This window comes from Bacillus sp. AFS037270, assembly GCF_002585305.1.
Window position 1 is genome coordinate 1 of record NZ_NUNF01000058.1, and the last position, 57,671, is coordinate 57,671.

General features: G+C 38.3%; 59 protein-coding genes (1 of these 59 running past the window's edge). 9 read left to right on the forward strand and 50 right to left on the reverse strand.

Going from position 1 to position 57,671, the window contains the following annotated elements; translation table 11 throughout:
- Positions 1–71 precede the first annotated feature (71 nt).
- From ftsZ to COD92_RS24580, 24 genes are all read right to left on the reverse strand, one after another.
- Positions 72–1,205 carry a cell division protein FtsZ gene (ftsZ, locus tag COD92_RS24465; RefSeq protein ID WP_098527036.1) on the reverse strand — a complete coding sequence of 378 codons (1,134 nt, stop codon included), beginning with the start codon at positions 1,203–1,205 and terminating at the stop codon, positions 72–74.
- A gap of 34 nt (positions 1,206–1,239) precedes the next feature.
- On the reverse strand, positions 1,240–2,541 hold the full coding sequence (ftsA, locus tag COD92_RS24470) for a cell division protein FtsA (protein WP_098996588.1): 1,302 nt from the start codon (positions 2,539–2,541) through the stop codon (positions 1,240–1,242).
- A 123-nt stretch (positions 2,542–2,664) separates the two neighbouring features.
- Positions 2,665–3,027 carry a small basic family protein gene (locus COD92_RS24475; RefSeq protein ID WP_098527034.1) on the reverse strand — a complete coding sequence of 121 codons (363 nt, stop codon included), beginning with the start codon at positions 3,025–3,027 and terminating at the stop codon, positions 2,665–2,667.
- Positions 3,027–3,758, reverse strand: coding sequence for a DUF881 domain-containing protein (locus COD92_RS24480; RefSeq protein ID WP_098527043.1), 732 nt, complete (start codon positions 3,756–3,758; stop codon positions 3,027–3,029). The genes COD92_RS24475 and COD92_RS24480 overlap by 1 nt, the downstream gene beginning before the upstream one ends.
- 44 nt (positions 3,759–3,802) lie before the next feature.
- On the reverse strand, positions 3,803–4,513 hold the full coding sequence (locus COD92_RS24485; protein ID WP_255295296.1) for a DUF881 domain-containing protein: 711 nt from the start codon (positions 4,511–4,513) through the stop codon (positions 3,803–3,805).
- The gene (locus COD92_RS24490; RefSeq protein ID WP_098527032.1) at positions 4,506–5,279 is read right to left on the reverse strand and encodes a cell division protein FtsQ/DivIB; all 774 of its coding nucleotides are present in this window, start codon (positions 5,277–5,279) and stop codon (positions 4,506–4,508) included. The genes COD92_RS24485 and COD92_RS24490 overlap by 8 nt, the downstream gene beginning before the upstream one ends.
- Before the next feature lie 251 nt (positions 5,280–5,530).
- Positions 5,531–6,436 (reverse strand): UDP-N-acetylmuramate dehydrogenase, encoded by a 906-nt coding sequence (gene murB / locus COD92_RS24495; protein WP_098527031.1) that lies wholly within the window; start codon positions 6,434–6,436, stop codon positions 5,531–5,533.
- Positions 6,437–6,496: 60 nt separating this feature from the next.
- Positions 6,497–7,600: an undecaprenyldiphospho-muramoylpentapeptide beta-N-acetylglucosaminyltransferase gene (gene murG, locus COD92_RS24500; protein ID WP_098996589.1), complete on the reverse strand. Its 1,104-nt coding sequence runs from the start codon at positions 7,598–7,600 to the stop codon at positions 6,497–6,499.
- Positions 7,601–7,805: 205 nt separating this feature from the next.
- Complete coding sequence (spoVE, locus tag COD92_RS24505) at positions 7,806–8,906, reverse strand: stage V sporulation protein E (protein ID WP_098527029.1); 1,101 nt, start codon at positions 8,904–8,906, stop codon at positions 7,806–7,808.
- 119 nt (positions 8,907–9,025) lie between these two features.
- On the reverse strand, positions 9,026–10,378 hold the full coding sequence (gene murD / locus COD92_RS24510; RefSeq protein WP_098527028.1) for a UDP-N-acetylmuramoyl-L-alanine--D-glutamate ligase: 1,353 nt from the start codon (positions 10,376–10,378) through the stop codon (positions 9,026–9,028).
- Positions 10,379–11,356, reverse strand: a complete 978-nt coding sequence (gene mraY / locus COD92_RS24515) for a phospho-N-acetylmuramoyl-pentapeptide-transferase (RefSeq protein ID WP_098527027.1) — start codon at positions 11,354–11,356, stop codon at positions 10,379–10,381.
- A 1-nt stretch (position 11,357) separates the two neighbouring features.
- Positions 11,358–11,801, reverse strand: coding sequence for a hypothetical protein (locus COD92_RS24520; protein WP_098527026.1), 444 nt, complete (start codon positions 11,799–11,801; stop codon positions 11,358–11,360).
- Between the two features lie 2 nt (positions 11,802–11,803).
- The gene (locus tag COD92_RS24525; protein ID WP_098527025.1) at positions 11,804–13,264 is read right to left on the reverse strand and encodes a UDP-N-acetylmuramoyl-L-alanyl-D-glutamate--2,6-diaminopimelate ligase; all 1,461 of its coding nucleotides are present in this window, start codon (positions 13,262–13,264) and stop codon (positions 11,804–11,806) included.
- A gap of 191 nt (positions 13,265–13,455) precedes the next feature.
- Entirely contained in the window at positions 13,456–15,375 is a 1,920-nt protein-coding gene (locus tag COD92_RS24530; protein ID WP_098527024.1) for a stage V sporulation protein D, read from the reverse strand.
- Between the two features lie 128 nt (positions 15,376–15,503).
- Positions 15,504–17,738 (reverse strand): penicillin-binding protein, encoded by a 2,235-nt coding sequence (locus tag COD92_RS24535; protein WP_098996590.1) that lies wholly within the window; start codon positions 17,736–17,738, stop codon positions 15,504–15,506.
- Positions 17,735–18,094: a cell division protein FtsL gene (gene ftsL / locus COD92_RS24540; RefSeq protein WP_098527022.1), complete on the reverse strand. Its 360-nt coding sequence runs from the start codon at positions 18,092–18,094 to the stop codon at positions 17,735–17,737. Before ftsL ends, COD92_RS24535 begins: the two co-directional genes overlap by 4 nt.
- 91 nt (positions 18,095–18,185) lie before the next feature.
- Positions 18,186–19,118, reverse strand: a complete 933-nt coding sequence (rsmH, locus tag COD92_RS24545; protein WP_098996591.1) for a 16S rRNA (cytosine(1402)-N(4))-methyltransferase RsmH — start codon at positions 19,116–19,118, stop codon at positions 18,186–18,188.
- A gap of 64 nt (positions 19,119–19,182) precedes the next feature.
- A complete protein-coding gene (gene mraZ / locus COD92_RS24550) occupies positions 19,183–19,614 on the reverse strand; it encodes a division/cell wall cluster transcriptional repressor MraZ (RefSeq protein WP_098527020.1) in 432 nt (143 codons plus the stop codon).
- 157 nt (positions 19,615–19,771) lie between these two features.
- Entirely contained in the window at positions 19,772–21,406 is a 1,635-nt protein-coding gene (gene bshC, locus COD92_RS24555; RefSeq protein WP_098527019.1) for a bacillithiol biosynthesis cysteine-adding enzyme BshC, read from the reverse strand.
- A gap of 86 nt (positions 21,407–21,492) precedes the next feature.
- Positions 21,493–21,888: a DUF3397 domain-containing protein gene (locus COD92_RS24560; RefSeq protein ID WP_098527018.1), complete on the reverse strand. Its 396-nt coding sequence runs from the start codon at positions 21,886–21,888 to the stop codon at positions 21,493–21,495.
- On the reverse strand, positions 21,888–22,787 hold the full coding sequence (locus COD92_RS24565) for a 2-dehydropantoate 2-reductase (protein WP_098527017.1): 900 nt from the start codon (positions 22,785–22,787) through the stop codon (positions 21,888–21,890). The genes COD92_RS24560 and COD92_RS24565 overlap by 1 nt, the downstream gene beginning before the upstream one ends.
- A gap of 130 nt (positions 22,788–22,917) precedes the next feature.
- Complete coding sequence (locus tag COD92_RS24570; RefSeq protein WP_098527016.1) at positions 22,918–24,459, reverse strand: acyl-CoA carboxylase subunit beta; 1,542 nt, start codon at positions 24,457–24,459, stop codon at positions 22,918–22,920.
- Positions 24,460–24,485: 26 nt separating this feature from the next.
- Entirely contained in the window at positions 24,486–24,698 is a 213-nt protein-coding gene (locus tag COD92_RS24575) for an acetyl-CoA carboxylase biotin carboxyl carrier protein subunit (RefSeq protein ID WP_098527015.1), read from the reverse strand.
- Positions 24,699–24,711: 13 nt separating this feature from the next.
- Positions 24,712–26,049: an acetyl-CoA carboxylase biotin carboxylase subunit gene (locus COD92_RS24580; RefSeq protein ID WP_098527014.1), complete on the reverse strand. Its 1,338-nt coding sequence runs from the start codon at positions 26,047–26,049 to the stop codon at positions 24,712–24,714.
- A gap of 235 nt (positions 26,050–26,284) precedes the next feature.
- Here COD92_RS24580 and COD92_RS24585 point away from each other — a divergent pair, with 235 nt between their 5' ends.
- Complete coding sequence (locus COD92_RS24585) at positions 26,285–26,764, forward strand: N-acetyltransferase (protein ID WP_098527013.1); 480 nt, start codon at positions 26,285–26,287, stop codon at positions 26,762–26,764.
- A 44-nt stretch (positions 26,765–26,808) separates the two neighbouring features.
- Here the strand turns inward: COD92_RS24585 and COD92_RS24590 are convergent, their stop codons facing one another.
- From COD92_RS24590 to COD92_RS24605, 4 genes are all read right to left on the reverse strand, one after another.
- Entirely contained in the window at positions 26,809–27,438 is a 630-nt protein-coding gene (locus tag COD92_RS24590) for an RsfA family transcriptional regulator (RefSeq protein WP_098527012.1), read from the reverse strand.
- Between the two features lie 75 nt (positions 27,439–27,513).
- Positions 27,514–28,284 (reverse strand): enoyl-CoA hydratase/isomerase family protein, encoded by a 771-nt coding sequence (locus COD92_RS24595; RefSeq protein WP_255286470.1) that lies wholly within the window; start codon positions 28,282–28,284, stop codon positions 27,514–27,516.
- A gap of 122 nt (positions 28,285–28,406) precedes the next feature.
- Complete coding sequence (gene rpmF / locus COD92_RS24600) at positions 28,407–28,580, reverse strand: 50S ribosomal protein L32 (RefSeq protein ID WP_024029176.1); 174 nt, start codon at positions 28,578–28,580, stop codon at positions 28,407–28,409.
- 84 nt (positions 28,581–28,664) lie between these two features.
- The gene (locus COD92_RS24605; RefSeq protein WP_098527011.1) at positions 28,665–29,192 is read right to left on the reverse strand and encodes a YceD family protein; all 528 of its coding nucleotides are present in this window, start codon (positions 29,190–29,192) and stop codon (positions 28,665–28,667) included.
- A 266-nt stretch (positions 29,193–29,458) separates the two neighbouring features.
- Between COD92_RS24605 and COD92_RS24610 the strand changes: the two genes are divergently transcribed.
- The gene (locus tag COD92_RS24610) at positions 29,459–30,679 is read left to right on the forward strand and encodes a nucleotidyltransferase (RefSeq protein WP_098527010.1); all 1,221 of its coding nucleotides are present in this window, start codon (positions 29,459–29,461) and stop codon (positions 30,677–30,679) included.
- A gap of 8 nt (positions 30,680–30,687) precedes the next feature.
- Here COD92_RS24610 and COD92_RS24615 read toward each other — a convergent pair whose 3' ends face one another.
- Complete coding sequence (locus tag COD92_RS24615; RefSeq protein ID WP_098996592.1) at positions 30,688–31,716, reverse strand: SepM family pheromone-processing serine protease; 1,029 nt, start codon at positions 31,714–31,716, stop codon at positions 30,688–30,690.
- An 8-nt stretch (positions 31,717–31,724) separates the two neighbouring features.
- Positions 31,725–32,504, reverse strand: a complete 780-nt coding sequence (locus tag COD92_RS24620; RefSeq protein ID WP_098527008.1) for a patatin-like phospholipase family protein — start codon at positions 32,502–32,504, stop codon at positions 31,725–31,727.
- 208 nt (positions 32,505–32,712) lie between these two features.
- On the opposite strand from COD92_RS24620, the gene ylbJ reads away from it, so the two are divergent.
- The gene (ylbJ, locus tag COD92_RS24625; RefSeq protein ID WP_098996593.1) at positions 32,713–33,927 is read left to right on the forward strand and encodes a sporulation integral membrane protein YlbJ; all 1,215 of its coding nucleotides are present in this window, start codon (positions 32,713–32,715) and stop codon (positions 33,925–33,927) included.
- Between the two features lie 70 nt (positions 33,928–33,997).
- Here ylbJ and coaD read toward each other — a convergent pair whose 3' ends face one another.
- Both coaD and rsmD read right to left on the reverse strand, forming a co-directional pair.
- Complete coding sequence (coaD, locus tag COD92_RS24630; protein WP_098527006.1) at positions 33,998–34,480, reverse strand: pantetheine-phosphate adenylyltransferase; 483 nt, start codon at positions 34,478–34,480, stop codon at positions 33,998–34,000.
- A gap of 19 nt (positions 34,481–34,499) precedes the next feature.
- Entirely contained in the window at positions 34,500–35,054 is a 555-nt protein-coding gene (rsmD, locus tag COD92_RS24635; protein ID WP_098527005.1) for a 16S rRNA (guanine(966)-N(2))-methyltransferase RsmD, read from the reverse strand.
- A gap of 384 nt (positions 35,055–35,438) precedes the next feature.
- Between rsmD and COD92_RS24640 the strand changes: the two genes are divergently transcribed.
- Positions 35,439–35,828: a DUF7147 family protein gene (locus COD92_RS24640; RefSeq protein ID WP_098527004.1), complete on the forward strand. Its 390-nt coding sequence runs from the start codon at positions 35,439–35,441 to the stop codon at positions 35,826–35,828.
- Positions 35,829–35,899: 71 nt separating this feature from the next.
- Here COD92_RS24640 and COD92_RS24645 read toward each other — a convergent pair whose 3' ends face one another.
- The 4 genes from COD92_RS24645 to COD92_RS24660 all read right to left on the reverse strand — a co-directional run bounded on the left by COD92_RS24645 (position 35,900) and on the right by COD92_RS24660 (position 37,630).
- On the reverse strand, positions 35,900–36,175 hold the full coding sequence (locus tag COD92_RS24645) for a YlbG family protein (protein WP_098527003.1): 276 nt from the start codon (positions 36,173–36,175) through the stop codon (positions 35,900–35,902).
- Between the two features lie 152 nt (positions 36,176–36,327).
- Positions 36,328–36,759 (reverse strand): YlbF/YmcA family competence regulator, encoded by a 432-nt coding sequence (locus COD92_RS24650; protein ID WP_098996594.1) that lies wholly within the window; start codon positions 36,757–36,759, stop codon positions 36,328–36,330.
- A 197-nt stretch (positions 36,760–36,956) separates the two neighbouring features.
- Positions 36,957–37,196 (reverse strand): YlbE-like family protein, encoded by a 240-nt coding sequence (locus tag COD92_RS24655; protein ID WP_098527001.1) that lies wholly within the window; start codon positions 37,194–37,196, stop codon positions 36,957–36,959.
- Between the two features lie 23 nt (positions 37,197–37,219).
- Positions 37,220–37,630, reverse strand: coding sequence for a YlbD family protein (locus COD92_RS24660; protein WP_098527000.1), 411 nt, complete (start codon positions 37,628–37,630; stop codon positions 37,220–37,222).
- A gap of 146 nt (positions 37,631–37,776) precedes the next feature.
- Here COD92_RS24660 and COD92_RS24665 point away from each other — a divergent pair, with 146 nt between their 5' ends.
- Entirely contained in the window at positions 37,777–38,262 is a 486-nt protein-coding gene (locus COD92_RS24665) for a PaaI family thioesterase (protein ID WP_098526999.1), read from the forward strand.
- A gap of 17 nt (positions 38,263–38,279) precedes the next feature.
- Positions 38,280–38,639: a hypothetical protein gene (locus COD92_RS24670; protein WP_098526998.1), complete on the forward strand. Its 360-nt coding sequence runs from the start codon at positions 38,280–38,282 to the stop codon at positions 38,637–38,639.
- Positions 38,640–38,657: 18 nt separating this feature from the next.
- Here the strand turns inward: COD92_RS24670 and COD92_RS24675 are convergent, their stop codons facing one another.
- Together COD92_RS24675 and COD92_RS24680 are read right to left on the reverse strand one after the other, a co-directional pair.
- Positions 38,658–39,743, reverse strand: coding sequence for a CAP domain-containing protein (locus tag COD92_RS24675; protein WP_098526997.1), 1,086 nt, complete (start codon positions 39,741–39,743; stop codon positions 38,658–38,660).
- A gap of 176 nt (positions 39,744–39,919) precedes the next feature.
- Complete coding sequence (locus tag COD92_RS24680; protein WP_098526996.1) at positions 39,920–40,354, reverse strand: CBS domain-containing protein; 435 nt, start codon at positions 40,352–40,354, stop codon at positions 39,920–39,922.
- Between the two features lie 194 nt (positions 40,355–40,548).
- Here COD92_RS24680 and COD92_RS24685 point away from each other — a divergent pair, with 194 nt between their 5' ends.
- Complete coding sequence (locus tag COD92_RS24685) at positions 40,549–40,908, forward strand: YugN family protein (protein ID WP_098526995.1); 360 nt, start codon at positions 40,549–40,551, stop codon at positions 40,906–40,908.
- Between the two features lie 49 nt (positions 40,909–40,957).
- Here COD92_RS24685 and COD92_RS24690 read toward each other — a convergent pair whose 3' ends face one another.
- The 8 genes from COD92_RS24690 to cyoE all read right to left on the reverse strand — a co-directional run bounded on the left by COD92_RS24690 (position 40,958) and on the right by cyoE (position 48,935).
- On the reverse strand, positions 40,958–42,133 hold the full coding sequence (locus tag COD92_RS24690) for a GNAT family N-acetyltransferase (protein WP_098526994.1): 1,176 nt from the start codon (positions 42,131–42,133) through the stop codon (positions 40,958–40,960).
- Positions 42,134–42,287: 154 nt separating this feature from the next.
- Positions 42,288–42,749, reverse strand: coding sequence for a DUF420 domain-containing protein (locus tag COD92_RS24695; protein WP_098526993.1), 462 nt, complete (start codon positions 42,747–42,749; stop codon positions 42,288–42,290).
- Between the two features lie 105 nt (positions 42,750–42,854).
- Positions 42,855–43,760, reverse strand: coding sequence for a cytochrome c oxidase assembly factor CtaG (gene ctaG / locus COD92_RS24700; protein ID WP_098526992.1), 906 nt, complete (start codon positions 43,758–43,760; stop codon positions 42,855–42,857).
- A 124-nt stretch (positions 43,761–43,884) separates the two neighbouring features.
- On the reverse strand, positions 43,885–44,220 hold the full coding sequence (gene ctaF, locus COD92_RS24705) for a cytochrome c oxidase subunit IVB (protein ID WP_098996595.1): 336 nt from the start codon (positions 44,218–44,220) through the stop codon (positions 43,885–43,887).
- A 1-nt stretch (position 44,221) separates the two neighbouring features.
- Complete coding sequence (locus tag COD92_RS24710) at positions 44,222–44,848, reverse strand: cytochrome (ubi)quinol oxidase subunit III (RefSeq protein WP_098526990.1); 627 nt, start codon at positions 44,846–44,848, stop codon at positions 44,222–44,224.
- Entirely contained in the window at positions 44,848–46,716 is a 1,869-nt protein-coding gene (ctaD, locus tag COD92_RS24715) for a cytochrome c oxidase subunit I (RefSeq protein WP_176541007.1), read from the reverse strand. Before ctaD ends, COD92_RS24710 begins: the two co-directional genes overlap by 1 nt.
- Positions 46,717–46,744: 28 nt before the next feature.
- Positions 46,745–47,803 (reverse strand): cytochrome c oxidase subunit II, encoded by a 1,059-nt coding sequence (coxB, locus tag COD92_RS24720; RefSeq protein ID WP_098526988.1) that lies wholly within the window; start codon positions 47,801–47,803, stop codon positions 46,745–46,747.
- 193 nt (positions 47,804–47,996) lie between these two features.
- Positions 47,997–48,935, reverse strand: a complete 939-nt coding sequence (cyoE, locus tag COD92_RS24725; protein ID WP_098526987.1) for a heme o synthase — start codon at positions 48,933–48,935, stop codon at positions 47,997–47,999.
- 634 nt (positions 48,936–49,569) lie between these two features.
- On the opposite strand from cyoE, the gene COD92_RS24730 reads away from it, so the two are divergent.
- Positions 49,570–50,478 (forward strand): COX15/CtaA family protein, encoded by a 909-nt coding sequence (locus tag COD92_RS24730; protein WP_098996596.1) that lies wholly within the window; start codon positions 49,570–49,572, stop codon positions 50,476–50,478.
- A gap of 44 nt (positions 50,479–50,522) precedes the next feature.
- On the opposite strand, the gene pyc is transcribed toward COD92_RS24730, so the two are convergent.
- The 3 genes from pyc to COD92_RS24745 all read right to left on the reverse strand — a co-directional run bounded on the left by pyc (position 50,523) and on the right by COD92_RS24745 (position 55,691).
- Positions 50,523–53,966, reverse strand: coding sequence for a pyruvate carboxylase (pyc, locus tag COD92_RS24735; RefSeq protein ID WP_098996597.1), 3,444 nt, complete (start codon positions 53,964–53,966; stop codon positions 50,523–50,525).
- A 64-nt stretch (positions 53,967–54,030) separates the two neighbouring features.
- Positions 54,031–55,239: an FtsW/RodA/SpoVE family cell cycle protein gene (locus COD92_RS24740; RefSeq protein WP_098996598.1), complete on the reverse strand. Its 1,209-nt coding sequence runs from the start codon at positions 55,237–55,239 to the stop codon at positions 54,031–54,033.
- A 170-nt stretch (positions 55,240–55,409) separates the two neighbouring features.
- Positions 55,410–55,691 (reverse strand): Fpa/YlaN family protein, encoded by a 282-nt coding sequence (locus tag COD92_RS24745; RefSeq protein ID WP_098527041.1) that lies wholly within the window; start codon positions 55,689–55,691, stop codon positions 55,410–55,412.
- 288 nt (positions 55,692–55,979) lie between these two features.
- On the opposite strand from COD92_RS24745, the gene COD92_RS24750 reads away from it, so the two are divergent.
- Positions 55,980–56,477, forward strand: a complete 498-nt coding sequence (locus COD92_RS24750) for a hypothetical protein (RefSeq protein WP_098996599.1) — start codon at positions 55,980–55,982, stop codon at positions 56,475–56,477.
- A 98-nt stretch (positions 56,478–56,575) separates the two neighbouring features.
- Here COD92_RS24750 and COD92_RS24755 read toward each other — a convergent pair whose 3' ends face one another.
- Positions 56,576–57,671, reverse strand: the 3' portion of a protein-coding gene (locus COD92_RS24755) for a PhoH family protein (protein WP_098526982.1). The gene runs 233 nt beyond the window's last position; only the last 1,096 of its 1,329 coding nucleotides appear in the window; its start codon lies off the right edge, out of view — the gene reads right to left on this strand; it ends in the stop codon at positions 56,576–56,578.

Below are 57,671 nucleotides of genomic sequence, written 5' to 3' on the forward strand. Positions count from 1 at the left end.
GACAGCGCCTTTTTAATATTATTTAAATTTTTATCTTTGAACTTTTAATATAGTCGAGCTTCTGCACCTGGTTATCTTCTACGATTTCGGTTTCGTAGGAATGTTGGAATATCTAGTGCATCTTCTTGTGAAACATTCGTATTGCGGACTGGTTCTTGTGGAGCTTCTTCACGTTTGTGTTCCCTCTTAACAGGGTTTGCAGAAGACTTCACTTGTCCAAATGATGGACGTGTCACTTTCGGCTGAGTTACCTCTTCATTAAAGCCAGTTGCAATAACCGTAACAATAATTTCGTCTTTTAAGGTCTCATTGATAACTGAACCAAAGATCATATTGACTTCTTGGTCGGTTGCAGTTGCAACGATATCAGCAGCCTCTTGTACTTCGTAAAGGCTCAAATTAGATCCGCCTGTAATATTCATTAACACACCTTGAGCACCATCAATTGATGTCTCAAGTAAAGGTGAATTGATTGCCTTTTTAGCGGCTTCAGTAGCACGATTGTCACCGGCGGCAACCCCGATACCCATTAATGCAGACCCTTTATTGGACATAATTGTTTTTACATCGGCAAAGTCCAAGTTAATTAATCCTGGGGTAGCAATTAAATCAGAAATACCCTGAACACCTTGACGTAAGACATTATCAGCTTCGCGGAATGCCTCAAGCATTGGCGTACTTTTATCAACAATTTCAAGCAGTCGGTCGTTTGGAATAACAATGAGTGTATCAACCGCTTCTTTCATTGACCCAATACCGCCTGATGCCTGGTTCGAACGCTTTTTACCTTCAAAGGTAAATGGCCGTGTGACAACACCTACTGTTAAGGCGCCTAAATCGCGTGCGATTTGCGCAATAACCGGAGCAGCACCAGTACCGGTTCCTCCGCCCATTCCTGCCGTCACAAAGACCATATCGGCACCTCTAAGCGCCTCTTCAATCTGTTCTTTACTTTCTTCTGCAGCCTTTTTACCTACTTCAGGATTAGCACCAGCTCCAAGCCCGCGGGTCAGCTTAGCACCAATTTGCATTTTCACCTCAGCTTTTGAAAGATTTAATGCTTGTGCATCTGTATTCACGGCGATAAATTCGACGCCTTGAACTCCATGTTCAATCATTCGGTTTACTGCGTTATTGCCTCCGCCGCCAACTCCGATTACCTTTATTGTTGCAAGAGAATCTAAATTCGTATCAAATTCTAACATGACAAATCCTCCTAATTCGTCGATTCACTTTTCCTTATTCGAAAAAGTAACCAAGGAATTTTTTTACTTTTGATGACATTTTTTCTTCCGGATGTTTTTCTACTTTAGGTTTAGGCTGATGTTGTTTTGGTATTCTTTTTTCGATTGGCTCAGGAACCGTAACCACTTGGGTAGACCCTTTGGTTCCTCCAGGTAATCTAGCATTCTTGTAAGCGTACTTAATCAAGCCAACCGCTGTCGTATATAGAGGTTCTCTTACACCTATATAGTCAGGTGAGGCAATACGGACTGGATTTTGGAACATATCTTGGGCAAGTTCCAACATACCTTGCATTTTTGCAGTTCCACCTGTTAGGACGAAACCACCCGGTAAATCCGTTACTCCTAAGCGTTTCAATTCATGTGCGATCAGTTCAAAAATTTCTTCCATTCTAGCTTCGATAATTTCAGATAGATAGAGTTGGTTAAATTGCTGATGCTGGTCACTTCCGATAATTGGTACGCTGAAGAACTCATCTTCTGAGGCATTATCATAAAAGGCATGTCCATATTTTATCTTAATATTTTCAGCATCCTCTGTTGAGGTATGCAAAACTTTAGAAAGATCATTTGTAAGAAGATCACCGCCAACGGGAATCACACTGGTTGCTTTTAAGAATCCTTCTTCAAACACAGCAATCGTAGTGGATCCGCCACCGATATCGATCATGGCTACACCTAGATTTTTCTCATCCTTTGATAAGGCAAAATCTCCTGCTGCCAACGGCTGCAGGATAATATCTAAAATTTCTAGGCCTGCACGTTCCACACAGCGTAATGTGTTAATGATAATCGATTTTGAACCAGTAATAAGGGTTCCTTCCATTTCTAGGCGAACACCAATCATCCCGCGCGGATCATTGATTTCATCCTTACCATCGAGAATAAATTGTTTTCGAATGACACCAATATTTTCTCTTTCCGGTGATATAGAACCCACATGTGATGCTTCAATGACACGAATGACATCCTCATTCGTTATTTCCCGGTTTTGACTTGAAACCGCTACTATACCGTGACAATTATGGAGCATAATATCTCTTCCAGATATACCGACCACTACTTCGCGGATTTCCATTCCGATCATTCTTTCTGCCTGTTCAATTGCCCGCTTAATAGAATGAACGGTATCATCCATATCAACGATGGATCCTTTTCGTAAACCTTCTGATTTTACATTGCCAACACCAATTATATTTAACGTGTCTTTTCCAGAGTCATTGACCATTTCACCAATGATAACTTTTACACTGGATGTACCGATGTCAAGACTAACATATATTTCATTGCTGTTCATTCTATGGCACCTCCTTTTAATCTCCTTGGATAGAACAACAATTTCTTATTTTGTTCAGTACTAGTTTCATAGTCATATCTTATAAAATTATTCGTCACAACTACATATTTCCCTTTAAAAATTTCAACTTTTTTCTATTTTTTCTTTGTTTGTTGACCATTTTGTCAATAATATTCTACGTATGACGGCAATATTTTGAAACAATCTGACACCAAACGCAAAAACCGCTGCTAAATACAAGTCTACACCAAGATGAACACCGAGAAAAGCTAAACTTGCTGCAAGTACAATATTAAAAAAGAATCCTGATACAAACACCTTTTCATCATAAATGTTTTGCAAGTATGCCCTAATTCCTCCGAAAAGTGTGTCAAAAGCTGCCAGAATAGCAATCGACAAATAATTGGAATACTCCTCAGGAATTCGAATTTCAGTTAGTAATCCAAGGATGATTCCAATTATCAGTCCTATAAACGGAAGCCACATCAGGAACCTCCTCCCTCTTTAATCGGATCCATGTACTTAACCCGTATGGAGTTATCATAGGCAGGTATCGTAATGTCGGGATTTGATGCCGAAACGGATAGTCTTAAGCTTTCAGTGAAAAATTCATCCCTAGCTTTTGATACCTTCATCCGATTTGATAATTTTTCTGCAGTATTCATATCATCGACGCCTACTTTAATCTCAATTGGCAGTCCTCTTAGGGTATGTCCATCAATTTTTGTTTCTCCATTTATATCCCTGATAACCGTGGTATTAATAATCCTTTGACCATCTATTGCCACGTATTTAGCCTCATACATATTCAACTCATTTATTAACCTTTTTAATAGTTCCGGTGAAACAGAATCATTAACTGAAGTTCCCAGTTGAACATCCTCAATCACCGGCTCAATCAAAAGGGTTATCCCAGGACCGGTTATGTCGGTTAATCCCGCTTCAATTTTTAACTCTTGTAATGTATCCTTTAACGCTTGTTCCTTACTTTGTTTTCGCTTAGATTCATAGGCTGATAGTTTTTCTTCGTTAGAACGTATCTCACTTAATAAATTAGATTGAAATTCTTTTTCTTTTAGCAAAGCCTCACGAAGCTGCCAAATATCTCGTGTATCACGTTCCACTGGTTTTTTCACTGTTTGAAATTGAATGGCTATCATAAAGCCAACTAAAGTTGCTATTAAGGTAAGACTAAAATTTAATTTTGGCTTGTCCACTTTTTTCACCTGACCTTCTCCATTCTTTTCATTGTGGACATTATTTAGCTACCCAAAATTGGATTTAGGACCATTTCATCTTCCGTTTCCAGTGTGAAAACTACATTATCATTGACCAATTGGTCCTTAACTCCACCTGTAAGGTTTAGCGATGAAGACAGTACCTCTGGATCGCCTATCGCAGTGATGACAAATGGGGCAGGATATGGCACCCCATCCACGGTAATAACTGGCCCGTTACACACAATATAGGAGTGGCTCGTTAGCCTTTGACCGTTAATGGCTACAGCTGCTGCACCTGAGATATACAGTTCGTTCACTACTTTAAAAACATGCTGTTCATGAACAAGGTAATTGTTCACATTGTCTTCTTTTGGGTCATAGGCTCCATCAGACAGGGTCACCTTCACACCCTTCCCCTTTACCTTAACTTTTCCGAGGAACATTCGATATTTTTCGGCATCCTCCGCCAGATTCAGGAAAACTTGAGTCTCTTTCGAAAGATTTTTTTCATTTTTCAGGACTTTTTCCTGCGTTTGATTTAATTCTTTTTGCAGCTTACGATTGATTTCCTCTTGGGCAATTAATTGGTTTCTTAATCCTAAGGTTTTTTCGTATTGTGTGCCTGAAAGATTCCGTTTTTCATTTTGATGCTTAATTTGTGTAAGGTGAAATGAGAATGCAACCATAAACCCCAGAACTAAACAGACAAGGGATAGGATAAAATGCTTTCCTCTCACCTTTATCTTATTCACCGTCTTTTTCCTCCACTTCTGGTCCAAAAGCCTTAAAATACGAACCTACTTCTAAGTCGATTAATCCCTTTTTATTAGGATCTAACTGGCTAATGATTGAAGGGTAATGAACCATCTTTTCTGAAAAACTTCTAAGCGTTGCGCTAACTTCAAAGCCATCATTCATAAATAAGGAAATATGATAATGATCAGTTTTTTTCGGAGTATAATGTATTTCAGAAATGGAGTTTGTAATTTCAATCGGAAGTTTTTCTAATTCTTTAACCAGTAGGTTAAGAACTGAACCTTCCTTAAATTCGAAAAGAATCGGAGAATTAACTGGAATTATTTCCGTTTTTCTATCCTTTAAAATCTTACCATTTTCCATAATTGGCAGGTAGTGTTTACCGCTTTTTAAGTATGCTACTCTCTTATGCTCTTTCACTTGGATTTGAATAGAATTAGGCCACTGTATCTGAACATTCACCTTGTTAATTTCTGATAAATGATCTATTTTTGAAGCAATATTACTCTTTTTTATCTTCCAAATATTCGTGTCCTTAGTAATACCACTCGCCTTAATGATTTCAGCATCACCATATACTTCATTCCCAGTCACATTAATATGTTTTACATGACTTAATGGAGATTGAGAATAGGCCACTACAACTATCATTGTAAAAAACAAAATAAGCAGGAGCACAAGGCGTCTATTTGCCTTTTTTCGTCTTTGCTCCTTAAGTTTTGGAATACGATCTTCAAGAGCAACGATTTTATCATTTTCCATCCATAACTCTCCTCCAAAAGAAAAGCGTGAGCGCTATATGCGCGCTTAAGTTATAGTTTACAAAGTATGTATGAAACTTAAAAACTATAAGCAGTTGCCCCAAAGCTTGTCCATGTTACATATAAAGAGAAACAACGGCACGAAAATTCATGCCGTCACTGATTTTCTTGCTAGAATCTACGTATTATATTAACTGTAATTATAACACAATATTTGTCATTCGTAAGGAATTTCTTACAGGTAAAGTAAGGTTACCGCCCAATAATCTCTACCTCTGTCTCCATCTTAACTTGATAAAGATTAAAAATAGTGTCCTTTACATACTGTATTAAGGATAGAACATCCGCAGCTGTAGCATTTCCGGCGTTAACAATAAAATTTCCGTGCATTTCTGAAATTTTTGCCCCGCCAATGCTGTAACCCTTTAAACCTGCATCCTCAATTAATTTTCCGGCATAATTCGGAAGTGGGTTCCGGAATATACTACCTGCACAAGGGAAATTCCATGGTTGTGTTTCTTTCCGGTAATCCTTATTTTTTTGCATTTGGGCAACAATCGCTGTCCGATCACCTTGGGAAAGCTTAAAAACTGCTTCTATGACAATCCCTGGGCGTTTCTTTTGGAGAATGGATGTTCGATAAGAAAATTCCATTTCTTGGTTCGTCAGCCATTCCATTGATCCGTCATCAAATAGAATATGAGCTTTTGTTAAAATTTTGCTAATATCTGATCCATGTGCACCAGCATTCATGTATACAGCCCCGCCGACCGAACCAGGAATGCCGCTGGCGAATTCTAAGCCAGAAAGCCCTTTTTTACTGATGGAAGTAGCCAGACTAACAAGGGAATAACCGCCGCCGACAGTGATTTCAGTTTCGCTAATTTCGAGGTGATCTAAGCCCGAACTAAGCTTAATGACCACTCCTTCAATACCCTTATCTGAGACTAACAAATTGGATCCTCTGCCAATTGCCCGCCATTTCATACCGTTCTTTTCAATCACCGACATAACCTTTTTTAAATTATCGACTGATGAAGGTTCTATAAAAAGGTCTGCAGGACCGCCAATTTTAATTGTCGTATGATTTAACAAAGGTTCGTTTTGTTTCACTTTTCCAATATTAAGGTTTTGCAATTCTGATATAATTGCGTCCATCAATACCACCTAACTTTCCTAGATGCGTTTTTTTCAGTTTATGCATGAAAATAATTTGGGCTACTTTCGATTTGTTTTGACAAGTTGTTTCATTACGGCATACAGCCGCACGGCCGAATCTGGAACGCCCATTTTTTTGGCCTTTGCTTTCATATCCTTTAAATGCCCGCTATTTAATAGGATTTGATCGATGTGACTGACTAGACTTTTATTATTTAAATCCTTTTCTAATAGCAATTGGGCCGCACCATGGTCACTTAAAGACCTTGCATTTTTTTCTTGATGGTTATTCGTCACATACGGGCTTGGAACTAAGATACTTGGAATTCCTAACGAGGTTAATTCGGCAAGTGTGGTGGCTCCTGCTCTTGATACGACCAGATCAATCCCGGCCAGTACTTCTGGCATGTTATGAATAAATGGCTTAATCACCACATTTTTTGGATTACCTACTAGCTCTACTTCCTTTTGGACAGCTTCATAATGAGCATCACCCGTTATATAGAGGATCTGGTATGGTTTTTCAGCTAATTCTGCGAGTGCCTTTACAACTGCTTCATTAATCGGCCTTGCCCCTCGGCTTCCTCCGAAGATTAGCACAGCTGGTTTTGTGGCACTAAGGCCTGCTGAAAGCCTTCCTTTAATGCCATCCTTACCAAGGACCTCTGAAGCTCGAGGATTACCCGTAAAAACAACTTTTTCACTTGGAAAATATTCCTTTGCTTCTTCAAAACAAATTGCGATTTTATTAACATATCTGCTTAAGAATTTATTGGTTAAACCTGGTACACTATTTTGTTCGTGAATGATAGTTGGAATACCAAGTCCTTTTGCAGCATAAACGACAGGTCCGCATACATAGCCGCCTGTTCCAATAACAATATCAGGTTGAAACTCTTTTAGGATTCTCTTACTATCCTGAACACCTTTTAGAAATCTAATAATGGTCTTTACATTTTCAAAGGATAGCTTTCTTTTAAAACCGGTAATATGAATAGATTTAAAAGCAATATTTTCCCTTGGGACAAGCTTGCTTTCTAATCCATTTGTTGTTCCGATATATAAGAATTCTGCTTCTTTACTTTCTTTTTGAATTTCTCTAATGAGTGCGAGAGCGGGATATATATGTCCGCCAGTCCCTCCGCCACTTACTACTACTTTCATTTTCTCACCTCTAAAAAGTTGCTAAACACATTCTACTATAAAAACAATAAAAAATACGTTTGAAAAAGGAATTTTATTTAATTGTAATAAAGAAAAGCGTAAGCGCCCGTTTAGCGGCGTACATTAGCCGCTGGGAGCTGGAGCTAATTGACCAACTTATCCATTAAACATAAAAAGAACCCTGCCAAATGAACAGGGTATCAATTTAAAATCTTGAATATCGGCTTATATTAAGGAGAACACCAATTGCCATAAGCATTAACGTTAACGACGATCCCCCATAACTCAAGAATGGCAGTGTTATACCTGTAACCGGCATGAGCCCAGTAACAACACCAATATTAATCATTACTTGAATGGCCACCATCGCAATAATTCCAACTGCGAGGAAACTTCCATATAAATCAGGTGCACCAAGTGCAATTCGAATTCCCCGCCATAACAATAGGGCAAATAATAGCAATATGAACGAGCCGCCAATAAATCCTAGTTCTTCTGATAGAATCGCAAAAATAAAGTCGGTCTGCGGTTCCGGCAAGTAAAAAAACTTCTGCCGGCTCTCACCGAGTCCTAAGCCAAATAACCCGCCTGGACCGATGGCATAAAGGGATTGAATAATTTGAAATCCACTCCCCAATGGGTCCGACCATGGGTCAAGGAAAGAAGTAATCCGCTTAATCCGGTATGGTGCAGAAGCAATTAATCCGACAAACCCTGCTACACCAAGAAGGCCTAAAAAAGCAAAATGACTGATCCTAGCGCCTGCAATAAAGATCATAACAACACAAGTACCCATCATAACCGTTCCGGTCCCTAAGTCAGGCTGCAGCATAATCATGGCAAAGGCAATAAAGGCAAGACCAAGAGAAGGGATAAGACCCTTTTTAAAGGAGGTAATGACTTTTTGCCGTTCAGACAAATATTTTGCTAAGAATGCGATCATGGCAAGTTTCATAAATTCGGAAGGCTGTATGGAGAAGGCTCCTACCCCAATCCAGCTTCTTGACCCATTTCGAACATTCCCTATTCCTGGAATTAACACGAGTACTAATAACACAAAACAAACAAGTAGGATTGTTTTGGCATATGTCCGCCAAGTCCAGTAATTTACGTTCATAATAAAAAACATCGCAACGATTCCCACCCCGGCAAATAGGGTTTGCCTTTTTGCAAAGAAAAAGGAATCTTGGAATTTATATTCGGCCCAAATTGCACTAGCACTGTATACCATTATGAGCCCTATTGCCAGTAGTGTGAACGTTACAATCATTAAGATAAAGTCGGGAGTTGTTCTCTTTGTCGGCACCACTATCCACCTCAAACCACGTGTTTTAGGGCCGCTAAATCAAAAGTTATAAGCTTAACTTCGATAAGTGTCCTGCTAAAACGCCGATAGGCCCTTTTAGCTTTTCTTTGGACAAGCCCTTACTTAAGCTTATGCACCGCTTCGATAAAAATGTCTCCCCTGACTTCAAAACTTTTATATTGGTCCCAGCTTGCGCAAGCAGGTGATAAAAGGATGACGTCGCCAGGTACGGAATATCGATATGCTTCCGGCACTGCCTTTTCAACATTATCGACACGGCTGATCGTTTTTATTCCGGCGAGCTTCCCGACCCGCTCAAGTTTAGGGGCGGTTTGGCCAAATGTGATTAAAGTCTTAACATCTTTTAAGTATGGAATCAGCTCATCAAACTCATTACCGCGGTCAAGACCGCCCGCAAGCAAAATCGTTGGGGCGGTAAAGGCCGACAGAGCCTTAACCGTTGCTAAGATATTCGTAGCCTTCGAATCATTATAAACCTTTCTACCATTGACATCAGCCACATACTGCAAACGGTGCCTGACACCTGTAAAGGTTTTGAGGACCGTTTGGATAGCGCTGTTTTCTACTCCTGATAGTTTTGCGGCCGTCATGGCAGATAAGATGTTTTCAAGGTTATGTACCCCAGGCAGCACTATTTCGTTAATTTCCATTATCGGCTCACGATTAAAGAACAACCAGCCGTTTTTAATATAAGCACCCGCTGTCAGTTCCTTTTTAGTGGAGAAAGGGATGATAGTAGCGTTTGAATTCCGGGCAATCTCCATTGTTTCTTCTTGGTCAGCATTGATTACTAAATAGTCAAGCTCGGTCTGATTTTTCGTAATATTAGCTTTGGCTTGAATGTATTCCTTTCTGGTGCCGTGATAATCCAAGTGAGCATCATAAAGGTTTGTGATAATAGCAATCCTCGGAGTAAAGGTGTTAATCCCCATTAATTGAAACGAAGATAGTTCAATGACAATGGTATTATCCTTTGCAGCCTTCTGGGCAACCCCAGAAGCTACTGTACCGATATTACCAGCTATTAAGGGCTCCTTGTTCCCTTCCTTCATCATTTCATAAACAAGAGTAGTCGTTGTGGTTTTTCCATTAGTTCCTGTAATGCCGATAAAGGGAGCTTCGGAAATCTCATAAGCAAGCTCCACCTCTGTTATAACAGGAATCCCCTTTTCAATTGCCCCTTCAATCATGGGATTATGGTAAGGAATTCCAGGGTTTTTCACAATTAGTTCGAAACCTTCATCGAGAAGTTCAATTGGGTGATCACCACATATTACTTTTATCCCTTGTTCAAGTAATCCTTGAGCCTCAGGATTTTCTGATAATGGCTTTTTATCATTCACAGTAACAAACGCTCCAAGCTTATGTAACAAAGACGCTGCCGTTACACCACTTTTAGCTAAACCAAGTACAAGAATTTTTTTATAACGATAAGATTCGATCTGTTTCACTTACAACCACACCTCAATATAGATACCTAGTATCGCAAATATTAATCCAACACTCCAAAACGTTACAACAACCCGCCATTCCGACCAGCCCACTAGTTCGTAATGATGATGCAAGGGGCTCATTCGGAAAATCCGTTTACCAGTAGTCTTAAAGGAAGCTACCTGAAGAATTACTGATAAGGTTTCAATTACAAATACACCGCCAATGATGATAAGCAGGATCTCTAGTTTTGTTAAGATCGCAATCGCGGCAATTGCCCCGCCTAACGCCAATGATCCTGTATCGCCCATAAATACTTTAGCAGGATGGGCATTAAATACCAAGAAACCTAAAACTGCTCCCACAACGGCTACAGAGAACACGGCAATTTCAAATTGATTTTGATTCCAAGCGAGCACAGCAAACGCCCCAAAAGCAATCGCCGCGGTGCCTGACACCAAACCGTCAAGGCCATCTGTTAGATTGACGGCATTTGAGAAGCCGACAAGCCAGAAAATGATTAATAACACATAACCCCAGCCTAAATCAATGGAAAAATCACCAAACGGAAACTTGATTTCGGTAGACTGACCAGTATGCTTATAGATTAGATAAAAGATAACAGAAATAATAATTTGCCCTAATAGTTTCTGCCTTGATGTAAGTCCCAAGTTACGTTTTAAGACAACCTTAATAAAATCATCCAAAAACCCCAGCAGTCCAAATCCAAATGTGACAAACAAAAGTAAAAAAGCTGTTACTGGTGTATGATCTGCGTACTTCGCAATCATGACCAGTGTGGTTATGATGATGGAAAATAAAATCATGACTCCCCCCATTGTTGGGGTGCCTGATTTTTTTTGGTGCGATTTAGGACCTTCCTCGCGGATGCTTTGTCCAAATTTCAATCTTCGCAAGAAGGGAATAAAGATTGGAGAAAGTAAAACTGAGATCAAAAAGCCCATTATTATTGTGAAAAAAATAACTTGCTCCTCCATTTTATCCCCTCCTTTCATGATTATTCTGTGATGTTAGGTTTGCTAATAGTCCAGCAATATCATATGATTGTTTATTTTTATTAAGAAGTGTTTCGTTTGAAATTTTAAAGTTCGTTCTTTCCATATGCTTGTTCGTTTCTCCATCTAATTTTTCAATATAAAGTGTAATGATATCTTTCATGGCTTCCGCAAGATCGTTTGTTAAAAAAACAGGAAACTGGGTTGGTATGTAGTGCGGAAGTGTTTCATCTTTATCCCAAATGGCAGCAACAGCCCCGTTAGAAATCGCCTCTAAGAGCTCCCCTGACTCTTTGTTCGTAGGCACAAATAATCCTTTTGGCTGTTCCGCATCAGCTCGGTCGGACACTGTACTGAACAGAATTTCATCTTGGACTCCTCGTTTATCGTTAAACAAACTTCCCAAGTCTTTCAAAGCTAAAAACATAGCTATCTCCCCTTAATTGCTTCCCTTGCCACAAGTCTGTCATCAAAATCAAGAACTTCTTTGCCAATGATTTGATAGGTTTCATGCCCTTTACCGGCGATAAGGATGACATCTCCAGGTGACGCTTGGCTCACAGCTGTAAATATGGCCTTTCTCCGATCAGGAATGACTTGATAGTTCTCCCCTTGCACCCCTGCTTCCATATCTTTCAAAATGTCTACAGGGTCTTCGCTTCTAGGATTATCTGATGTCAAGATCGGATCCGTTGCAAACTTGCAGGCAATCTGCGCCATTATTGGCCGTTTTGTACGATCCCGGTCCCCGCCGCAGCCTACAATAACGAAAACCTTTTTCTCGGCAAAATGCTGGATCGTTTTTAAAACATTTTCTAAACTATCCGGGGTGTGCGCATAATCCACAATCACTGTAAAGTCTTGGCCTGCATTTACTAGTTCAAACCTTCCCGCAACCCCTTCGACACTTTCGATGGATTGAATAATTTGCTCTATTTCAAGTCCAGATACTAAAGCCGTTGTAATGCTGGCTAAAACATTGTAGACACTGAATTTGCCAATTAACTGCATTCGAATTGGATATGAAACACCCTTTATTTCAAGGTCAAAGACTGTCCCTTTCGGAGTCATCTGAATATTTTTGGCCTTGATATCTGCCTCTTGCTCAATTCCGTATGTAACAACATGAGCAGCTGTTGATCGGCTATACATTTCTGTAGCAGTATCATCCGCGTTTAAGACAGCGAATTTCGGCATATTTAAGTCAAAGGTATTGCCAAGCTGCGCAAATAATAAGCTTTTTGCCCGTTTATATTCCTCCATTGTCTGATGGTAGTCAAGATGGTCTTGTGTAAGGTTAGTAAAAACGGCCACATTATAATCACAGCCATGAACCCTCCCTAAATCAAGGGCATGGGATGAAACCTCCATAACTGCTGTATTAACACCAGCATCAACCATTTGTTTAAACGTTTTTTGAAGTGTCAAACTTTCTGGGGTGGTATTTTTAGTTTCAATCATTTTATCAGCGATTTTTGTGTACATCGTGCCAATTAGCCCCGTCTTCTCCCCAGCATCGGCAAATATTTTTTCAATTAAGTGACTCGTGGTTGTTTTTCCATTTGTGCCTGTTATTCCGATTAAGTGAAGGCTTTTGGTTGGCTGCCCATAAAAAGCATCAGCAAGTACGGCCATCGCCCTCGTGGTATCGTTAACAAGTAAAACCGGAACTTCTAAATCTAAAGGTCTTTCAGCAAGAATGGCTACTGCTCCATTTTTAACAGCAGATTCTGCGAAATCATGTCCATCCACGGTGTAACCTTTAATACAAATAAATAAGCTCCCTTTTTGCACCTTCCTATTGTCGTTCTCAATCGATGTAATTTCTGGATTTTCCCCTTTATAGGGAACGATTGCGTGCAGACTTTCAAGCAGCTTTTGTAGCTTCATTTTATCTCATATCCTCTCAATACCGAACATTACTAATTCCTAGCTTATTCCTAAAAGTAATTCCTTACGAAAGTTCCATCTTATTTTACATTAAAACATTTTATTTTACCATTTAGTAATGAATCCGTAATAAAATTTTTAGGCGGCGGAAAACATTCCGGCCGCCTCCTGTATGAACGCTATTGATTTAATTAGTCTCCCTTACCAAAGTAAAGTCTTACTTTTGAGCCTTCTTTTACTTTCGTCCCTGGTTCCGGAGATTGTCTTACCACCACATCCCCTTCTCCACTTCCATCAATCGATAGATTAATAAGCTGTTCCTGAAGTTCACTTTTTGACATGCCTACAAAATCCGGTAATTTAACTAACGGCACATCAGGCCATTTTATTTCTTTCTCTATTTGGTCTTTACGCGGTTGTACTCCCATTGCACTTAAGCTGTCTTTCATTATGGCACCTACGATTGGGGCACTGACTGTACCCCCAAAGGCGGTAACCCCTTTAGGATTATCAACAGCTACATAGATAACAATTTGCGGGTCATCTGCAGGCGCAAATCCCATAAAGGAAACGATAAAGTTATTTTCAAGATATCTTCCATTCTGAGCCTTTTGGGCCGTTCCTGTCTTACCTCCGACACGATATCCTTCAATGAAGGCTCTGCCCCCTGAACCCTTAGCCACAACGCTTTCTAAAGCATTTCGTATTTCTTTTGATGTTTCTTCCGTAATGACCCGTCTCTTTACTACTGGCGTATTTCTCATCACCACTTCTTTTGTAATCGGATCAACGAGCTCTTTTGCGATATATGGCTTGTAGAGAATCCCTCCATTGATGGCCGCAGATACGGCTGTAATCTGTTGGATTGGTGTTACAGATACCCCCTGTCCAAAAGCAGTTGTCGCTTGTTCAACCGGACCTACCCGGTTCAAATTAAATAATATTCCTGTTCCTTCACCTTGCAAATCAATACCGGTCTTTTGACCAAATCCAAAATCCTTAATATACTTAAACAGCTTATCCTTTCCTAACCGTTCTCCTAATTCTACAAACCCCGGGTTACAGGAGTTTTCGACAACCTCGAGGAAGGTTTGGTCACCATGGCCGCCCCTTTTCCAACACTTTAACCTTGCACCGGCCACTTGAACAGAACCTGAATCATGAAAATGCTCCTTCTCCAAGTTAACCTTTCCTTCATTCAAGGCAGCAGCAAGGGTAATGATTTTAAAAGTCGAACCTGGTTCATAGGTCGACCAGACTGGCAGGTTTCGATTATATACCTCTTGGGAAACATTTCGGAAATTGGCAGGGTCAAATGTCGGCCTGCTCGACATCGCCAATATTTCGCCGTTATTCGGATTCATCGCGATAGCTACGATACCATCTGGATTATATTTTGCCTGCGCGATATCCAGCTCTCGTTCAACAATTGTTTGGATTTTCGAATCAATCGTTAATTTTAGATCAAGTCCTTTAGTGGGCTGCTCATAATCATCTGCCATGTCATTCATTCTTTCCCCTTTGGCATTGGCATAGAATTTTACAGCCCCCCTTTCACCACTTAATTCTTTATCATAGTACTGCTCAAGGCCCATTAAACCTTGATTATCTACTCCAGTAAACCCAAGTACATGCGATAGATAACTTCCATTTGGATAATACCGTTTGGAATCTTCACCTACATAGACTCCTTCGAGACCTAGAGCCCTAATTTCTTTCGCTTTTTCATGGGAAATTTTTCGGCCTTCTTTTAACCGGACTGACGAAGCTCTTTTAGTAATTTCTCGGTAGGCTGATTCTTTAGACATATTTAATACCGATGCGAGCTTCTCTGCCGTGGTTGCCGGGTCTTTTATCTGCCGTGGGATAACATAGACAGTTGGTGCACTAATATTGGTTGCTAACGCCACCCCATTGCGATCGACAATTTTGCCCCGCTCCGGCTCAAAAGGGATGTTCCGGCTCCACGAACCTTTCGCTTTTTCGGTCAGCTTATCTCCAAGAACAAACTGGACGTATCCAAGACGAACATCAATAATTAAGAAGGTTAGGAATCCAACGAATAGTGCAATCATTAGCCGTTTTCGAACAGTAACATTAGAAACACGCATATAATGAATGATCCTCCTTTATTCCACTCTCACTTTCATTATCGTTCATTTATATGCTTGTACTTTTTTAAATAGAACGGGACAACCCTTGAGGGTAAAATAAAAATCCCGCTGTCAGCGGGATTTTATTAGTCTTGAACGGTTGGCTCTTCATCCGATTGTGCGTTATCATTTTGATTCTCATTATTTGTCGATTGCTCTTCCGGGCTTTTTAAATCAATATTGAGATAATCTCTGCTTTTTAATGGTTCATCCGGCTTAATATTTTGAAAAGTGACAAAACCCTGGCCCTTAGAATTTAATTTTAAATTGGCCATTTTTGCCACTTTCATGACATCCCGGAGCGACCATCCTGTCATATCTGGAGCCGTCATTTCTCCAGCTGTTTTCATAATAACCCTCTCACCTTCTAAAATGGTGGTCCCTGCCTTGGGCAGTTGTCCGGTTACTTTTTTACCGTCGCCTAATACTACAGGTTCATATCCATCTGCTTTTAAGCTTTTAACAGTATCCTCCACAGATTCTCCAACCAATTTAGGCAGTTTATTAATTTTGGCCACTTCTAGCTTGGATGGTTGGATATTTAAATAATTAAGACTATTTTTCATAACGGGATTAAAAATTTCAGAGACTGGAATGGCCCCTTGACCGGCTTCCGCACCTTTAAGTTTTGGCTGTTGAACAGCTACATAAACAATTAGTTTCGGGTCATCCTTTGGTGCCATCCCTAAGAAGGAAAAGACATAATTGTTTACACCCGATAAATATTTGCCATTAGTCCCCGGGATGTTAGCTGTACCTGTTTTACCCGCCACACTATAACCATCGATTTTGTAACGTACCCCCGTACCTTTAGGCGAAGTCACAACCGTTTCTAAAATATCACGGACCTCCTTAGCCGTATCAGCCGATATCGGTGTTGAAACGACTTGCGGTGAGGTTTCCTCAATGGTCTTTCCTGTATCATGATCAACAATTTTCTTTACAACATGAGGCTGTAACATTTTCCCATCATTTGCAATTGCGGTTGCTGCTTGAATTTGTTGAATGGCGGTGATCGCCGTACCTTGTCCATATGCAGTGGTGATTTTTTCAATTGGGTAGTGATATTGAATTTTCCCTGATGTCTCATTAGGAAGTTCAATTCCTGTAGGTTTATCAAAACCAAATTTGGTCAAATACTCCCTAAATTTCTCGAAGCCTAACTTTTCTTTGGCTATTTTAGCAAACGCTACATTGGACGAGCGTTGAACTCCTTCTAGATAGGTAATGGATCCCCAGCCTGAATAATTGTGGTCGTGAATAGTTTGACTTTTTTCTGTTACCCTATAAGAGCCAGATTGATACTTTTCATTTGGATTAAATACCCCTTCCTGAACAGCCGCTGCAAGAGTAAAGATCTTCATGGTGGACCCTGGCTCGTAGGATGTTTCGATGGCTTCATTATGCCAGCTATCAGTAATTCCTTCTTTGGTTTCCGGCTGGAAAGACGGACGCTGGCCCATTGCCAAAATATCCCCAGTTTTAGGATCAGCAACAATCGCAATAATTTTTTTCGGTTTATAATCCTTTACCACTTGATCCATCGCATCTTCTAGAAAGGTTTGAATCTTTTGATCAAGCGTTAGATAAACATCATTACCATTTTGTGCAGCGGATATTTTTTCTTTACCATCAGGCAGGATATACCCCCATAAATCACTCTCATAGCTAATACTGCCATTTTTCCCTGTCAGTTGATCATTTAACGTTTTTTCGATTCCCATTTTCCCGACAGATTTATAGGTTCCGTCCTTTTGCTCAGTTCGGTCCACATAGCCAACTACATGTGAAGCGAAAATTCCATTTGGATAGAAGCGTTTAGAATCACGAGAAAAGGTAATTCCAGGGAGTTTTAAACTTTCAATTTTTTTCTTTGTATCAAAATCGATATTTCTTCCTTCCTTACCAAACTCCACTTGGAATCGTTTGTTCTTTTTCCCATTTGATAAGATTTTATAAATCTCTGATTCATCTAATTTGATATATTTAGATAGTTCACTAGCAGTTTTGTTTAGATCCTGTACATGTTGAGGTTTTTTAGGATTCGTTGTCATCTTCTTATCTAAAATGGCAATGAGGGTGTAGGCTGCTGTATCCTCAGCCACTGCTACACCATTTCGATCGTAAATAATTCCTCTGTTAGCCTGTAAGGTTCCCTCGCGATTGTATTTTTGCTGGGCCTTGGCGGCAAGAGGTTGTCCATTTACTTCACCTGAAATTTCAATCGAAAAATACCTGCAAATCAATACAAAAAAGAGCAGGCCGAATATCCCAAACAATATCGCTGCTCCCACATTCATATATGGCTGTTTCTTATTCATTTCTTCTGCACGACCTTGACGTTATTTTCATCTTTTATTAAACCTAATTTTTTAGCCTTTGCAAATATACGGTCATAAGAGCTTAGCTCACTAACTTGAACCTTAAGATCCTCATTAACCTTTTCCTGTTCGTTTATTTTATCCTGAACAATTTGGAGGTCTTTGTTCGCTTCATATAGTTTTGATTGATTTGAAATAAGATGGATTGATCCAAAACAAACCATTCCCGCAAACACCACTCCAATTATTTTTTCCCCCGGAGTCAGCCAGGACTTTTTAATTTTTACTTCACGCTTAATTTGAACTTTTTGCTCGGTTTGTTGCTGCTCTAATACTTTCCTGGCAAGATTACTCAAATACTTCCCCTCCAGATTCTATTTAATAGTAGCTCCTCTTATTCGATTAAGGTAAAGCCAAGAGCACACAAAAACGTGCACTCTAGAGACTTTATAATTTTTCAGCAATCCGAAGCTTCGCAGACCGTGCCCGGTTGTTTTGCTCCAGTTCTGCTTCAGATGGAAGAATGGGTTTACGCGAAACTAGCTTTAAAATTGGTTTATACTCATCTGGAATGATGGGTAAACCCTTCGGTAATGAAGGTGTCTCACTTGCCTTTTTAAAGGCTGCCTTACAAATTCGATCCTCAAGGGAATGGAAGGTAATCACACTTATTCTGCCCTCAGGATTGAGTATGTCTATGGCTTGATTTAGAGACTGTTCAAATACAGCCAGTTCATCATTTACAGCGATTCTGACTGCTTGAAAGACTCGCTTAGCAGGGTGTCCACCCTTTCTTCTTGCCGGTGCTGGGATGGCTTCCTTAATTAACTCAACCAGTTCCCCGGTCGTCTCAATCGGCTTAACCGCTCTCGCGCTCTCAATTTTTCGAGCTATTTGCTTTGAAAATTTCTCCTCACCATAACGAAAAAAGATACGGACGAGATCTTCATATGCCCAGTGATTAATGACGTCGAATGCGGATATATCAGCATCGTTATCCATTCTCATGTCTAACGGGGCATCATGATGGTAACTAAACCCACGCTCAGGTGTATCCAGCTGCGGCGATGATACTCCCAAATCATATAAAATTCCATCTACCTTATAGACCCCGAGTTTTTCAAGCTCTTCTTTTAAATATAAAAAATTACTTTTAATGATGACTAATTGCTCACCATATTCGGCTAATTTCACTTTCGCATTAGCAATGGCGGTTTCATCCTGGTCAAATGCATAGAGTTTTCCACCCGCACCAAGTCTTGAAAGAATAAGAGCGCTATGACCTGCCCCTCCTAATGTACAATCAACATAGATGCCATCTGACTTAATGTCCAATCCGTCAACAGCTTCATTTAATAACACAGTTGTATGTTCAAACATTTACGTACCTTCCTTTTCCAATCGAACGATATTAATGAGAAATATATTAATATAACTTTTCCCATTATATATCAAAGCCAATCATATTTTCTGCTATTTCAGCAAAAGATTCCTCAGATTGTGAGAAATAATCCTCCCAAATCTGCTTGCTCCAAATTTCAATTCGATTGGAAACACCTAAAATAACACATTCTTTCTCTAATTTAGCATACTGCAATAGTGGTGTTGGGATATTAATTCTTCCTTGTTTATCCAGTTCGCTTTCTGTTGCTCCGGAAAAGAAGAATCTAGTAAAAGCACGGGCATCTTTTTTAGTCAGCGGCAGACCTTTTAATTTTTCTTCTATCAGGGCCCACTCAGATACTGGGTAACCAAACAAACATTGATCCAATCCTCGCGTGATAATAAACATGTCGCCAAGTTCTTCACGGAATTTGGAGGGCACAATTAAACGGCCTTTACTATCAATGCTGTGATGGTACTCACCCATGAACATACCCGATACCCCCACTTTCTATAAAAAATGTACCACATTCCCCCACTTTCCTCCACCTATTTTTTAACTATTCGCCCCACTTTCTAAAAAATCCTTTTTTAGCAGTGATTTTTTAGAAAAAAAAAGAAAAACTCCACTGCTAAAGGTGGAGTTTTATCTATAGTTTTATTACTTTATGCCTGCCATCAAATTCATAGCTGCCAGTCATAATATCATTTATAAAGTTTTGACCATATTGGTTTAAATAATAAAAGATATTCCAAATCCGCTCTTGCGGGGAACCATCTGGACGCAAGGCAAGATCAACACGTGCATATTTTTTTAAAACGATATCGTGTTGTAACTTAACGGTTTCTTCAAGTTTCGATTTCATAAAACCAATTTCTTTTAATAAATAATTTTCATTTTTCTTAAGCATTGGTAAAAGCCCGCGATCTAGCTGTTCTGTTTTTACTTTAATTAAATTGTACTGTTCCAGCAGAAGATTAATGGTATTAGTAAATAACTGTTCGAGCTCCTGGTCTTTTATAGCTTCTAAAAATCTTCCTTTATCCTGCTTTGTACCATTACTTAACACTTCGGCTAAATCTAAGTTCAATTCAGAAAGATCAGTTTCTACCGAACGATCTAAGAAGGTTATATTTAATCGCGGTACAATTGGCGGCATTTTTATATCAAACTGCTCAAAGACAAGTTTTAGCTCCGCCCAATAAGCAATTTCCCCAGGTCCTGCAATAAAGGCTATCGTTGGGAAAAGCCATTCTTGCATTAAGGGACGTGTTACCACATTATTGCTTAAAACAGCCGGATTTTCATTGGCTATTGAAATTAATTCCTCTTTTGAAAAAGAAATCGCTCCACTTTTACCCACAAAGCAATCGTTTTCACGTTCAAACTCCAATAATAGTCTTTCATTTAATCGCTGATCATAATAGAAGAGATTGGCTGCATTCTCTGATGTATCGATTATCTTTGGAAAACCCTTCTTTTCTATTTGTTTTTGCTGCTCTAATAAAGAATGGGTAATCCTGTCGTGATGTTCAATCTGCTGTTTAAAAAATTCCTTTTGTAACTGACGGAATTCTTTGTTACCAGAGTCAACGATGAGAAGCCCATAATCCTTAAACAGTTCCATAATAAGGTTCGCAAAAAAATCAACAAAGGTGGTCGACTTTGCTATTTGCTCTTCAGCTAACGCTAACAGTCCGTTGGTATATTCGGTTTCACCAAAATTCTTTATTAAATTCTGAACCCAAGAGTGACAAATACCTTTATCCAGTACAATATCAGATACCATTTTCTTTTGATGCACCTTTTCAGGATATACCCATTTATCTACACTCTGCTTATTCTGGACAAATACATGATTGACTTCTTGGAAATCATGGTCTTCTCCTGCAATCCAAAAAACAGGGATAACCGGAACACCAAGCTGCCTTTCTTTTTGTTCTGCCAGCTTTATAATAGAAATGACCTTATGTATGGAATAAAGTGGTCCTGTAAGGATCCCTGCTTGTTGACCACCAATTACGACAAGACTATCAGCTAGTTTAAGTTTATCAATTGATTTCTTTACAGCTTCTGAAGTGGGAAAACTCTCCATAAAGCTCTCAATATGCCGAGCAACCTCGATGCGGGGAAACGGTCTATTGTTTAACTCAGCTATTCTTTTCATATCTTCTTGAGAGTCATTATACCGATAATGAAAAAAAGGCTGTACCTCAACAGATTGTTCCAAATAATTCGATGCAAACCGATTAGTTGCCGGCAAAGAGAGATTTAAAATCTCCATTCGTGTACTTCCTTTCTGTTACCGTGATTCATTCTTAGAAGAGTATACCATTATCCACCCCATATAAAGAAAACTTTTGCTCTAATTTAGGATGAAAAACTAAAGGTGATGGCTCGAGACACTAAACCATAAAAGGTAAGGACAAAATAGGTGAAAAAAAATAATATAAAATTAAAACGCCAAAACCCTTTCCATACTCGTTTAACGATAATTTCCTCCTTAACCTTCCAGTGAACGAAAACAAACACCATCGCAATCACAAGCATTACTAGTATTATTAACCAAAAAAACGATTTATCCCAAAGAGTGACAATTAAAAAATGAACAGAAACAATATAAAAAATAGTTGTATAATCAAGAGCCATATGGAGCGCTTTTTTTGTAGTTTTTAAGGTTAGCTTTATTACGGTAAAGACTAGAATTGTCCCTATTATCGGGATCGCAAAGAAAACAGTTAGAACAGACGAAAAAATTGTGCTCATTATATGACCACTCCTTGACTCTCTATTCCTTTAATTAGATAATAAATTGTTTCTAGTTGAGGAAATTTCTTTCCTTGTTTGTTGGCTTCTTCTAGTAAATACCCTAAAATGGCATCTACCTCTGTCAGCCGTTTAGCCTCAATATCTTTTAACATGGAAGAACGATTATCTCGTGTTTTTTTACAAATCATAATCACATGCTCCCAGTATTCTTCCGGGTGCTCCAGGTTTAAAATGGAAGTAATTTCACTAAAGAGATTTTGTAAGACTTTATAATAAAATGGATTATCAATTAGTGCCCCATTATTCACTTGAAGTATCGCTGTTAATGGATTGATCATAGCGTTTGCAATTAACTTTTTTTCCATCATGGCAAAATACTCTTCTTGATAGGTGATTGGAAACACATTGGAAACTTCTGAGGCAAACATCTTTAGGAACCCTGGGTCACCTTTATAGACAGCAACGTTAGTGGTCCCTATACCGTTGTGCCTCACCGTGTATGGATTCTTTTTAAGTGCTCCATGCTCTACAGAACCGACAAACAAATTGTTCGTATTAATATCGTCTAACAGTTTTAAATGTCCCATCCCATTTTGTAAAAATAGTATGTTTTCTGGCATTGATGGTAACTGAGATAACCTCTCAATAATTGAAAATAGCTGGTATTGCTTTACAGCGATAATAGTTAAAGCCTCTGATCCCTGCCAGTCCGCTATTGGTAACGCTTTAACTTTCGCAATAGTCTCTTCTGTCCCGCTCTGCAATAAGACATTATGTTGATTAATTTCAGCTGCTTGTTCCTGTGACCTTGTATAAACAGTTACGTCAAAAAGACGGCTAAGGTAAGCAGCAAATAACAACCCAATCGATCCCGCACCAATAATACCAACCCTCATGGAAGTGTACCCCTCTTTTTTTAAAAAATAGCAATGTGATTGATATGCTTGCTAATATTTTATCAGATGATGCCATTTGTTAGTAGATACAAAAAAACCTTTTCGAGCATAAGTCGAAAAGGTTCAATCATTATACTGGATAGACAGGATGCTTTCTGACACTAAAGGTAACCTCTTTAGTTTCATAGTAAGCAAATCGCTGAATTAGAACATCTCTTAGTTCGGAAGGAGCAACGATTTCATCCACTATTAACTCTGAAGCTAACTTATATATGTCAATATGCTCTTTATACTCTTTATGCTTTTCTTGTACAAAAGCAATTTTTTCTTTTGGATCGGCGATTTCATTGATTTTATTAGAGTAGACGGCATTTACGGCTGCTTCAGGACCCATAACCGCGATTTGGGCAGTCGGCAGGGCAATACAGCAGTCAGGTTCAAAGGCGGGACCTGCCATTGCATAAAGTCCTGCACCATAAGCCTTTCTAACAATAACGGAAATCTTTGGTACAGTGGCCGAACTCATTGCCGCAATTAATTTGGCGCCATGGCGGATAATCCCCGCCCGTTCCACTTTTGTGCCAATCATAAAGCCCGGGACATCTGCTAAAAACAATAAGGGAATATGGAAAGCATCGCAAAGCTGAATGAATTTTGCAGCTTTATCTGCTGAATCAACAAATAACACGCCGCCTTTAACCTTCGGCTGATTAGCGATAATGCCCACCGCTCTCCCATCGATTCGAGCTAATCCGGTGATAATCTCTGGTGCGAATAGCTTCTTAATTTCATAAAAACTCCCATTGTCAACTAATCGTTCTATACATTCCACCATGTCAAACGGCGCATTTTGGTTTTCCGGAATAATCGCTTCTAATTCTCGGCCTTCTTTTGCTTGGACACCAGCAGTCCGTTTAGGCACTTCTTTGAAGCTTGAAGGAAAAAAGCTGATATATTTTTTGGCTGATTCAATGGCTTCTTCCTCACTATAAGCGAGCACATCCCCACAACCCGAAATTGTACAATGCATCCGGGCCCCGCCCATTTCCTCCAGCGTTACTTTTTCCCCAATGACCTTTTCAGCCATCCTTGGGGAGCCTAAATACATTGATGCATTTTGGTCGACCATAATGACAATGTCACAAAATGCCGGGATGTAAGCCCCTCCAGCGGCAGAGGGGCCAAATAAAATACATACCTGTGGAATCATACCAGATAGCTTTACTTGATTATAAAAGATTTTTCCTGCGCCGCGTCGATTTGGAAACATCTCTACTTGGTCTGTAATTCTCGCCCCAGCTGAATCAACTAAATAAAATAACGGCACTTTTAATTTTTCTGCTGTTTCTTGAATTCGGATTATTTTCTCAACCGTGCGCGCTCCCCACGAACCTGCTTTAATCGTTGAGTCATTCGCCATCACACACACTGTCTGGCCATTAATTTTACCAATAGCTGTTACAACACCATCAGCAGGAAGGTCAACGGCTTTAAAGTTAGCAAATTTTCCGTCCTCTTCATACTTACCATCATCAAATAATAACGATAATCGTTCACGCACAAATAGTTTATTTTGTTCCTTAGCCTTTTCATGATACTTAGGCTGGCCGCCGGCTTCGATTATTCTACGATTGTCGTTTAATTGATCAACTAACGTATTTATGGTTGCCATCGTAATCCCCCGTTTTCTAAAAAATGCTATTCTAGGACCAGCAATACATCTCCTTCATTTACAAAATCCCCAATGCTCACCTTTACTTCCCGGACAACTCCCTCTGTTCCGCTCTCGATAGGGATTTCCATTTTCATTGATTCTAACATGACTACTTCCTGACCTGGATTTACTTGGGCCCCAGCTGAAACAAAAACATTTAGGATAGTACCTGCCATTGATGCTGTAATTTCTTTCATATGAATTCTCCCCTTATTTCACATCATTTTTATTTAAAAAATTGGTTGAATAGTCTCCCGTTTGGAATGAGTCAGTTTCTAAAATATTTAAAAATAGTGGCACATTTGTTTTTATGCCCTCGATGTTTACATCTTTAAAGAAGCGTTTGGCTGATGTTATTGCTGTATGTCGTGATGAACCGTAAAAAATGCATTTGGCAATCAACGGGTCATAAAAAGGAGTTACAGTCCCGCCTTCAACATAGCCGTAATCAATCCTGGCCCCTTCTTCCATATTCCATTTAAGAGTGGTAATTTTTCCTGGTGAAGGTAAAAAGCGGACAGGATCTTCCGCATACAGTCGAAACTCAATAGCATTACCTTTCGAACTAATTTCAGACTGATGTAAAGGCAGCTTTTCTCCGCGGGCAACAAGGATTTGCCACTTTACCAAATCAAGCCCCGTAATCATTTCGGTTACCGGGTGCTCTACCTGCAGGCGTGTGTTCATTTCAAGGAAATAAAAGTTCTCTTGTCGATCAACAATAAATTCAATCGTTCCCGCGTTTGTATACTGGACAGCACGTGCCGCTTTAATCGCTGTTTCAAACATTTTCTGCCGTACGTTATCAGATAAAAATGGTGATGGTGATTCTTCAACAACCTTTTGGTGTCGTCTTTGTATGGAACAATCCCTTTCAAACAAGTGGACAATATTGCCAAAGTGGTCTCCAAAAACCTGAACTTCAATATGTCTGCTATCTGGAATATATTTTTCGATAAATACTTCATCAGAACCAAAATAAGTCAACGCCCTTTTCTTTGTGGATTCATATGACTTAACGAGCGCTTGCTCATTCTCACAAAGAATCATGCCGATTCCACCCCCGCCCCCACTTGCCTTAAGCATAATTGGGTAACCAATGGTTTTCGCTAACCTGAATGCTTCCTCAATGGTCTTTAATCCATTGCTGCTTCCCGGTACAACTGGGACGCCAGCCTTCTCCATTGTTTGGCGTGCAGCAATTTTATCCCCCATCAATTCAATTGTTTTAGGCTCAGGCCCAATAAAAATGATTCCAGCATTTCTGGTCTGTTCAGCAAAAGCAGCATTTTCCGATAAAAATCCGTATCCAGGGTGAATCGCATCCACCTTTTCGCCCTTTGCGATTTCCAAGATCTTGTCAATTCTTAAATAAGATTTGCTGACATGAGGTTCCCCCACACATATCGCCTTAGTTGCTGCTTTTACAAAAGGCATTTCCTTATCGGCCTCGGAATAAATAGCAATGGTTTCAATCCCCATCATTTGACAAGTATTAATAATCCTAAGGGCAATTTCTCCTCGATTGGCAATTAAAATTTTTTGCACTTTTCTTCCCCTTTCATACCCCTTTTAGCGCCTTCTTTAAGTTTTTCTACATCATTAAAGAAATTTCCTGCAAATTTTGTAACCGCTTTCGAAACTTATGTGAAGAATTTTTTGGCTATTTGTACTATAATGATAGTAACTGATTTTGAATAATGCAAATATTATTTCTCTTCATGTTATTCAAGAGCATATAGATATATACAAGAACAAGAAATCTACATTTAGGAGGCAAACCATGGTGTACAAAGTGGAAAAACTAAAAATAAATTTTAAAACACTGGAAGAGTTTAAAAAATTTAAAGAATACGGACTTCAGGAATTATCTATGCTTGAAGATTTAGAAGCCAATATGATAGATAATAATAGTGAATCACCTTTTTACGGAGTCTATTTCGGGGACAAATTAGTAGCAAGAATGAGCTTATACCAGATTGATGCTAAATTTGACCGTTATTTCTTTCCACCACAAAATTATCTAGAGTTGTGGAAGCTTGAAGTTTTACCTGACTATCAAGGAAAAGGATTTGGTAAAGCACTAGTTGATTTTGCTAAAAGCTTCGGTGTGCCTATTAAGACAAATCCAAGAGTACAATCTAGCGGTTTTTTTGAAAAATTAGGGTTTGCCAATGTAGAGTATGAAATGGAACGTGACCGCGGCGAAAATCCTCTTGTTTGGTATCCAGAGGGCGTAGAGGCGCAGAATCATCAAAAATAAATATGTAATAAAATATTAAAAAGCGGACGTAAAGTCCGCTTTTTCTATTTTTCCACTCTTTCAAGGTTGCCGTTTTTGTCCATCTGGAACTTTACTTTTTGCTGGCGGTCCTCATCCTGCAGGACAACCATTTTCCGCGCTCTTTCCATGATCTCAATTAAAGAACGGTAATCCTCCTCAATGGCTTTGAGATTTTTTGACAATCTTTCATTTTCAGCAGCTAAATAGTAAGTCTTTTTTTCTAACTCTTTGATTTTTTCAGTCGATCTTTTCTTCTCTTCTTCAAAACCAGAAGAGGCTTCTGCCTGCTTTTGAAGTCCCTCTAAAAAGTGGATGACCGCCGGAAATGTGACCTTGCTTCCTTGCTCATGGTTAGAAGAAGACTGTATATTTTCTACAGAAACTGGATCATTTTGATTGATTTCCTCAATAGAGGCATCTTGTTTCTTTAGTTCTTTGCGCTGTTTCTTGGCCAGTTCTATACCTGATTTATATTGCTTTCTTACATATGAATTCCAACGGAACCCACATGCTGCAGAAGTGCGTGTTAATTGTTTGCCAACTTCCTCAAATGCCTGCAGTTGTGTTCCGCCTTCACGGATATGCCTTAAAACCACTTCAGCAAGTAACAAATCCTCATCTTGGGACCATGCATCTTGTCGAGTTGGTGACATTTGTTCATCCCTCCTAGTGTTTTTATAATACATATGCATCTACTAGAAAAGATAGACTTAATCAGAAGTTGTCTTTTAATCTTTATTCACTGTTTTTTTACTCATAAACTTCTTTACATATTGAATATGGGCATCACTTTCCCAGAGTAGGGCACAATGTCGGACTTCTTCCTCTATTCTTTCTCGAAGTTTGGCTTCTTCCCATTTACGAATCCATACTCTTTTATAGGATTGTAAAACACTTAAATCATTACCTAGCATTTTTTCAATAAATCCTTCACCTGCTTGAAGCGGGGAGCCATCATAAAGGGCGTCAATAAATCCAGCTTCTTTCAATTGTTCCGCTGTTTGCAGCTCTGCTTCCATCAAAAGCTTCATGGCGCTAGGGGCAGACATTTTTTCCGCTAAGATAGAACCCCCTCCCCAGCCTGTTGTGATGGCTTGTTTCCCTTGAACGAACCCCGCTTTAATCCCTTTCCGTGCCAAACGAAAATCACAGGCCGCCGCAATTTCGCAACCACCGCCAATGGCGATTCCGTTTAAAAGAGCTATAGTAGGTATCGGTAAAGCGAGAAGCTCATATAGGATATGGGCCATTTTAGAGAGCATAACTTGCGCTTCCTCTTTTGTGTGGAGTGCATGAAAAACAGATAAATCTCCCCCCGAACAAAAGGCATGATCTCCCGTTCCAGTTATCATAAGTGCCTTTATATCCGGCTCTGCCGTTCTTTTTATCGCTTCGGCCAGTCCTTCCATCACTTCGTAATTAATTGCATTCCTTTTTTCACTTCTTGTAATCGTAAATATCATATAACCCTTCTTTGATTTTTCAATGGAGTATGACAAAACCAACAGCCCCCTTTGCATTTGGTTTATGCTTTTCAATAATGGATGTATGTATAGATATGATGATAAACGACAAAAGCACAAGGGCATATAGCTCCTTGTGCTTTTTATCCTAACGGAAATTAGTCGTTAACAACGTCTTTTCCTTTGTATGTTCCGCAAGCTTTACATACGCGGTGTGCAAGTTTCATTTCACCACAGTTTGGGCAACTTACCATACCAGGTACGTTTAATTTAAAATGAGTACGACGTTTTCTTTTTGCAGTTTTAGAAGTTCTTCTAAAAGGTACAGCCATTCTTCCCACCTCCTTAAAGAGTATTAAGAAAGTAATGAAGGCCAGGAATGCTGGTTCTTCACTTTGCTTCTTAGATTTTGCCGATTATGATTCGGAAGAAGATTTGTTTTCGTCAAAAAACTTTGCAAGTCCTGCTAGTCGCGGATCAATCTTTTTTGATTGTTCTTCTTCAGAAATAACTTCCCAGTCCTTACCGGATTGCGGAGCTGCTTCATCAGACTCGACATCATCACAAAACACTTGCATTGGAACCTCAAGTAAAAGAATTTCCCTTATGATTGGCATAAGGTCAATTACGTCACCTTTTACTTGATATGTCTCCTCTTCAGTTTCATAGACTGATCCTTGTAAGAGGAAAGTTTCAGTTGTGTCGACATTAATTGGAAGTCTTACATCCACTAAAGTACGAGAACAAGGAAGAATTAAATGACCTTCAATTTTTATATGAAATGTCACTTTTGTTGAATCGATATCTCCCCGACCGGTAATATGCATCGGAGAAACTTCACGAATGGTAGGATCAGTTTGTTTGATCTCGTCCACACGAATCATCTCATCAATGGTAAAATCCTTGTTTCGATATTTTTGTAATTGATTTAATGTCCATTTCAATTGAATCACCCCAAGGCAACAAAGGTAATTATAGCCTTCGATAATATTTTTGTCAATGTTTTTTCTTTACACCTAGTAAGGTGATTTTTTCTTAAAAAATTAATTGACGGTAAAAAGATTTCCACTACTAGTGTATCCAGATGTGTCCTTTACAAACATCTACAACATCTTATCATAATATTTGATTGGTTTCCTTAAAATTTTGCTATAATGTTAAAAAAATAAAAACTCTTAACTAGGAGTCGAATTATTTTAAGGAGAATAATATGAACGCTGTTGGTTTAATTGTGGAGTATAATCCTTTTCATAATGGGCATGCCTTCCATTTAAATGCCTCAAAGGAAGCGGCAAACGCCGAAGTTGTGATTGCCGTTATGAGCGGTAATTTTTTGCAAAGAGGTGAACCCGCGCTTGTTTCAAAATGGTACCGAACAAAAATGGCATTACTTAACGGAGTGGATATTGTCTTTGAACTCCCTTACATGTTTGCCGTACAAAAAGCTGAAATCTTTGCCAATGGTGCTGTATCCATTTTAGATACAGCAGGATGTGATGCCGTTTGTTTTGGGAGTGAGAGCGGGGATCTTTCCTCTTTCTTGAAGACCATTGATTTTATTGATGAACAAAAACAGCAATTGGAAGAAAATATCCATCAATTTATTGATACAGGAGTAAGTTATCCAAAAGCAGTATCGCTGGCCTATCATCAATTGTCAGATTCCAACTCTTATCTAGATTTAGCAAAGCCCAATAATATCTTAGGAATCGAATACATAAGAGCAATAAAAAAGCAAAAGAGCTCCCTTAAACCTATGACAGTAGCCCGGAAAAACGCTGATTATCACGATGAGCATTTTGCCTCTGAAACCATCGCAAGTGCAACAAGCATCCGAAAAGCGATTCTTTCAAAGGAGGGCGGACAAAATTCTATTGGTCAGTATGTCCCTTCACCAACGGAACAATTGTTATCAGAATATCTAATTGAGTACCAGGTCTTTCATCAATGGGAAAATTACTGGAATTACCTGCAATTCCGTTTGCTTCAGTCCACTCCGGAAGAATTAAGGGAGATTTACGAGGTTGAAGAAGGGCTTGAAAACAGAATATTAGCTGCTGCCCTAATAGCAGGCAGCTTTCATGAATTTATGGAGAAAATCAAAACCAAACGGTATACATGGACGAGACTTCAACGATTATGTGTACATATCTTAACCAATACTAAAAAAGGACAAATGGCAGGCCCTTCTGATAAAGCCTCTTATTTAAGACTTCTTGGGATGACACCTAAAGGGAAAGAATATTTAAACAAGCGAAAAAAAGACTTCTCTTTGCCCCTGGTTTCTAAACTTTCCTCTTATAAGGGGAAAGAGATTCAGCTTGACTTAAAAGCTGCCAGGATTTATTCCTTAGGTGTCGCCCCTCATTTAACAAAAGAATTAATGAATAAAGAATTTAAGCAGCCGCCGATATTGATCGAAAAAGGATGATGGTCTCATCATCCTTTTTCTTTATCCGGTAATTTTTCAAGATATTTTACTGCTTCATCGAATGTATCAACAGGTACAATTTTCATTTTTGTTTTTATATCCCTGGCAGTTTTTAAAGCATCTCGGTAATTGGAAGTCTTTGAACCATTTTCGTTAGGAGCTAAAAATATTTCAGCACCTGCTTTATTAGCAGCCACGATTTTTTGTTCGATTCCACCAATTGGTCCTACTAATCCTTTTTCATCAATGGTCCCTGTTCCGGCAATTTGGTATCCCTTTGTTAAATCCTCACTTGTTAACTGATTATATATTTCTAAAGAAAACATTAGACCTGCAGAGGGGCCGCCAATTTCGTCTGTCTTTACTTTTACTTTAGGTTTCACGATAATCAATTTGTCATCCACAAGTGAAATCCCGATTCCAATTTTCGTCGGGTCCTCTTTAAATCGCTGCAGACTAACTGTTACTGTGTTGTTTTTTTTATTTCTTAAATACGTTAGAGAGATCTTATCTCCCGCTTGTTTTTTACTTACATATTCAATAAACTTTTCCGAGGATGGGAAGCTGTGTCCATCCACTTTAAAGATGCGGTCTCCAGCCTGGAGTTTTCCTTCAGCAGGCATTCCTGGAACAACTTGGACGACATAGATTCCTTTATATTTATAGTTAACTGGAAGTCCCGCTTTTCGATAGGCAACATTGATAGCATTTAATTTCGAACCCGCCATCATCTGAAGCTGCCTAGCATTGTACTCATCTTCTGTTTCTTTGTCGGACAAAATCATATCCAATGGATAAATCTCTTCATATTTCCGTATTTTTGCTTCTAGGTATGAATAAATATTAGCCCTTCCCATTCTAACCGTTGTCAGCATAAAGCTTCCTTCTTCTTTATATCCGTTATCAACCGTAATGACTTGCTCCAACTCTTTGGCCATACCTGGTTTTGAAACATAATATGGCAGCGCATAATACATCCCGCCAATTAGGATACAGACCAACAAAAAAAATGTTCCTACATATATTTTTCTACGCATTGCTCGTGTTACCCCTTCCACTTTTCGATGACGCTTTCTATCTGTTTGATATGTTTGTTCGTTTCTTCCTTGCCAATCGTAATGATTTCTTCTGTATTCGTGAAAGCACGTGAGCTATACATTTCTACAGGCGGGCGAATCATGATATCTGCAGATGTCTCTCTGTAGTTGATGATTTCTGTCTGCATAATGTCAATACTTTGCATAATGACATCGTATATCGTCGTTATTTCAGCGTTTCGTTTTACCCTCGACACATCAACTGCTATAACAATATCTGCCCCCATGTCTTTTGCCACCGAAATTGGAACACGATCGGCCACACCACCATCAACTAGTATTCTCCCATTATATTTCTCCGGAACAAAAATACCTGGGATGGAGATGCTAGCCCTAACTGCCTCTGCAACAGGTCCTTTTTGAAAGACAACTTTTTCGCCTGTCAATAAATCAGTAGCCACTATACCAATTGGGAGTGAAAGTTCCTCAATGTTTTTTCCATGTGTAAAAACCTTAATAAATTCTTTAATTTTTTTACCAGAGATAAAACCCATTTTAGGAACTGTAAAGTCTAAGAAATACTTTCTTTTAAAAGCCGTCGACAATTTATACAACCGATCTAAATCAAGTCCTGCACCATAAAAACTTGCCACAAGTGCCCCCATGCTGCTTCCTGCAATTAAATGGATCGGAATTCCGGCTTCTTTCAATGCCATTATCACACCTAAATGAGCAAACCCGCGTGCACCACCTGAACCAAGTGCCAATCCAATTTTTGGGTGCTCCATAACAATTGACCCCCCATTAATAATGCTTTTAAGTGTAAAAGCTTAAGCGAAACTCGTTCAATCTTATGGTCTAAATTGCTTTTCTATGAGTATATTTGATGTATATGGGGACAAGGGTCAACAAATTTTCATAAGATTAATCTATATTTTAGCATTGATATAATTGATTTGCACGATTAGAGTAATCGTTTGGAAGGAGGTATCTTTTTTGGTTCTGTCAAAATTAAAAACGGTTTTTCTATCCGTTTCCGTTTCGATTTTAGCTGCATCACTTATCTCCTTTCCAAGGGAGTCATTCGAAGCATCCATTCGCGGCCTTAATATGTGGTGGGAAATTGTCTTTCCTTCCCTTTTGCCATTTTTTATTATTTCTGAAATGCTGATTGGTTTTGGAGTTGTTAAGTTTATTGGAGTCTTATTAGAACCCCTCATGAGACCACTATTTAAAGTTCCTGGAGTAGGGGGGTTTGTGTGGGCAATGGGGATGGCTTCCGGGCAGCCAGCTGGGGCAAAATTCTCCTCCCGGTTACGTCAAGAAGGACATTTATCGCAAATAGAGGCGGAAAGGCTTGTATCCTTTACTAATTCTTCAAATCCATTATTTATATTTAGTGCTGTAGCAGTTGGCTTCTTTAATAACCCTAAGATTGGATTACTTTTAGCTGCGGCACACTACTTAGGAAATATATGCGTAGGCATTATCATGCGTTTTTATGGCAAGGAGACACCAGAAGAGTCTAGGGGTGCTCGTAAAAAGTTCAAATTTAGAAATGCCATATCTGTTCTCCATCAAACAAGAATAAAAGATAACCGGCCAATTGGAAAACTTTTAGGTGATGCTGTAAATTCATCGATTCAAACTTTATTAATGATTGGCGGCTTTATTATTTTGTTCTCTGTGATTAACAAATTATTATATCAACTACATATTACAGCCATACTGGCAAAAACGATTGAATGGCTGCTTTCCTCCCTGTCTTTACCGGATATGTTAAGCATTCCATTTATTTCGGGATTATTTGAAATAACAATGGGAAGCCAATTAATAAGTCAGGTACAAGATGCTACACTCTTGCAAAAAGCAATTGTTGCTAGTTTTATCTTAGCTTTTAGTGGTTTTAGTATACAAGCACAAGTTGCTAGTATTCTTGCCCAAACAGATATTAGATTCAAGCCCTTTTTTATTGCAAGAATTCTCCAAGGGATTTTCGCAGCCTTTTTTGCCTTACTATTATGGAAACCACTCTATGTCCGCTTTAATCGTAATGAACAACCCTCTAATGCCTTACCGGTTGGTTTTTTTGGAGATGGAACATGGGCAAATCATTTTTATCATAAAATGGTCGAGGTTGGACCGTTAATTACGATTCTTTCACTCTTTATCTATATCCTAATTTTATTTTCACGGTTAAAAAAGAGCTAGGCTAGCCCAGCTCTTTTTAGTTGCATATAAAGACTATCACTAGCAAAAAGCAATTTTTTGGGCTTTTAGCTTATCGCCCAAATTTTTTGTTTAGTTCTCTCTCTACGACTGGAGGAACTAATGAAGAAATATCTCCATTATACTTTGCTACTTCTTTTACAATACTTGAACTTAAAAAAGAGTATTGGCTGTTGGTCATAATAAAAAAGGTTTCGATATCTTCATTTAATACTCGGTTCATCGAGGTAATTTGCATTTCATACTCAAAGTCTGAAACGGCACGCAATCCCCTAATAATGGCATTGGCATTAACGGATTTAGCGTAGTCAACTAGCAAGCCTGAATGAACATCAACCCTTACATTTGGAAGGTCCTTTGTTACAGTTTTAATCAGATTCATCCGCTCTTCAATGGAGAATAACGGACTTTTAGAGGAGTTATTCAACACACTGACATAGACAACATCAAATACCTTCGCACCTCTCTTTATGATATCTAAATGACCATATGTAATCGGGTCAAAGCTTCCTGGACAAACCGCAATTCTAGCCAACTCGACTCCTCCTCACTCATTACTGCCCGTTTGTATAAATCGACACAGCAATAATCCCATACTTTTCATGTTTAATCTGGTTAAACCGCCCTATCGTTTGAGGTAATTCCACATCAAAGCTATGTTCACAGACAATGATTCCCTCTGTTTTTACTAAATCCTGATCGTCCATTTTTTCCATAAGACTAACAAGCTGCTGTTTTTTATAAGGCGGATCTAAAAATATGTAATCAAAAGATATGCCTCTTTTTATAAGCGCCTTTAACGCTCGATCTGCATCATTACGATAAACTTCTGATTTATCTTCAAATTTGCAGGCCTTTATATTTTCTTGGATAACATGAATAGCCTTTGACTCTCGGTCTATAAAAATAACCTTTTCTAAACCTCGGCTAAGTCCTTCAATACCTAATCCGCCACTGCCTGCAAATAGATCAAGACCAATCCCGCCATCAAAATAAGGCCCAATCATATTAAACAAAGCTTCCTTAACTTTATCAGTGGTCGGACGTGTTGTATTTCCGGGGACAGCTTTAAGCGGTCTTCCCTTGCATATACCTGAAACCACTCTCATGGACATATCACCACATTTTTGAAAATCATTTTTCTTTATACATCCTATCATAATTTGTAAAAAAGACAATCAGTTATGAATATCTTTTCACCTAATCATCTATTTTGTTCATCAAATAGGAAAATTTATTAAAAGACGTATAAGCTTTTCTGTTGTGGGGATAATGTAATTAACAACATCAATTCGAGGATGTTGTTGCCAACCGCGGAGAAGACTTACGTTTCCCCATAAGTTCTTCCTCCGGTTTCTCCTCTCCCTTTGCCTTCTATCCTTAGCTTTAGGATATAGAAGGACCCTGCGGGTTATTCTGCAGGGTTTTTTTTATTTATTTAGCCGTAATTAAGTGATAAAGTAGGAGGAACGAAGCTTAAAGGAGAATGTCAATTGATACAGCGCTTTATTGAACTAGGAGAAGGATATTCAGATATTTATGAGCTGCTTGAACTTGCAAAATCAAATCAACACCGTCTGCAGCATATGATGGCATTACACACCAAGATCGACGGGAAGGATATGACCTCCTTAGTTGTCATATTAAAACCAACTGAAACAGGAAAATTCCAAGCGCTATATATTTGTCGGGAAGGGATTCCGAATCCAAACATATTGCCAAATAAAAGGTTTGATCTCTTTGCCCAAACAGCGGAATCACTTGGAAAACAAATCATAGTACTCTCAGTAAAACCATCGATCAGCTTTAATGAGAAAGAACTATTTTACCAGCACCTGATCGGAATCTTAAGATTAAACCACTATATCCTCCCATTACAATAAGAAAGCGTAGGCGCCTTGATCATGTGCTGGAGCTAGACAAAAAGAAAAGGTGAGGGAACTTCCCTCACCTTCTATATTCCCATTTTATAATCATATTCCTTGGCTTTATCCGGGGCAGAGTTCTCGTATTCCATTCTCAAGAATGGTTTATACGAAGGTTCTACTTTCTTCACAAATGAAAAGGAATTTAATTTCTCCATATTCCCTTCTACTTCATCCTGATTACAATACAACACAACATATTTTAATTTTTTCGACACATAATGAACATTTCCAAAACGCCTTAGCATTTTTGCCTGTTTTAAAGAGTACAGCCAAACAACTAATCCTTGTCTTTGAACAAACATTGTATATTCCCCTTCAGCAAAACCATCATTTTAAATAAGTCTAGCACATCAAAACGTTCTATTTCAATTCAAACTTTGGCCCTAATCATGTTCTCCTGTGGCGACTTAAGGGAAAATAAAAAATCAGCTTATTTAAAAGCTGATTTTTTATTTTAACTGCACCCGCAGCTTCCACCGGTGCCACAGCTATGACCTGTTTCAAAGAAGGGGTTACCAGAAGGAACCTTGATATGTTCTGATACTGCTCCACCAATGAATTTACTAATCTCATCCAATAGAGTTTGCAAATCATTTTCCGCCAGCTTGAAATCTGCAACAAGCGGGTCCATATCCATTTCCCGTTTTGCTTCCCGAATTTGCATCATCACTCTTTTATAATCTGGATGGTACTTGCCGAACCGCTGAACTTCCTCATAAAGTTCCTTCAGGCTGGCAAATCGATTTATTTTCCGCTGAGTTTCTTTATTCGTTTGCATTTTATATAAACAAATTTGATATTGTTCTGCAATATCAGACTTTAAGACCATTTTAGCTAAGTCTTCAGCATTTTCTAATAGCTCAATTCTTTCTAAAGTAGCAAGCACTTTTCGCCCACCTCCAAGGTTATTTTAACATATATACTAGAAGAAAGCGAAAAATCCTGCTGACTAGGGATATTTACCATCATTTGTTTTGATCATTCGTACGGCCTGGAGCGAAAACCAACATCCAAGTTTAAGACTCCTAATAATAAAAGCGAGAGCATGAAAAAAGGCCACAAATGAACACTGTGGTCTTTTCCTTAATTTTGCGTTTTCATTGCCTGAAACATATGATACATCATTGAGGCCATTTGAACGCTATTTGAAAATTTCTCTACTTGATGGGGAATCGTCTTCTTATAATGGTGTAAAGAAGCAATTTCAAGTGCTTGTAAATCATAGGGGTTTCTTGTAAGCTTTCGATACCATTGAGGCTGTTCTCGAATAAATTGCTTTAAATCCTTTTGCCGTTCTAAATAATCTAGTACATCTCTTCGCATCGTTTATTGGTCCCTTTCATTTTTTAGTCTTTTCGAAAAACAAATGGATGCTTTGGCCCTTCTTGCGGCTTTAATGGGCCAGAAACAGAGTTAACATTTCCCCCTTGGAATTGAGATATAACGCCTTGGATAGCCCCTAATGCTTGACTTAAGTTATTGATATGGCCTTGCATTTGATTTGGGTCCATTTTTTTTACCATTCCCATGATACTGGATACCCAATCACTTTTAGACTCTTGCTCACTTTTAGATTCTGATTCCTTTTCAGCACTTATCGATTCCCAGCGTTTATCCTCTTCCCCCAACAAATACCAATCCTCATATAATTCCTGCCAGGTCGCCTTTCCACTCCGAACTTCCTTAATTATTTTCGGATTGTTCTTTACAAATTCTTTAAATTGGAGCACGGAAGGATGCAATTTCTTTTGCGTCATTTTATTCTCACCTCTGCCCATATTAATCGCCAATAATACATTATGTATAAGATGACGAAATGTGAAATGAAAACTGTTAATTAATTTATTAATCTCCTTCATAGTGGTAAGATGGCAAGAGATAAAGAAATGAAAGAGGTAAAAGGATGAAGGAAGAATTGCGCCATTTATTAGAATTCTGTCTTGAAAATGGGTCTGAGGAAGACCTGAGTGTAATAAAGCAGCTTCTCGAAGGTGTCCAAAATAAGGTAAAACGAAATCGAAGAACTTATATTGATGGTATCTTGCATATGGAAACCAGCTTTAGCGAAGATACCTGTGAGATTACGATCCCCATTAGTCCTGTTATTCATAACAACCTTAACATTGTTCATGGAGGAATTACAGCAACGGTCCTTGATACAACTATGGGTGTATTAGCCAATCGCTTGGTGCCAGAAGGATATGGTGCTGTAACAAATCAATTAAACATTCATTATATTGCTCCGGGGATTGGTGAAGCACTTCGCTGCAAAGCTGAAGTTATTCATAAAGGCACCAAAACAATGGTCATTTCAGGTGAGGCTTTCCGCAGCGATGGAAAAAAAATAGCCTATGCCACTGGTACCTTTTTTATGATTAAGAAAGGTTAGGGAGGCGTTTAACCGATATGGTTACTGCCATTTTAATCCCGATTATATGTCTGTACTTTTTTTGGCTGACACGGAAAGAAAGGATAGAAAACGATAGAAAGTGGCTTGAAACTGGGAATGTACGTCAAGAAGCTATCGTAACAGGTGAAATAAAAGGGATCACCGAAGAAAAACAGCGATTCTATTACCACCGTTATATTGTTGTTCAAAGCATTAAGCTTCAGACCTCCACCAGGGTTATTACTGCTATAAAAACGATTCCCCTTATCCCCGACGTAGAAAAAGACACTTTTATTGTTGGGGTAACGGTTCGCTTATATGGCAGCTGGGAAGGTAACCGTTTTTTATTTAATACATGGATAATTGAAAAAAGGTGACACTATGTCACCTTTTTCTTATTTATCATCAGTTTTACGGATAAAGTTTTGTGTATAGTACTTTTCATAAACACCCACACCAAGATGAGAGTATTCTTTACTTAATAATGAATCACGATGTCCTTTACTATTTAGCCAGCCCTCCACCACTGCAGGTCCATCCGTATAGTTTGCTGCGATATTTTCTCCAGCGGTTTGATAGGCAACTCTAGCAGTTTTTAAACGATTGGCCAAATCACCAAATTTCTTAGAAATATGTGAAAAGTCGTTGTTTTGAGCCATGTCCCTGCTATGCTCAAAAGCAACTTCAGCAGTTTTTTCATCCCATACTAATGGTTTTACTTTGTGTCTAATTCTTAAAGCATTGGTAATGTCAAAGATTTGTTGCTCTGTACTTTGTTCCACTAAATTCATCATATCTTCACTTAGAGCAGGTGGTTTGATGAGCTGTCCGCGATAAACCAATTCATATGGACGCTGTTTTACTAACGTTTCTGCGTCGAGAAAACGAACACTTGAAAGATTACCAGTAAACTTATCAATATATAACTGGACATAAATATTCCCCATTCGAACCATTGGACGAAGATTTAAATCCGTATCATTCAATTCAAATCGATAAGTGCTTCCATTTACTTCAAGATTTATATTCGTATCAAAAAATTGCGTATTAAATATCTCTTCGACAGGCTGACCAATTTCAAATGGCGCTACATTTAAACTTTCCCCAAGCGCAAAAATAGTTACAACCCGCTTATTTTCAACCCCTACTTGTAAGTAGCGGTTAGAACTCTGATTATAGATATACCATTGAAAACCATACAGCGATTCATCAATTCTTATTGGTGTTCCAAACTCTTTTTCGAGATTGGAAACATCTTGTCCAATCAACAGAGCTAAACCTTCCTTTGGTTTCTCCAATGGTGTTTGACTCCCGTTTGTTTGATCAGCCTCCTGTGGAGTAGATTGTTTCATCTCTGACGTTTGATCTTCCTTAATCAGTACCTTACTATCATCATTTTTTTCATTTATACTAACATAAAAACCAATTGTTAGGAAAACAACTGAGAGTATTAAGATTCTGCTTAGAGTACGCAGTCGCACTCACCCTCTCTATAACAATTTCTATCATTATATGTATTAACAAAATAATTATATCATTTATATCCTGATTAGTAAGAGTCATAAGCAAAAATGTCAGTTTTCTTAATACTTTTAAAAAATAAAACAGGCACATTTGTACCTGTTTTAATGATAATATTAATATTTGTATAATAATTTTAATGCTGAGCACCATTGAGATTCTGTTCTGAAATCTCACTAAGGGCTTCTTTTGCCTGGTCATCTGTAAGCTCCCGAATGGCAAAATCTCCAAGGGATACGATACCTACTAATTTCTCGTTTTCTACTACAGGCAGGCGGCGAATTTGATGATCAGCCATTAATTTTGCCGCTTCCCTGCTGGAGGTTTCTGGACTCACAGTAACCATTTCTTTACTCATGATATCTTCTACTTTTGTAGAACCAGGATGTTTTTCCGCTACCCCTCTAATAACAATATCACGGTCTGTAATCATGCCCACTAGTTTTTCCTTATCTACAATTGGAATTGCCCCAACATTGAGTTCCTTCATCTTCACAGCAACCTCAAAGATATTATCTAATAAAGTACAACATTCTACCTCATCTGTCATAATGTCTCGAATTTTCTCCATTATAAATTCCTCCAAAGTATTTTTATACCTCTATTCAATGTTTTAGGCTTTACCAATGCAAGCGGTTTTATTCGCTTAAATCTATTCATTGCAAGTTGTCACAATTTCAACTATTATTAAAATGAATTATTATTTTACTTCAATATCAATTTAGGAACAAAGGGCTTGGCAACTGTTTTTAGGAGGGATTTAAGATGAAATTCGAGAATACTGGAATTGAGAAATTAAAAGCGGACCTAAACCGTTTAGATGACGTTATGCATGAATACGGTTTAGTACGGGCCGGACAATGGGATTATGACCGGGTTACATATGACCGTAAATTTGAGCTAAAAGAAGGCGTATTTTATCTTCGTGTTCAAGGTTTCGCGGTGGAGGGTGATGTTGACGTATTTAAGGCTACGATTCAATTACTGACACCACTTTTAGGAAAGCATTATTATCCTCATGGAGTAGAATATGGTGAGGGTGAAAACTTCCCTGCTTCCCTTGTAACTCAGTGCAAAAAAATCCTTGAAAATGTAGCAGAAGAAATCAGTCAGTTCGCACTATAATGTGCAAAAGGCGCATGAAATGATTCATGCGCCTTTTTTATATCTAGTATTAAAAAAAGTCATAAAACGCGGATTTTAGCTTTGGAATCATGGTCTCGAATTGATCGACTTCTTGCTTTGCCCCCTTTATTAGACCCAAATCATACAGTTCTTTTGGCCTTTTATAGCCAAAAAGAATCGCAGATAATTCATTAATGGTCAAACGAATCCCCCTCTTTGGCGGATTTAAGCACTGACTTCCCTCTTTCGCCTTATACTCCTTCACTTCACCATTCCCTATTAGGTAACTTCCATTATTCCATGCAGCAAAAGGGTCCTCCAGATGAATAAAAATAGGGTCTGCTGTACTATCAAACCGAAACCTTTCTAAACACTTTTTCGCATTAACAATTCTACACATGAAATAGGGCATTACTTCAGTTTTTAATTTTGGTTGATTTAGGAAATATGGAAAAGGATCATGGACCGGCAAGTTTACTGTAACAATATCAACCATCGAGTCATGCTGACAAATAAAATTCCATAGGCCCACTCTTGCTTCCTGATCTAATGCCGCCATTTCCTTGATTACCATTTTTCTATCTTTTACATTAAATACTACATAGCCCCTTGCTTCTTTTGATGTATTATAAAAGACCGCGGCTTGTGATTGGTCATCATGCACATGTTCCTTCCACCACTTTGTGTCACGAACGAGCATCCCCGAAAACTTTTCTCCATACTTTCGATAGATTTCCTCAAGATCCTCATGATGAGTTTCCTTAGAATTCCTCTTTATATAGCCCGACTGTGGGCTAAGAAGTTTAAGATTCACTTTTTCTATCGTAACTTTTTTTACATCACTTAAAATCTCCCAGCCAAATTTTCGATAAAAGGCAAAATCAAATGGTGCCAATAAAGAAACGATTTGTCCATCATGTTTCATTTGCGCTAATGCTTCAATTATTAGTGATTTAACATGACCACTCCGTCTATATTCAGGGTAGGTAGCTACTCCAGCGATTCCTCCCATGTCCCAAACTTCCCCATTCATATAAACAGCAAAAGGAATGATATGTAATTTTGCAGCAAGTGCACTATTTTCTCTTATCCCTAATAGCTTATGAGATTTTAACATTTCAAGTCTAGCAGGAATCTTTTCCTCGGGAACACGGTATTGGAAAGCATATTCAGACAGCCTTAATGATTCTAAATATTCATCTTCCTTAAGTATCTTAATATCCATAAATCTTCCTCCCAAAATTTTATTTAGGCTGCTACCATTTTATAAGTATTCAGATAACTAAAAATGATGTAATAAAAAGGTGCTAAATTAAGCACCTTTATCTATTCGTTCAATATTTAAATTAGCCTGTCAGTACAGTAATCTTGGAAAATATTTATAAACCAAGAATTGCCTTAATCATCGATGTCGTCTCTCCACCCTTATAAAAAACATATAACAAAAGGTAAACAGCAACCCCTGTTATGGCTGTAAAAAACCAGATAAAACTCGTAACAGGCCCTAACTTACGATGGATGGACAGGTTATTCTTATATCCTGTAACTAATGAAATAATCCCAAAGACTGCTCCTACGGTTGCTAATGTAATATGAAAAACTAAAAAAATCGTATAATAAATTTTTATATTTGCTGGTCCGCCAAATGAGGTGTTCCCGATAAAAATTGTTCTTGATGCGTATATAATAAAAAAGATAAGAGCAAAAATAGCAGCAACAAACATTGTTTTTTTGTGAGCTTCAATTTTTCTTTGTTTAATTTGCCACCAGCCTATCGCAACTGTTATCGCACTTAAGACTATAAAAGATGTACTAATCGTAGGTAAAATAGGTAAATTCATTATTTATCCTCACTCTCTAATATTCTAACCTCATTTTAGTTTAGTTCTCTTTTCTTTTCAAATAATACTAGTAATTTCAAAAAAAAACTCCCATTTGAAGGGAGTTTATTCAACAAGAGTAGGATTTAAATTATGTTTTTTCATTTCACGTTCAGAGTCTTCCTGATCATTACGGTACCATTCAAAGAATACTTGGCCTAAAACAACAGCGTAAATAATCTCTTGGATTATTTTCATCACTATCCCGCCCAGCCGTTGATCTTCGACTGCAGACATAGAACTAAAAAATTCCGGACCAGTTAAGTTCAAATTATCAAACCCAGAACCAACACATAAACTCATAACTTGTGACCATACCTTAGGATCATGATATGTTGCATATAATGAGCTATCTGAAAAAATAATTAGTGCACATGCAGGAGTTATTAGTATACTGTTTACAAAAATATAAGCAACTTTTTTAATTCCAGTTAAATTTTTATACTCAGGCAAAGGACAAATCAATGACCACCACATCCCTACCGCTAACACAAATAAGACAATAGAGTATCCCGCATGAAGATATCTATTTTGCATGACGTGATCAAAAACGATTGGTATATGATAAAAAGAAAAGAAAGCATTAAATAAAAGTACGGCGACAACTGGCTTAGAAAATAGCTTGAATAACGATTTAATAACCATTAAATTTAAAATCGTTCTCCACAGCCAATTAGGAATAGATAAAATAAACAATGGGGGAACAAGGAAAACTAACAAAACCATCGTAATTCCATGTATATAAAACACAAGATGTCCCATTAAATCCAACGGTGATCCCTTAATGGCATATAATAAGACCATAGCTGTTAGAAATAAACTAGCTTGTTTAGCAGTTAATGGTTCATTATTCTGGAATTTTGTTCTGAATTTTGTAGTTATCAGAAAGAAAGCACCGGTAAGTGCAAGTAATATAATTAAAAAGTACGGGCTCCAAAGGGCTTCAAAACCAAAAATATCTAAAGAAAGCACCTTAATCTCACCTCAATATTATTAAAGAGTCTTATCAATATTATAACTTTAAAATTTAGATCAAGCAAAGTTGAGTTTTTGCTAAAAAGAAAAATCGGCTAGAAGCCGATTTTTCTTTCATTTATTACCACCAGATAATGGTGCTAAATGCTAATATTGCAGTTAAGCCAACAAATAAACCTGAGAACAGAAACAATGTAGGTGCTTCGTGCCCTTTATGGCTCATATGCATGAAATAAAATAACTGAAAGACAACCTGAACTGCTGCTAATAAAATGATAAACGGTACAGTAAACCAAGCCGTAAATCCTTTCATTGCAACTGCAGCAAAGGCCACCAATGTTAAGAAAATCATCAAGGCAAACGAGATAACTTGATAGCGCATTTCTTCTGCGCTTTTTTTTCGGCGATATTCTAAATCTACTCTTGGGTTGCCTGAGCTTAATGGCTGATTTGTCATTTTATCCCACCATCCCCATCAAATATACTACAGTAAAGATAAATACCCAAACTACGTCGATAAAATGCCAATAAAGGCTGGCAACATAGAATTTTGGCGCATTGTACAAGTTAAGACCACGTTTAGAGTTACGAATCATCAGTGAAAGAATCCAGCATAACCCAAAGGCAACGTGGCCGCCATGGAAACCAACAAGTGCATAGAAGGCTGAACCAAACGCACTGCTTGTAAATTTATGTCCCTCATGGACATAATGTGTGAATTCATAAACTTCACTACCAAGGAATCCAAGACCTAGTAAAACTGTAACTCCAAGCCAAAGCATCATTTTCTTGAAGGCAAAGTTCTTCATATGATACATAGCATATACGCTTGTGATTGAGCTTGTTAACAACAGCATTGTTGCAAGAAATGTTAGTGGTAATTCAAATAAATCTTTTGCTAAGGGCTGACTTGTATTTGGGACTTTATCTTTTAAGGCAAGGTAAGTGGCAAAGAGAGAGGCAAATAAAACAGTCTCTCCCCCTAAGAATAACCAAAAACCAACAAATTTATTTTTTGCCTCAAGGGTAGATCTTTCCGGCTCTGCAGGCCATGTTTCATAAGTCATTTTTTCTTCAGCGTGCATTATGCCTTAGCCCCCTTCTCTTCTTGTAATTCCTCTTTATGGATATGGAAACCATGATCATCTTTAACAGAACGCGTGAACATTGATCCAAAAGTTATGAGAAGCCCAATAATCATGACTGGCAATGCCCATGACACTTTATCAACATGATACATCGCACCAAATGCTGCAATGAACAATCCTAATGCAATCACAAATGGGATAAATGAAGAGTTAGGCATATGAATATCACCAAGCGGCTCAGCCGGTGTCATACCTTTTTTCCCTTCCATTTTTTCAATCCAATAAGCATCTAAACCACGAACTAATGGCAGCTGTTTAAAGTTATAAAATGGCGGTGGTGATGGAATTGCCCATTCAAGTGTTCTACCGTCACCCCATGGATCATTACCCACTTTAACATTTTTCACAGAAGTCAATACAACATTAAGGAGCATGATGATTACTGCAATCGACATAAATCCGGCTCCAACAGAGCTGATCATATTTGCAGTTTCAAAACCTTGACCTGGAAGGTAAGTAAAGACACGTCGCGGCATGCCCCATAAACCTAAGAAATGCTGGATAAAGAAAGTTAAATGGAAGCCAATGAAAAAGAACCAGAATGTGATTTTTCCTAACGCTTCATTTAGCATCGTTCCAAACATCTTTGGCCACCAAAGATGTATGCCAGCGAAAATACCGAACACTACACCACCAACAATAACATAGTGGAAATGAGCAACAACAAAGTAAGTATCATGATACTGGTAGTCTGCGGAAGCAGCAGCGAGCATTACACCTGTAACCCCCCCCATAAGAAAGGTAGGGATAAAAGCAAAAGCCCAGTACATTGGAGTAGTAAATTTGATACTTCCCCCCCACATCGTAAATAACCAGTTAAAAATCTTGATACCCGTTGGTACCCCAATTGCCATCGTTGCCACAGCAAAAATAGCATTGGCAACAGGTCCTAAACCAGTTGTGAACATGTGGTGTGCCCATACCATAAAGCCTAAGAAACCAATAAGCACCGTCGCAAATACCATGGATGAATAACCGAAAAGACGTTTTCTTGAGAAAATCGGAAAGATCTCTGAAAAAATTCCAAATGCAGGAAGTATTAAGATATACACTTCGGGGTGTCCGAAAATCCAGAAGAGATGTTCCCAAATAACTGTATTTCCACCCATTGTTACATCAAAGAAATTAGCTCCAAACAGGCGGTCAAACATCATTAAAGTCAAACCAACTGTTAATGGAGGGAATGCAAATAAAATTAATGCAGATGCAACAAATGTTGTCCAAGTAAACAATGGCATCCTCATATAGGTCATACCAGGAGCACGCATGTTAATAATGGTAACAAGGAAATTGATACCACCGATTAATGTACCGATACCTGATATCTGTAAACCCAGTACATAAAAGTCAACCCCGTGGCCTTTAGAATGAAGTGCAAGAGATGCATATGAGGTCCAGCCTGCATCAGGAGCACCGCCCAGGAACCAAGATAAATTTAGAAATATTCCTCCGAAGAAGAACAACCAAAAACCTAGCGCATTAACAAATGGAAATGCTACGTCACGAGCCCCTATTTGCAATGGCATTACAGCATTCATAAAACCAATTAGTAACGGCATTGCCGCTAAGAAAATCATTGTTGTTCCGTGCATCGTAAGGATTTCATTATATGCACCTGCACTAACAAAATCATTATTAGGTACAGCAAGCTGGATACGGATAAAAACCGCCTCTAGTCCTCCGACTAAGAAGAAAAATCCACCTGCAATAAAGTATAGGATGGCAATTTTTTTATGGTCGACTGTTGTTAAATAGTCCCATAACGTTGCGCCGAATCCCTTTTTTTGAGCAATGGTACTCACAATTTTACCTCCCTTTCAACCAATTCCCCTATTATTCCTGAACCTTTAAGCCCATTAAATAATCTGCTACCGCATCAATTTGGTCATCAGTCAAGTTTCCATATTTACCAGTCATCATATTACCTGGTTTATAGGTTTCAGGATTTTTAATCCAATTTTTTAGTTCTTCTTTATTATGATCTAAGATACCTGCCACACGAGATCTGTCACCAAAGTTTGTTAAGTTTGGTGCTACACGAGCAGTGTCTGGCATTTTGTTAGCAGGTGTAACTGCATGACAGCCAATACAGCTTTGATTAAATATTTCTTGTCCTTTTGCAGCTGAAGCTGTTGTTGCTTTTTGTGGCTCTTTTACATTTTGCATTGCCGATACCCAAGCATCAAATTTATCACGGCTCATTGCTTTAACTTTAAAATCCATCAGAGCATGTGATGGTCCACAAAGCTCAGCACATTTCCCATAGAAAAGATTACCAGCTTCGTTCGCTCGCTTATCATCGAATTCCAGCCAAAACTTATTGGCATTATCTGTGTTGGTATCGATTTTACCACCAACAGCCGGAATCCAGAATGAGTGTTTAACATCCATAGATTTTAAATTAAAATAAACTTTTTCATTTGTAGGAACCACTAATTCCTGACTTGTTACAATTTTTTGACCAGGATATTCAAAATCCCACCAATATAAATGCGATCGTACATTTACAATAACTGCTTTTGTATTCTTTTTGTCCATCGGACTCACATCAGCAAGCTTAAATGTTGACGCAACAGTTGGAACAGCCAAAATGAGTAGTAATAATATCGGAATCGTAGTCCAGATAATTTCTAAACGATGACTTCCTTCAACTTGTTTTGGGATTCTTTCGTCTTTTCTTCTAAAACGGACAAATACCAAAACAAAGATTACTACTACCACTAGGATTACTCCTACCATGATATAGGTACTTAACTTCATTAAATCATATTGTGTGTCTGCAACTTCTCCGGCTGGATTTAACGCTGATAAATATGGTTTCCCACATCCGGAAAGTACAAGCGCTAAAATCGCAAATAACGAAATTAGACGCCACTTTGCAAGCCTCTTCATAGCTTAATCAAACCCCTCTTTCACTAATGAATTCTAAAATATTGTTTGGTCAAAGAAGTATGTAGGATGGTTCTCCCCTTCGTTAGTGATCAACTGCAGCTTTAAAGACTTAAGTATATGTAACCGTCATCAATCAACTAATTAGGAAAAAGAAAGAAGTACTTTCTTTTTCCCGGGTTAAACCAAGGCAAAACTAAATTAATGTAACTATAACCATCGCCACAAAAATAATCGTTAAATATTGCAAAGAATAGACAAACATTAGTTTTGCCCACTTAATGTCATCTTTGACCTTATATCCATAAATCCCCAATACCAGCCAGCCGATATTTAGCACGGTAGCAAGAATCAGAAATGGGATTCCTAAGTTAGTAAGAAAAAACGGGATTGGCAGAAGTGTCGCCACCCAAACCAAAATATGAATCTTTGTTGTTTTAAAACCCTTAACCACTGGCAGCATTGGTACGCCTGCGGCTCTATACTCTTCCACTCTTCTCATTGCAAGAGCATAAAAATGAGGAGGCTGCCAGACAAACATTAAAACAAATAATGCCCAAGCCATAATATCAAGATTTCCATCAACAGCTGCCCACCCAATTAAAGGGGGTACGGCTCCTGAGATGCTTCCAATAATTGTATTCGATACAAACTGCCGCTTTGACCATAGTGTATAAAGGAAAACATAACTAAAAACCCCAAGCAGTCCAATTACTGTGGCAGTTATCGTAGTAAAGAATAAACACAGTGTACCCAGTCCAATAAGCAAAATACCAAGTGCTAATACTTTTACAGGCATAACCTTCCCTGTAACAGTTGGTCTTGTTTTGGTTCTCTCCATTAAGGGGTCAATATCACGGTCAACATAGTTATTAATGGCACAAGATCCAGCAATAATCAGTGAAGAACCAACTACTGTAAAAAATACAATATCTAAGTTATTAAAAAAACTTTGTCCAGAAAAATGAAGCGCCAGCCATAGACCAGTAAAGGTGGTAATTAAATTGGAATTAACAATTCCTATTTTAATAAGGGCCATAAAGTCCTTCCAGACGGTCGTTTTTTCGATTGTTCCTTGCAGACTTGCAACACCATTTTCAATGGCCGAATCTCCATAACCCTTAGAGTTGGACATATCATTTCCTCCTAATCCTACTAACAAATATTCACCAATTAAGGAACTTAAATACTTCCTGGTTATTTAAATGTATAGTGCTGACTAAAAATAAAAGGGTAAGCTCTTTTATTTTATTAGATTCTATTACAAAAAAATTAGTTAAACTTTTAAAAGCATCAATTTCTAAAACACTTTCTCTGTATATTAAATCACACTTTTTGATATTTTTGTGAACTTTTTTTGAATAATTTTAGACTAAATTGTGACAAAACTTAAAACGTACTATGTGATTCTTACACTTCCATACATTTAATCACTTCCATAAAATAACTGTTAAGAAAAAAAGAATAAGACCGTTCTGTTTTATTAATTTTTATTCTTTATGTTTGTACTTTTAGCATTCCTCTATATTTAATTTTACTACCTTAAAATTAAGATTCAACCCTTTTGACTATTTTCACTATAATAATAGTGAAATATAGTTATTATTCATCTACCACTTTTTATTTAATTATTGTCAGCTAAAATTCTGTTCTTTTTATACTATTTTCGTTATGATTAATAGGGACTTTTCAATCAGCTACTTTTTCATTTATTATACTGTCAGGTTTAACCAATGACAAATTATTGAACTATTTAAGAGGTGAATTTTTTGCAACGTTCTTTAAAGTGGTTGGCGGTTGCAACCACAATCGTAATGATATTTATTTTACTTGGCGGTGCCTTGGTTACAAAGACAGGGTCTGGGATGGGGTGTGGAAGATCCTGGCCTTTATGCGAGGGGAAATTTGTTCCCTCGGAAATAACTCCTGAACTAATGATTGAGCTTGCCCATCGGCTTGTCTCAGGAGCAGGGGGAATAATGGTTCTCCTTCTTTCGGTTTGGTCATGGAAAGCAATTGGTCATATTAGAGAAACTAAATTTCTTTCATTGTTGTCATTTATCTTTTTACTTTTACAAGGATTAATTGGGGCTGCCGCCGTACTATGGGGACAATCAGGATTTGTCCTTGCCTTGCATTTCGGAATATCACTTGTTTCCTTTGCATCCGTGTTCTTACTAACCTTGCTTATATTTGAAATCGATAAAAAGTTCGAAGCAGAAAAGCTATATATCGATAAACGAATGGGGTTTCATATTGTAGGTGTCTCTATTTACAGTTATCTTGTCATTTATACAGGAGCATTGGTCCGCCATATGAAAGCAAGTCTTGTATGCCTCGATTGGCCTTTATGCACTAATGAAAACCTTTCCTTGCCATCGGACATATTCCAATGGGTGCAAATGGGGCATCGCGCCGCAGCAGGGATCATTTTTATCTGGATTTCATATATCTTTTACCTTGCCGTACGTCATTATAAAGAGCAGAAGGTTCTATATTGGGGCTGGATGATTGCTTTCATCCTTGTGTCCTTACAAGTGATTTCAGGAGCATTTATCATCTTTACCATGTTAAACCTTTATATCGCACTCCTGCATGCCTTTTTTATCACTTGTTTATTCGGTGTATTAAGTTATTTCCTTCTCTTGTATTCAAGATCACGTCGGAATCATCAATAAAAAAAGTTGCCGGTATCTCCGGCAACTTTTTTTATTACTCTCATTTAAGCTTTTGTCAGTTCTACTAAAAGGTCTCCTGTTAGGATGGCATCTCCACTTTTAACGTACAGGTCTTTTACTATACCCGAAAAAGGTGCTTGAACCGTTGTTTCCATTTTCATCGCTTCTGTGATCAGTAAATGATCTCCTCTTTCTACTTTCTCTCCTTTTTCTACTAAAACCTTAATGACTGTTCCCGGCATAGTGGCTGAAAGGTGCTCTTCATTTTTCATATCTGCCTTCAATCTAGATGTGACCGTTGCTTTAATGCTCTCATCCTTGATAGATACCTCACGCGGCTGTCCATTTAGCTCAAAATAAACCACCCTTGTGCCGTCGGCCTGGGGCTGACCAATCGAGATTAACTTAACAATCAGTGTTTTACCTTTTTCAATTTCTACCTCAATTTCTTCACCCAATCTCATTCCGTAAAGAAATGTTGGTGTATCGAGCATCGAAATATTCCCAAATCGTTCATTAGCTTTGATATATTCTAAAAACACCTTTGGATAGAGTGCATAAGATAAAATTTCAAAATCGGTTACTTGTCTGCCAAGTTCTTCAAACAGCTCTTCTTTAAGAATGTCGAAATTCACATCTTCAAGAAGTTCACCAGGTCGAACTTCTAAAGGCTTCTTCCCTTTTAAGATGACTTTTTGAAGTTCTTCAGGGAATCCTCCGTATGGCTGCCCTAAATAACCTTCAAATAATTCAACAACAGAGTCAGGGAAATCGAGACTATTCCCCTTTAATAAAACATCTTCCTCCGTTAATTCATTTTGCACCATAAATAAGGCCATATCCCCTACAACCTTTGAGGAAGGGGTTACCTTAACAATGTCCCCAAACATTTTGTTGACACGGGAGTACATTTCTTTTACTTCATCCCATTGTTCTCCAAGCCCCACTGCTTTAGCTTGCTGTTGAAGATTGCTATATTGACCGCCTGGCATTTCATGCTGATATACTTCTGAATGAGGGGAAATCATTCCACTTTCAAAATCATGATAAACCTTGCGAACATCTTCCCAGTAATAGGAAAGCTTCTCTAGCGCATCAATATTAACCTTTGGCTTTCTCGTATTTCCTTCAAGTGCATAGAATAAGGAATTAGCACTTGGCTGCGATGTCAATCCTGCCATTGTACTTAATGCTGTATCAACAATATCGACCCCGCCATCAATGGCACGTGCATAGGTAAAAATTCCATTTCCACTTGTATCATGAGTATGGAGATGAATAGGGATATCGACGGTTGCTTTTAATTCGGATATTAACCGATAAGCTGCTTCAGGCTTTAAAAGTCCGGCCATATCTTTTATTGCCAGAATATGAGCACCTTGCTGCTCCAACTCTTTTGCTAATGTTCGGTAATAGTCGAGATTATACTTTACTCTTGTTGAGTCTAAGATATCCCCAGTATAACAGATGGCTGCCTCAGCAATTTTCCCTGACTGGCGGACTGCATCAATGGCAACTTCCATTCCCTTTACCCAGTTTAGACTGTCAAAAATCCGGAAGACATCGATTCCTGCTGAAGCTGATTGATTGATAAATTCACGGATTAAGTTATCCGGATAATTCTTATACCCAACAGCATTAGCGCCGCGAAACAGCATTTGAAAAAGGACGTTTGGAATCTTTTCACGAAGAGTTAATAAGCGGTCCCATGGATCTTCCTTTAGGAACCTATAAGCAACATCAAAGGTTGCCCCTCCCCACATCTCGAACGAAAATAAATCCGGTAATAATTTGGCTGTTTCTTCTGCAATATGCGCAATATCAGTGGTCCGCATTCTAGTCGCTAATAATGACTGATGGGCATCCCGATAGGTAGTATCTGTTAGTAAAACTTGCTTTTGATTTTTAATCCATTGAACAAGACCCTCAGGCCCATATTGATCCAGAATTTGTTTGGTTCCATCCTGATATGGAACATCATATTTTAACGTTGGAATTCTAGGCTTTGAGAAAACAGGTCTTTTCTTTTTCTCAATTCCAGGAAAGCCATTCACTGTAACATTTCCGATATAACTTAATAGTTTTGTTCCTCTGTCTTTACTTACAGGAAAGATAAATAATTCTGGTGTTGCATCAATAAACGATGTATCATATTCACCATTTCTAAACTTCTCATGTTTGACGACATTTTCAAGGAATGGAATATTGGTCTTTATACCTCTAATCCTAAACTCCTGTAAATTCCGCACCATCTTTGCTGCTGCTTGTTCAAAAGTTAATGCCCATGTTGATAGTTTTACAAGCAAGGAATCGTAATAGGGTGTGATAACAGCTCCCTGATAACCATTACCGGCATCAAGACGTACGCCAAATCCCCCCCCTGAACGATAAGCCATTATTTTTCCAGTATCAGGCATAAAATTGTTCAGTGGATCCTCTGTTGTAACCCTGGACTGAATGGCAAAACCATTTAACTTTATTTTTTCTTGAGCAGGAATTCCAATAATCGGACCGTGCAGTTCATGTCCTTCAGATACTAAGATTTGTGTTTGAACGATATCAATTCCAGTTACTAATTCTGTTACAGTATGTTCCACCTGTACACGCGGATTAACTTCAATGAAATAAAAATCATTACCGGAAACAAGAAATTCAACGGTACCTGCATTTAGATATTGGACCTTGCTCATCAATTTTACTGCTGCCTGGCAGATCGAGTTCCGAAGCTCCTCAGAGATGGAAACACTTGGAGCCACCTCAACCACTTTTTGATGCCGTCTTTGAACGGAACAATCGCGGTCAAAAAGATGAACCATGTTTCCATGCTGATCCCCAATGATTTGAACCTCAATATGTTTGGGATTTTCAATTAGTTTTTCAAGATAGACCTCATCGTTTCCAAAAGCGGCTTTCGCTTCGGATTTAGCTCGTTCAAAGGCTTCGCGGACTTCCTCCTTGCTTTTAACAATTCTCATCCCGCGTCCGCCACCGCCTAATGAGGCTTTGATAATGATTGGGAAGCCATGGATAGCTGCAAACTCTTCCACTTCACGTACCTCATTGACAGGGCCATCACTGCCTGGAATAACGGGAATATTGGCAAGTTCTGCCTGGCTTCTTGCTTTTACTTTGTCCCCAAACATATCCAGGTGATTGGATGTAGGTCCGATAAAAATAATTCCTTCTTCTTCACAGCGTCTGGCAAAATTAATGTTTTCTGACAGGAAACCATAACCAGGGTGAATCGCATTTACACCGCTTTTTTTAGCAATGTCAATAATCCCATCAATGTCTAAATAGGCGTCAATTGGTTTTTTTCCTTCCCCTACTAAATAAGCCTCATCTGCTTTATATCGATGGTAGGCGCCAGAATCCTCTTTCGAATAAATTGCAACAGTCCGAATATTCAGTTCAGTACAAGCCCGAAAAACTCTTATCGCAATCTCCCCGCGATTAGCCACTAATACTTTATTAATTTGTCTTGTCACGTAAAGCACCTCATATTCTATGTATTTTTAAAAACGCAAGGGAAGTAATTCCCCCGCGTTGTCATTAAAGATAATAAACCTTACCCTCCTCAGTCTTTAACCTTTTGTCAGCTTGGCCTTGTTTATTTTTATATTTACTTTCATATTTCACAAACATCGAAACATTTACAAGTATACCTGAGGCTCCCGCAAGCATTAACAGCGATGACCCGCCGTAACTGATAAATGGAAGCGGTACACCGGTCAGAGGAATAATACCAGATACCCCTGCCAAGTTAATAAAAGACTGAATACCGATCATACTAGATATACCAAACGCTAATAAACTGCCAAACGGATCTTTACATTTCATCCCGATATGAATTCCCCGTAAAACGATATAGGAAAGAAGGAGAATAACAAAACCCACACCCCAAATCCCTAATTCTTCAGCGATTATAGCCATAATGAAGTCAGTGTGGGACTCTGGCAGATACCCTAGTTTTTGAATACTTTTTCCTAGACCCAGACCGTTTACTCCGCCCGAACCAATCGCAATAAACGAGTTTGCCAGATGGAAGCCGGCATCCTTCACATATTTTTCATCAAACGGATTACCCATTACTTCAAACCGACTCATTTGTTCCGGTGAAAATATTTTCCCCCAGGAGACAAGAACTAGCGGTAGGAGTACAATGAGGACCATCAGTACTAACTTCGAGATTGTTTTAAAGTTCATACCAGAAGCGATAATGATTGTCCCTGCAATTGCTGCAATAATAACAGCTGTTCCAAAGTCTGGCTGTACTGCAATAAGCACACAAACAATAAACAGATATACTAAAGGTGGAAGTACACCCTTATTGAACTGATTAATATAAGGTTGTTTTTTTGCATAAACAGCAGCCAAATAGATAATTACTCCCAGTTTTACAAATTCAGAAGGCTGAAATAAAAAGGAGCCTATTTGATACCAGCTTTGAGCATTGTTCTTTACTTGTCCAAAAACAAAAAGACCAAGTAAAGCTATGATTGAGGCAATGACCATCGGAGCCTGGAACCATTTCGTATAATTCATTATTTTATAAGGAACTAGCGCAGTAATCAAAAATATTACAGTAAATACTAACAAAAATATTTTTTGCCTTTGATAGAAAAAATCAGGTTGTACTTGGTACCTTTGAACGGCGTAGGCCATGCTTGCACTATAAATCATCACAAGTCCGAACGCGCACAGAAGGATGATGGCAATAATCAACGTATAGTCATATGATTTTAATATTTTTCTCAGCATTTAAGACGTCCTCATTTTCAAAAATTGATAGTATACCCTACTATTATAATAGAAAATGTGTGGCATTACTTGAGGAAATTCTCCTTTGTTACAAGTTTTTAATAAAGAATATTCAAAATTAATAAAAAACTCAAACATTACGCTGTATTGTTTGAGTTCTTATTTATGCATTATTTTTTTAAGGATGCATCGTGTAGAGCCGACAATTCTCTCTCTAATTGGTCTAAGATTGTTTTTCCATCCTTAGCATCTATTAAGCCTAATCGCACAGCAAAGTCTATTTCTCTTGAAAGGCCAAACATTTGTGTATCCAATACCTCTTCATAAAGAGGGCATTGAGGCATCGTGAGATTGTCCATTTGCACTTTGATAAGCTTTAATATCTTTTCAGCGTCAGCCTGGAGCAAGGCATAGGCTTTTTCATGGTGATTCACGATCATTTCAGACGCCAACATTGATCCCCCCATTTCAGAGCGATAATTCAACTTATCTATAAATTTTACCGTTTAGACCACAAAATTGCAAGAACAATGAAGGATATTCACAAAAGGAGTTACCTTTTATGACAACCTAGTCAAAAAAAGATATACTAAGAAAGCGGAATCCATTTATTCTTGTACTAAAATAACGGATTAATTTATTATTATAAAGTACTCTTGTATATTTGAGTTTTGAGTGTTAGTGGAAAGACATTTGACTAAAATTATATTCATGCAGACAAGACTTGAGGGGGATGGATGATGGAAAATATCTTAACGATAGCAGGGAATGTAAAATTCACAATTACGCTTGATCCCGGTGTTTGGATTTTTGACGACCGTCGGGTTGATTTAACCACTTACTTTTCACAAGTAAAGGAGACAACCGATTCCGATGAGGCCTACACAAAAGCAGTTTCTAAACACTGGGATCGTGAAATAATGGAGGGGGCAATTTATCCTCCAACATTAAAAACTGAAAAGAAATTTGAAAAAGAAAAGGTATTGACTGGTACTTTCGGAATTCCATTTAAACCATTTTTGTTAAATTCGGAGCCAGCTCCTGATGCCAAAAGCTTAGTTGTCCAAACAGCAACGGAGGAAATAGAATTTCCACTAGAAACCGCATATGACTTTATTTTAGGATATTCAAATAATGGTAAACCATTAACTTCTGATGGACCTGTCCATATATATTTTGGTGATGGCTCTAATCAGAATAATCCTATTAAAAGTATAACTGGCTTTACCATTAAATAAGAGAGAAATTGTACACCCTGCCTAAACGGGTGCCTGTTGGCACCCGTTTTAGACACGTCCTGCTCCAGGGTGTGATCAAGGTGCTTCCGCTTTTGGTCCTATAATAAGTCGGCAGCCAATCGGGCTAGACCTGATCGTTCCCCTTTTAACAGCTTTACATGTCCGGAAATTTCCTGATCCTTAAACTTTTCCACTACATAAGTTAATCCATTGTTATAGGCATCTAAATATGGATGATCAATCTGTTCAGGGTCCCCCATTAACACAATCTTACTGCCCTCTCCTACCCTTGTTAAAATCGTCTTCACTTCATGTTTGGTTAAGTTTTGGGCTTCGTCAATAATGATAAACTGCTTTGGCAGACTTCGACCGCGGATATATGTTAATGCCTCCACCTCGATCGAGCCCATCCCGGCTAGAATCGCATCTAGTTCACCCGGCTTTTTCGTATTAAATAAATATTCTAAGTTATCATAAATCGGCTGCATCCAAGGTCTAAGTTTCTCTTGTTTTTCTCCAGGCAAGAAACCGAGATCTTTTCCCACTGGAACGATCGGTCTTGCCACCAAAAGCTTTTTATATTCTCTAAAATCTTCTGTTTGCATTAGCCCCGAAGCAAGTGCAAGTAATGTTTTTCCTGTCCCAGCTTTACCGGTTAATGTAACAAGCGGGATATCCTTGCGCAGCAATAATTCGATTGCCATCGTCTGCTGTACATTTCGAGAGTGGATCCCCCATACATGTTCTTGATTTAACGTTAACTTTTTTACCTTCTTACTCGTTTTATCGACCATGCCTATGGCGGAAGCAGAACTGCCGAGTACATCCTTCATGATTAGGAATTGATTCGGATAGAACGGATGGTTAGCTACCTCAGATAGTGATAATTCTCCTTTTTCGTAAAAACGGCCTAGCAATTCAATTGGTAGTAGCAATTCAAAAAAACCTGTATATATATGTTCCACTTCGACTACTCTGTCATTCAAAAAATCCTCTGCTGTAAGTCCAATTGCATCTGCTTTTACACGAACTAATGCATCTTTACTAACAATTATTACGGGCTTGCCATTTTCCTTCGCTTGTTCCTCTAAGTATAAATTCTTTGCCACCGCCAGAATTCGATTATCATTTGTTTTTTCTACGAATATGTCTTGAAGTTCGTGAAAAGAGCGGTGGTTTAATTCAATTCTAATG

Bases quoted from the DNA above. Each gene is read 5' to 3' on its own strand.
- COD92_RS24525 (WP_098527025.1), bottom strand. From the start codon at position 13,264: ATGAAGCTACAAAAGCTGCTTGAAAGTCTGCACGCAATCGTTCCCTAT.
- bshC (WP_098527019.1), bottom strand. From the start codon at position 21,406: ATGGAGATTTTAAATCTCTCTTTGCCGGCAACTAATCGGTTTGCATCG.
- COD92_RS24615 (WP_098996592.1), bottom strand. From the start codon at position 31,716: ATGCGTAGAAAAATATATGTAGGAACATTTTTTTTGTTGGTCTGTATC.
- mraZ (WP_098527020.1), bottom strand. From the start codon at position 19,614: ATGTTCATGGGTGAGTACCATCACAGCATTGATAGTAAAGGCCGTTTA.
- COD92_RS24560 (WP_098527018.1), bottom strand. From the start codon at position 21,888: ATGAGCACAATTTTTTCGTCTGTTCTAACTGTTTTCTTTGCGATCCCG.
- COD92_RS24645 (WP_098527003.1), bottom strand. From the start codon at position 36,175: ATGTTTGTTCAAAGACAAGGATTAGTTGTTTGGCTGTACTCTTTAAAA.
- COD92_RS24490 (WP_098527032.1), bottom strand. From the start codon at position 5,279: ATGGAAAATGATAAAATCGTTGCTCTTGAAGATCGTATTCCAAAACTT.
- COD92_RS24565 (WP_098527017.1), bottom strand. From the start codon at position 22,787: ATGAGGGTTGGTATTATTGGTGCGGGATCGATTGGGTTGTTATTTGCT.
- COD92_RS24530 (WP_098527024.1), bottom strand. From the start codon at position 15,375: ATGCGTGTTTCTAATGTTACTGTTCGAAAACGGCTAATGATTGCACTA.
- COD92_RS24680 (WP_098526996.1), bottom strand. From the start codon at position 40,354: ATGGAGAAAATTCGAGACATTATGACAGATGAGGTAGAATGTTGTACT.
- cyoE (WP_098526987.1), bottom strand. From the start codon at position 48,935: ATGTCCAACTCTAAGGGTTATGGAGATTCGGCCATTGAAAATGGTGTT.
- COD92_RS24575 (WP_098527015.1), bottom strand. From the start codon at position 24,698: ATGAAAGAAATTACAGCATCAATGGCAGGTACTATCCTAAATGTTTTT.
- COD92_RS24690 (WP_098526994.1), bottom strand. From the start codon at position 42,133: ATGGATATTAAGATACTTAAGGAAGATGAATATTTAGAATCATTAAGG.
- COD92_RS24585 (WP_098527013.1), top strand. From the start codon at position 26,285: ATGGTGTACAAAGTGGAAAAACTAAAAATAAATTTTAAAACACTGGAA.
- COD92_RS24660 (WP_098527000.1), bottom strand. From the start codon at position 37,630: ATGACGCAAAAGAAATTGCATCCTTCCGTGCTCCAATTTAAAGAATTT.
- ftsZ (WP_098527036.1), bottom strand. From the start codon at position 1,205: ATGTTAGAATTTGATACGAATTTAGATTCTCTTGCAACAATAAAGGTA.
- COD92_RS24520 (WP_098527026.1), bottom strand. From the start codon at position 11,801: ATGTTTTTAGCTTTGAAAGACTTGGGAAGTTTGTTTAACGATAAACGA.
- COD92_RS24740 (WP_098996598.1), bottom strand. From the start codon at position 55,239: ATGCTGAGAAAAATATTAAAATCATATGACTATACGTTGATTATTGCC.
- rpmF (WP_024029176.1), bottom strand. From the start codon at position 28,580: ATGGCTGTACCTTTTAGAAGAACTTCTAAAACTGCAAAAAGAAAACGT.
- COD92_RS24535 (WP_098996590.1), bottom strand. From the start codon at position 17,738: ATGAATAAGAAACAGCCATATATGAATGTGGGAGCAGCGATATTGTTT.
- COD92_RS24670 (WP_098526998.1), top strand. From the start codon at position 38,280: ATGGTTACTGCCATTTTAATCCCGATTATATGTCTGTACTTTTTTTGG.
- COD92_RS24710 (WP_098526990.1), bottom strand. From the start codon at position 44,848: ATGCACGCTGAAGAAAAAATGACTTATGAAACATGGCCTGCAGAGCCG.
- mraY (WP_098527027.1), bottom strand. From the start codon at position 11,356: ATGGAGGAGCAAGTTATTTTTTTCACAATAATAATGGGCTTTTTGATC.
- COD92_RS24590 (WP_098527012.1), bottom strand. From the start codon at position 27,438: ATGTCACCAACTCGACAAGATGCATGGTCCCAAGATGAGGATTTGTTA.
- COD92_RS24750 (WP_098996599.1), top strand. From the start codon at position 55,980: ATGGAAAATATCTTAACGATAGCAGGGAATGTAAAATTCACAATTACG.
- COD92_RS24475 (WP_098527034.1), bottom strand. From the start codon at position 3,027: ATGTGGCTTCCGTTTATAGGACTGATAATTGGAATCATCCTTGGATTA.
- coxB (WP_098526988.1), bottom strand. From the start codon at position 47,803: ATGAAGAGGCTTGCAAAGTGGCGTCTAATTTCGTTATTTGCGATTTTA.
- murG (WP_098996589.1), bottom strand. From the start codon at position 7,600: ATGAAAGTAGTAGTAAGTGGCGGAGGGACTGGCGGACATATATATCCC.
- COD92_RS24665 (WP_098526999.1), top strand. From the start codon at position 37,777: ATGAAGGAAGAATTGCGCCATTTATTAGAATTCTGTCTTGAAAATGGG.
- ftsA (WP_098996588.1), bottom strand. From the start codon at position 2,541: ATGAACAGCAATGAAATATATGTTAGTCTTGACATCGGTACATCCAGT.
- COD92_RS24655 (WP_098527001.1), bottom strand. From the start codon at position 37,196: ATGCGAAGAGATGTACTAGATTATTTAGAACGGCAAAAGGATTTAAAG.
- COD92_RS24695 (WP_098526993.1), bottom strand. From the start codon at position 42,749: ATGAATTTACCTATTTTACCTACGATTAGTACATCTTTTATAGTCTTA.
- COD92_RS24620 (WP_098527008.1), bottom strand. From the start codon at position 32,504: ATGGAGCACCCAAAAATTGGATTGGCACTTGGTTCAGGTGGTGCACGC.
- rsmD (WP_098527005.1), bottom strand. From the start codon at position 35,054: ATGAGAGTGGTTTCAGGTATATGCAAGGGAAGACCGCTTAAAGCTGTC.
- murB (WP_098527031.1), bottom strand. From the start codon at position 6,436: ATGGACGCAATTATATCAGAATTGCAAAACCTTAATATTGGAAAAGTG.
- COD92_RS24685 (WP_098526995.1), top strand. From the start codon at position 40,549: ATGAAATTCGAGAATACTGGAATTGAGAAATTAAAAGCGGACCTAAAC.
- rsmH (WP_098996591.1), bottom strand. From the start codon at position 19,118: ATGTTTGAACATACAACTGTGTTATTAAATGAAGCTGTTGACGGATTG.
- ctaF (WP_098996595.1), bottom strand. From the start codon at position 44,220: ATGACAAATCAGCCATTAAGCTCAGGCAACCCAAGAGTAGATTTAGAA.
- COD92_RS24570 (WP_098527016.1), bottom strand. From the start codon at position 24,459: ATGGCAACCATAAATACGTTAGTTGATCAATTAAACGACAATCGTAGA.
- COD92_RS24610 (WP_098527010.1), top strand. From the start codon at position 29,459: ATGAACGCTGTTGGTTTAATTGTGGAGTATAATCCTTTTCATAATGGG.